This is a genomic window from Streptomyces sp. NRRL B-1140, assembly GCF_001280065.1.
In the GTDB taxonomy this organism is placed as follows: Bacteria; Actinomycetota; Actinomycetes; order Streptomycetales; family Streptomycetaceae; genus Streptomyces.
On sequence record NZ_LGEA01000124.1, the window covers coordinates 1 to 40,852 of the forward strand.

Genomic DNA, 40,852 nt, shown 5'->3' on the forward strand with positions numbered 1-40,852 from the left:
CCGCTGGGTGCCGATGCAGTTCTGGCCGGCGGCCCAGAACGCGCCGGAGACGCAGGAGGCCACGGCCTCGTCGAGGTCGGCGTCGTCCATGACGATGACGGGGGCGTTGCCGCCCAGGTCCATGGCGAGTTTCTTCAGGCCGGCGGTGCGGGAGATGACCTCGCCGGTGGTGAAGCCGCCGGTGAAGGACACCATGCGCACGTCGGGGGCGGCCACGATCGCGGCGGCGATGTCGGCATCGCCGTTGACGACGGTGACGATCTCCTCGGGCAGGCCGGCCTCGATGAGGGTGTCGGCCAGGCGCAGGGCGGACAGCGGCGTCAGGGCGGAGGGTTTGAGGATGACCGCGTTGCCGCCGGCGATGGCCGGGCCGAGCTTGTGGGCGACCAGGTTGAGGGGGTCGTTGAAGGGGGTGATGGCGGCGATGATGCCCAGCGGTTCGCGGGTGAACCAGCCCTGCCGCTTCTCCGAGCCCTCATAGGAGTCGAAGGGGATGACCTCGCCGGCGTTGCGCCGTGCCTCGGCCGCGGACAGGGACAGGGTGTTGACGGCACGGGCGACTTCCTTGCGGGCCTGGGTGATGGTCTTGCCGGCCTCGTCGACGATCAGCTGGGCGAAGGACCCGGCGCGCCGCTCGACCAAGCGGGCGGCGCGCTCCAGGACCCCGGCCCTGGAGGCGCGGGAGAGCGCGGCGGCGGTACGGCGCCCGCGCCTGGCCTGCTGCAGGATGCTGCCAACGGCGCCTGCGTCGACGGTGAGGACCGAGGCGATGACCTCGCCGGTGTAGGGGTTGTGCACGGGCGTGGTGTCGGCGCCGAGTTCGATACCGGGGGGTACGACGGTGTCAGACACGGTGAGTCTCCTTCAGAACGGGGTACGTGGGCGCGGCGTCGTCGTCGGCGTGGCGCTGGCGGTTGGCGATGATGTCCGACAGCAGGGCGTAGGCGGTCTCGATGCGGCCGGCGCCCGGACCGGACACCGCGACGTTGCCGAGGAGGCTCGGGTCGTGGACGTCGATGGTGCCTCGGGCGCCCGCTCGGCCGCCGCCGATGCGGGCCACGGCCTCATGGGCGGCGGCCCTGGCGGCCGGGTAGGCGGTGAGGAGTTGTGCGGTGGAGGTCATGTCAATCACTTGCTTTCCTCTGCTCGCAGTCGCGGTAGAACGGCTGCCAGATGCGCGGCGAGACCAGGACGCCGCGCAGCGGGGCGTTGCCGAAGGTGACGCCCTTGGGGCAAGGTGACCAGGTCAGGGTCGAGGCCGTACCGCTCATCCTCGTGCGCTTTCTGCTCGGTGGCTGCGGTAGTCGTCGAGCCATCCGAGACCTTCGCTCGTGCCGGCGCGGGGCCGGTACTCGCAGCCGATCCACCCGTCGAAGCCCAGCTCGTCGACCACCTCAAGCAAGTGGCGGACGTTGAACTCCCCCTGGTCGGGCTCACCCCGGTCGGGCACGCCCGCGATCTGCAGATGACCGACCCGGCCGGTCGGCAGGTCGCGGCGCAGTGTCGTGGTGAGGTCGCCCTCGACGATCTGGCAGTGGTAGAGGTCGAGCTGCACCTTGAGGTGGGAGGCTCCCACTTCCCGCACCACGGCATGGGCCTCGGCCTGGGTGCTCAGGAAGTACCCCGGCATGTCTCGGCCGTTGATCGGCTCGATCAGGACGTCGACGCCGGCCGCGGCGGCCCGCTCCGCGGCCCACGCCAGGTTGGTCAGGTAGGTGTCGCGGTGCTCGGCCCGCTCGGCCGGTGGCGCGTCCGGCCAAACCAGCCCGGCCATCAGGTGCACCCGCGGGCAACCCAGCGCCGCCGCGTAATCCAGCGCCCGGTCGACCCCGGAACGCACCTCCGCCTCGCGTCCGGGCAGTGCCGCCATCCCGCGCTCCCCGGACTCCCACGCTCCTGCGGGTGCGTTGAAGAGCACCTGCACCAAGCCGTGGTCGTCGAGCCGGCGGCGCAGCTCGGCGGCGTCGTACGCATAGGGGAAGAGGTACTCCACGGCCTCGAAACCGTCAGCCGAGGCCGCGGCGAAGCGGTCGAGGAAATCGTGCTCGGTGTACATCATGGACAGGTTCGCTGCGAACCTCGGCATGTTGGCTCCTGTGTTCCGGCCGGGGACGGCCAAAGGGCTGTGGTTGACGACCTGCTCGTGGTCCGACCCGGCCGTGCTCACCTGCGTGGACGGAAGATCCGGGCGGTGATCCCGGAGCAGGCCGTCCGGTCGGCCGTTCACCTGGCTCCGCAGCCTCCCTGCCATTCCAGGGTCTCGAAGGCCCTCCCTGTGGCATGGGCAGGTTCAGCCGTCTGCTCGTGCAGCACACGCACCGCGTTCTCCGTTCCGCTGCGCGGGCTCGAGAGCACGGGCTTGCCGACGGCTTCGGCGATCGCGGGAGCCAGCGGTGCCATGGATGCCTGGGCCAGCACGATCACATCGGCCTCGGTGGCCAGCGCCCGTGCCCCGTCCAGCACCATCGCGTCGTGGCGGTCGCGGTCACCGGACATCAACACCGAGAAGGCGCCCTCGCACAGCCGCTCCTGGACGGTGATGTCGCGGCCGGCCGCCCGGGCCTTGTCCTCGACGAGGGCACGGGTCGGCGGCAGCGTCGTGGGGACCGTCGCCAGGACGCCGATGACGTCCGCGGTCTCGACCGCGGACGCGGTCATCGCGTCGTCGATCTTGACGATCGGGACGGAGACGAGGCGTCGGGCCACGTCGATGGCCGGGCCGACCGAGGAGCAGGCGGAGAAGATGACGTCGGCGCCCGCGGCCTGCGCGGCCTGGGCCAGGTGCACCATGCGCTGCGTGCTGGCAGGTGAGACCTCACCGTCGCGCACTACGGCTGCGAGCACGTCGCTGTCGACGAAGTGCAGGACCTTGGCGTCCGGCGCGAGTTCCGCGAGGTACTCGTTGATGATCGAATCGGGGCTGGCGAACAGCAAACTGGTGTGCAACACAGCGATCGAGGCAGTGGTGGACATGGTGGCTCCAACAGGGTGCGGGTATCGGCCCGCGTGCCGATTTGGGCACGAGAGCGCGGGACGGAGTGGTGCGGACCGCGCACAGCGCGCACGGCCGGGGCTGGACGACGATCTTGTGTCCGCCGGTGCGGTGCGGTGCGGCTCCAGGCGGCGGGGCCGCGTTCAGGTCATGCGTCTGCCCCCTCGGCGCGGGGGCTCAGGCGGCCGATGACCTCTAGGGCGGCGTCCCGGACCGCGTCGCGGCCCGCCGCCCACAGGGAGACGACGTTGGAGCCGGACAACGCGGACGGGAGCGTCTCGCGGGTGGCCTCCAGGTAGGCGCGGCGCAGTTCGGCGTTGACGTTGACCTTGGCGACGCCTCGGGCGAGGGCGCCGTGCAGTTCCTCGACGGGCAGGCCGCTGGCGCCGTGCAGGACGAGCGGGACGAGCGGGACGGTTACGGCCTCGTGGATCGCGGCCAGCCGCTCCAGGTCCAGGCGGACCGGGTGCTGGGTGAAGCCGTGGACGTTGCCGACGGCGACTGCGAGCGCGTCCACGCCTGTCGCGGCCACGAATTCGGCCGCCTGCTGCGGGTCGGTCATCGCCGCGGTGTGCGCGACTGCGTTGGTGGAGACGTCCTCGTCGCCCGGCAGGGCACCGAGCTCGGCCTCCACCCAGGCACCATGGTCGCGGGCCCGGCGGACGGCCTCCTTCGTCAAGGCGATGTTCTCGGCGAACGGCAGGTGGGAGCCGTCGACCATGACGGAGGTGTAGCCCGCCTCCAGGCAGGCCGTGATCTCGTCCAGGTCCCGGCTGTGGTCGAGGTGCACACCGAGGCGGGCGGCGGAGTGTCCGGCCGCGTGCAGCGCCAGCCGCATCAGGGCCTCGCGCCCTGCGTGCTTGAAGGGGCTGGAGCCCGCCTGGATGATCACCGGCCGTCCGGCGGTCTCGGCGGCGGCCGTGATGCCCTGGACGGTCTCCAGGTTGTAGGCGACGAACCCGGGCAGGGCGTGACCGGCGGCCGCGGCCTCCTTCAGGGCCTCGGTTCCGTGCAGCAGCATCAGGCACTCCTGAGCAGGTCGAGGGCGTCGGCTAGGGCGTCGGCGCCCCCGACGTTCCCGGCGAAGACGATGTAGGGGATGCCGGCCGCGGGGCCGTCCACCGGCTCCCAGAGCGAGACGATGCCCGGCAGCAGCGTGCCCCGGGCCCAGGCACGGCGGATCCCGAGGCCGTGGGTGGCGGTGTCGCTGGAGGTGATACCGCCCTTGGCAACGACGAAAGCGGGCCGCCGGGCGGCGTTGACCTGGCGCACGGCCTCAACGAGCGCGGCGGAGACCTTGCGGGAGATCGCCAGACTGTCGTCCGCGTCGGCACCCGTCACCAGCGTGCGAGAGGTGCGGATCACGGCGTCGGCCGAGTCCAGCGCGCCGGCGGCCGCGGCCGCGACCTCGGCGATGTGGGCGTCACGCCGCTCCTCGTCGAGCAGCAAGGCCACGTCCAGCTCGTACTCGGCGATCCCGCCGCGCTCCCGCAGCCGGTCCAACTGCCGTGTCGTCAGCGCGACATGAGACCCCACGACGACGAGACCGTGCGGCGCGTCCCCGTGCAGCGGGCGCAGTTCGGCCGGGGTGAGCGGTGCCCGCCCGGCCTGTCCGGCGCGGGCCCTGACGAAGGACGGCCCGACCCGGTACAGCAGCCGCGTGCCGTTCTCCTCCGCCTGAGCGAGGGCCAGGGCCAGCACCCGCAGATCCTCGTCGCACACCGCGTCGACCACGGCCACCCGTCCGCCGCGCAGCGAGGACAGCAGCCGCGCCGTGTGCCCCGGGCCGCCACCGCGCAGGTCGTCGAGGGTGACGCGCAGGACCTCCTCCGCGGGCATGCGTCCGCCCGTCTTCTCCTCCACCCACTCGGGCAGCGACGAGCTGCGGTAACCGAAGGTCGCGTCGCGGGCGAACTCGCTCATCCCGACCGGCAGCAGTCCCTCGGCCGTCCGCATCCAGTGGTTCGAGCCGACGGTCAGCCGACCCGCCTCGATGTAGGCGGGGACCAGCACCACACCGTCGGGAGCACCTGCGCCCAGCCCGGTCAGCTCCTCGGCGAGGACATCGGTCTCCAGCGGGAAGTGACCGCGCAGCGTCGAGTCCCCACGGCTGGCCAGGACGTAGCCGGTGCCCTCGGCCACAGCGGCCGCGTGCAGGGCACGGACCACCTCGCGGTTGCGGGCGGCCGCGTCCTCGGGCGACAGACTGCGCGTGTTGGTGAGGACGAAGAAGACGGCACTGTCCTGGCGCAGCGCCCAGCGCAGGTCGTCCACCGTCCAGGACGTCAGGACGGGCACGTCGGCGACCGTCTGGGTGCCGGTGGGATCGTCGTCGAGGACGACGAGACGGGGACCACCGGATATCCGGGCGGCCACTTCCGCGGCGCTCACCTCACGGACTGGGGGCAGCCCTTGAAGCACCGCTGCCTCGGGGACGGGCCGCGTCTGGGCATGGAGGGGTAGAGACATGGCGAATTCCTGCTCCATTACGGGTAGTTAGGGGGAGCGTCAGTCGGGGTCGCGCTTGATCACGTCACACCAGGGCCTGACCGGGTCCCGCGACTGCCTCGGGACACAGCAGCTCGGCGAGGGCGCAGGCAGGCAGCAGGCCCTTGTCCAGGACGAGTTCGGCGACCCCGCGTCCGGTGGCGAGGGCCTCCGTGGCGATGCCGGTGGCCGCCTCGTAGCCGATGTACGGGTTGAGGGCGGTGACCAGGCCGATCGAGTTCTCCACCGCCGCCCGCAGCGCCTGGGTGTTGGCCGTGATCCCCGCGGACGCACCGCTCGGCGAGCGCCAGGCACGCGCGCTGCAGGTGCATGATGCTCTTCGAGAAGGAGTGCCAGATGACCGGTTCGAAGGCGTTGAGCTGGAGCTGCCCGGTCTCGGCGGCCTCGAAGGCGACCTGGTTGACGACCTCCGGGATCACCGGGTTGACCTTGCCCGGCATGGTCGACGAACCGGCCTGTACGGGCGGCAGGTTGATCTCGCCGAGCCCGGCGCGCGGCCCGGACGACAGCAGCCGCAGGTCGTTGCAGCTCTTGGACAGCTTGACCGCGATCCGCTTGAGCACACCCGACATCTGCACGAACGCCCCGCAGTCCTGGATGGCTTCCACCAGGTTGGCGGCGGTGACCAGCACCAGCCCGGTGATGACGGCGAGGTGGCGGCGGGCGGCCTCGGCGTAGCCGGCGGGGGCGTTGAGACCGGTGCTGATCGCGGTGGCACCGAGGTCGATCTCGTGAATCAGCTCCACGGCCTCGGAGAGCCGGCTGCGGTCCTCCTCCAGCATGAGCGCGTATGCCGAGAACTCCTGCCCCAGCGTCATCGGCACGGCGTCCTGCAGCTGAGTGCGGCCCATCTTCAGCACGTCACGGAACTGAACCGCATTGGCCGCGAAAGCGTCCTGCAGCACCGCCATCGCCTTCAGCAGCCCGCGCACCGCATACACTGTCGCGATCTTGACGGCGGTCGGATAGACGTCATTGGTGGACTGGCCGAGGTTGACGTCCCGGTTGGGGTGTAGGTGCTCGAACTGGCCCTTGGCGTGCCCCAGCAGCTCCAGCGCGCGGTTCGCCACGACCTCGTTGGCGTTCATGTTGGTGGAGGTGCCGGCGCCGCCGTGGATGACGTCGACGACGAACTGGTCGTGCAGCTTGCCCTCACGGATCTCACGGCAGGCCGCCGCGATGGCGGCCGCCTTCCGCGGCTCCAGCAGGCCGCGTTCCTCGTTCGCCAGGGCGGCTGCCTCCTTCACGGCGGCCAGAGCGTCGATCAGATGCGGGCAGGCGGCAATCGGCGTGCCTGAGATGGCGAAGTTCTCCCGAGCGCGCAGGGTGTGGATGCCCCAGTACGCCTCGGCGGGGACGTCGCGGTCGCCGAGCAGGTCGTGCTCGCTGCGGTGCGCTACGGCGGTCATGGCAGGCCGGGCCTTCTCTCGGAGCGTGTTCAAGCGTGCGGGTGCGTGGCGTGCGGCAAGGGGGCGGGCGAAGCACGACCCGCAGGGGCGGTGGGGACTTGCCACGATCACGCCGCGAAAAGTCTGGGCAGTGTCACCGCCGTCGGTATCGGCTCAGAACGACTCGTCCTTCGCCTTGTCGCAGGCGCCGCCGGACGGCAGGAACCAGGCGGTGGCGTCGTGGAAGGGGACGGGCACCATCGCCGAATCGCCGGGTGGGCGGCAGGACCTCGGCCCGGAGGCCGTCACCGGGGACGAGGGCGAGGCGGTGGTTCTGGTTCGTCACAGGCCGATTGCAGCAGCAGGCCGGGCAGCGCGTCCAAGACTCAATCCCGATGTGCCTTATAAGGCCGCCCTATAAGGCGGCTTTATCGCGGCTCCGTGGGCGCCCGCGTCCTGGACATCGAGCCGGAGAACACCTTGGACATCGCCCTCGTCGCCCGCCGCGGTCTCCTGTCGCCCGCAGCCGCCGCGTTCGTCACGGCCGCGACCTCGACCACCGACAGCTGATAGGCACCGCTTATAAGACAGATCCGCTTTGCGTCTTGGACGTCCCACGGACCACCCTGCTGCAATCGACGCCATGACGACGAACCACCGGATCGCCCTGATCCCGGGCGACGATGTTCTCGGCCGCCGCCACGGCTTCAGCCTGTCCTACACGTCGTACGACTGGTCGTGCGAGCGGACGAGGAGGCCGGTCTCGCGCAGTCGGCGCGGGATCAGGTCGACGAGCAGGCCGACGCGGGCCGGCCCTCACAGGCCGTCGATGTAGCGCTCAAGGCGCCGATCCACGCGGTACTCACGGCTGAGGACGCCAGGCCTACAAGCCGCGCTACCAGGCGTTCGAGTACATGTTCAAGCAGCTCAACTGCCGGCCGGACGAAATCCTGCACGTCTCCGGGAGCCCCCGCTATGACTTGATGGTCGCCACGACCTGGGCATCAAGCACAAGGTCTTCGTCAACCGCGGATACGAGCTCGGCACGCCCGGTTACGGCTACCACCAGGTCGACCTGCTCTCCCAGGTCCCTCCGCTGCTCGGCCTCTGACCCGCACTGTCCCCGTTCTCACCGCACGTTTTCCAGGAGCAGCAATGAAGTTCACGCCGGATACCCCGCGTTCTGACCTGCAGGTGAGCGACATGGACAGCGTTGGTACGGCGGAGGCGAATCTCATCACACCGAGTGATCTCCACGTGGCGCAGGTGCGGATCGGCACTACCTGCCTGCGGACGCCGGTACTGCAGCTGCCCCGTCCGGCGGGGGCTGGTTCGGTGTGGGTGAAGGCTGAGTCCCTTCAGCGGACCGGTTCGTTCAAGCTCCGCGGGGTTGCCAACGCCGTGGCGGCGCTCGGTGAGGTCGGGGGCGCGCGGGGTGTGGTGACCTATTCGGCCGGCAACCACGGCCGTGCCCTGGCCTATGCGGCTCGGAGGGCCGACATCGCGGCGACGGTCGTGATGCCCCGGACGGCTTCCCCATACAAGATCGACGCCACCCGGGCCTTGGGCGCGACGGTGGTGCTCCGGGCGCCGGACGAGATCGTGCCGCATGCCCACCACCTGGGCGACGTCCGCGGCCTGGCCGTGGTGCCACCGTTCGACGATCCTCACATCATCGCCGGGCAGGGCACCGTCGGGCTCGAGATGCTCGAACAGGTCGACGACATCGACACGGTGCTGGTACCGGTCGGCGGCGGCGGACTGCTGGCCGGCGTGGCCGCCGCAATCAAGAACCAGCGACCAGGCGCGCGGGTGGTCGCGGTCGAACCCGAGCTCGCCGCGGACCTGGCCGAGGGCTTCGCCACCGGGAAGCGGACCGTCTGGTCACGAGAGCTGACCGGACGCACGATCGCCGACGGGCTCCGTTCCGCCGCGGTCGGCGAGCTGACCTGGTCGCACATCACAGCCCTGGTCGACGATGTGGTCACGGTCTCCGAGGAGGCCATCGTCTCAGCGATGCGATGGCTGGCGGAGTGCGGGAAGCTCGTGGTCGAACCCAGCGGAGCCGTTGCGGCAGCGTCCATCCTCGAGCACACCCACCGACTGGGTCGCGGAAACATCGCTGCAATCGCGACTGGCGGAAACATCGATCTCCGCGACTTCGCCGCACTGGTAACCGCCACCCCGACGCCTGCCGTCTGATCCACGCGGGCATGCCCGTGGTCAGCGATTGGGTCCCCGATCAGGTCATCCTCGACGCTGGAACTGGCGTTCCTGGACAAGGCTCCTCCCGCTGCAGGTCGGCGAGTTCCGCCTCGGCGTCGCCGGCGTGGTGCCGGTGGTGCAAACCCACGGATGCCCGGGTTCCCCGATTTCGAGGACCTGCTCGTCACCGACAGCGCGGGCACGTCGCCGCAGCGGTGGCCGGTCGACGCCCGCAGATTCCCCGACTGCCTGTCCCCGGGACGACTCCCCCTGGCCGAGTGTGACTCGACCGCCCCCCCCGTGAAGGAATACCTGACATGAGACTCAAGAACGTCGCGGCCCTGGTGACCGGCGCCAGCAGTGGCATCGGGCAGGCGGTGAGTTCCCACTTCCGCCGTGAGGGCGCGCGACTGCTGCTCACCGGTCGCAGGGAGCGGCTCGACAGCGCTGGGCCCGACGACCTGTACATCCCTGGAGACCTCAATGACGAGGCATTCGTCGAGCACCTGGCCAAGCAGGCCGCCGAGTCCCTCGGCACCGTCGACGTCGTCGTCCTCAACCACGGCCTGCAGGCCAGCAGTCCGCTTACCGAGATGGCCTCCGTCGACGCGAAGAATGTGCTCGACAGCAACCTGCTCAGCGCGTTCCTGGTGATGAAGCACTTCGCGCCGCTGATGCCTTCCGCGGGTGGCTCGTTCGTCTGTGTCAGTTCACGGCTCGGCATGGTCGGCAAGCCCGGGGAAGTCCTGTACTCCGCCGCCAAGGGAGGCCTCATCATGCTCGCCAAGGGCGCAGCGATCGAATGGGCCCCCCGCAACATCCGCGTCAACGTCGTCGCTCCTGGCCTGACCGCCACCCCGATCATCGAAGCAGCGATCCAACGCAGCGCCGATCCCGAGGCCTACCGCCGCGAGCGCGAGGGTCAAATCCCGCTGCAACGCCTCGCCACCCCTGAAGAGGTCGCCGACGCCGTCCTCTTCTTCGCATCATCAGAGTCGTCGTACATCACCGGAGCAGTTCTCCCGGTTGACGGCGGATACACCGCCTTCTGAACAGCACTAGGAGGACTCATGGGATTCGAGCCAAGCAAGGTGGTGGCGGCATGAGTCAGCCCCTGTCTCAAACCGTGAAGGGTGACTCGGCTTCGGAAAGGCTCCAGAACCTCGGACTGGAGCTACCCGACCTCGCCGGTAACGCGTACTTCGTGCACCACCGGGCGGTGGGCTCCAGTATCCACATCTCCGGCCAACTGCCCTTCAAGGACGGCGAGCTGCTGGGGCAGGGCGTTGTCGGCCGGGACGTGGAGCTGGAGACCGCGAAGGAGCTCGCGCGCCATGCCGCGCTCAACTGCCTGGCCGCCGCTGTGCAGGCGGTGGGTGATCTGGACCGGGTCCGGATCGTGCAGATGCTCGTCTTCGTGGCCAGCACGCCGGACTTCGGTCTGCAGTCGCAGGTCGCCAACGCGGCCAGTGAACTGCTCATCGAGGTGCTGGGCGAGAACGGACGGCACGCCCGGACCGCGATCGGTGTCGCGGGACTGCCCCTCAACACCCCGGTGGAGATCCAGATGATCTGCACTGCGGTGTAGCGGCGAGCCAATCATGGGCAGTACAGCTGTGAACCGGCTCCAACAGGCACTCGGCGCCCTCGTCGACGGCATCGACACTCCGGCGCCGATCGTGCCGGCCCAAGTGATGCGAAACGACATCGACCGTATTCAGGGCTTCGCCGCCGAGCACAGTCTCGACGCCAGGCCGCACGTCAAGACGCACAAATGCGTTGAGATCGATCGGCGCCAGGTCAAGGCGGAGACCAACGGAATCCCCGCGGGCAACGTGGTGAGGCCGAGGTCTTCGCCGAGACCGGATTCGACGGCATCTTCAGCGCCTACCCGATCCGGCCCGCGGGGACGAAAGGGCCGCCGATCCGGTGGCTGGCCGAGACGACCCGGGGCGTCGCCAACGTCGCGGCCATCAGCGCCCTCGCCGATGCGACGGGGGACGACGCCGGGCGGCTGGAGGTTCTGATCGAGGTCGCCGGAGCCCGTCGTTCCGCCCTCCTGTGGCGGTCACACCGCCTTCCAGTACCGGCCCACGCGGTTCCCAGAGACAGATGAACGGACACACCAATGAACACCCTTGCGGCACGACCCCGAAACGGAGAGCTCGGTTTCTGGGTGGCCCAACTGGCCGACAAAAGGCCGTCATTCCCGCGCTTCATTGGCCAGGACTCCGTCGACGTAGCCATTGTCGGCGGCGGCTACACCGGCCTGTGGGCGGCGTACTTCGCCAAGAAGCTCGAACCGTCGCTCTCGGTTGCCGTCATCGAGGCCGAACAGGTCGGCTACGGCGCTTCCGGGCGGAACGGCGGCTGGCTCTCGGCGATGCCACCGGTAAACCGTGCCACCTTCGCCCGCACCGGGGGCGGGCTGGAGGCGAGCCGGGCGCTGCAGCAGGAGTTCGTCGCCGGCGTCGACGCGGTCCTGGACAGCCTCCAGGCCGAAGGAATCGACGCCGATCAGCACAAGAGCGGCGCGCTCGTCGCCGCCCACACTCGGGCAGGGCTGGGCCGACTCGTCACCAGGCGTGATGCAGACCTGAAGTACGGACTGACCGAGGACGAGATCCAGCTGCTCGACCGGGACGAGTTCCAGTCCAGGATCAACATCTCCACCGTCCACGGCGGGCTCTTCTACAAGCACTGCGCGCGGATCCACCCCACGAAGCTCGTCTACGGCCTCGCCGACACCCTGACCTCCATGGGGGTGAGGATCTACGAGGGCAGCCGAGTGCACAGTGTCGGCGGCAGAACTCTCACCTTGGCCGACGGACGCGTCACCGCGGCCAAGACCTTCATCTGCACCGAAGGCTATTCAGGACAGCTGCTCGGCCGCCGGAGCCTGATCCCGGTCAATTCCTCGATGATCGTGACCAAGCCCCTGCCGGAGGAGGCGTGGCAGGAGATCGGCTGGGAAGGGCCGCAGTGCCTCAGCGACTCCGCGCACACGTTCATCTATGCCCAGCGGACGTCGGACGGCCGTATCGCCATGGGGGGCCGTGGTGTCCCCTACCGCTTCGGGTCCGGCACTGGGGGAGCCGGTGCGACCGCCCGGTCCACCATCGACCTGATCTCGCACAAGCTCAGCTCCTTCTTCCCGGGGGCCCCCTTCGAGGTGGAACACGCCTGGTCGGGAGTCCTGGGCGTCACGCGGGACTGGAACGGCGGCGTGCTCTGGGACCCGGCATCGGGAATCGGATCGTCCTCCGGCTACGCGGGGCACGGGGTCACGTCGGCCTACATCGGTGGCAGGACTCTCGTGGAGCTCGCCTTCGAGAAGGAAACCGAACGGACCACTCTCCCCTGGGTCGGCTACCGGGCACGGAAGTGGGAACCGGAGCCCATCCGCTGGCTGGGCGTTCACGCCATGTACCGGCTCTTCGGCATCGCGGACCAGTGGGAAGAGCGCAGGGATTCCAGCAAGACCTCACTGCTGGCCCGATTCGGCAGCCGCCTCGCCGGACTTCGCGAGTAGACGAAAAGGGAACTGCTGTCATGGACGCACAACTCGCCGTCATCGGCTTGGGCAGCATCGGAAGCATGGCTTTGTGGCAGGCCTCCCAACTGTCCGACTCAGTGGTGGGCTTCGAGTCCGCCACCCCGCCCACGGCCGCAGTGCCGTGGGCGGGGACACCCGCCTGTTCCGCATGGTCTACCGCGGCAGGCCCGAGTACTACCCCATCATCGAACGCTCTCGCGGCCTGTGGGCCGAGCTCGAAGCGGAAACCGGGCAGGCAATCCTCACCACTACCAGGGGCCTGTCCATCGGCACGGCGAACGGCAGCTACATCAACAGCCTCCTCGAGGCCGCGCGCGTCACTGGAGCCGAGCACAGCGTCCTGAGCCGGGGGGGAGTTGGCGCAGCGCTACCCCCAGCACAACCTCCGCCCCGACGACTGCGCCGTCTATGACCCCCGCGCCGGCGTGCTGCGTACGGACCGTGCGGTCGGCGCCGCCGTCGCGGCGGCTCAGGCAGACGGCGCCACCGTCCTTCAGAACACACCCGTGGACAGCATCACCGGAACCGACCATGGCGTGGTCGTCACCTCGGGCGACAGGACCTGGACGTTCGAGAAGGTCATCGTCGCCTCCGGCGGCTGGTCGCGCAGGCTCATGCCCCGGACGGCTTCCCCATACAGATTCGCTTGCAGATCCTCGCGCTCGAAGCGACCGCGGGCGTGGCGGCGGCCGAACTCCTCGAGCTCGGCGTTTGTCCAGCGACGGGAGGCCGCGAACACGTCGATCAGGTCGCGTGGCGCTCCGCGGTCGGCGAGGGCGCGGACCTTGGTCCCGATCACGTCCTCCTCCGCGAGGACGGGCCCGTACGGGCTCTGGGCGACCGGCCGCCAGAAGATCTCCTTGAGGATGTCGACTTCGCATTCCTGCCCGGTGGCCGGGTCGGACACGGTGAAGCGGGCGGACAGCGGGGCTGTCTCCAGCGCGTGCACCGTCCAGCCGCGGGCTTCCAGGCCGGAGCGGAGCGTGGCGGCGATGTCGGCCATGGGCGCCGGGTTCTCGGTGGCGACGTCGAGGTCCTGGCTGGGGCGGTTCACGAGGCGGTGTGCCCGCACGGCGTATCCGCCGGTGAGGACCAGGGGGTACGGGGAGCCGAGGGCGATCACGTCCGCCAGGAGCCGCGTGTGCAGCTCCGGCATATCCTTCACGCCGCTGCCCTGGTGCGGGTGGGGAGCTGGGGGAAGGCGTCTTCCCATACGGTGCGCACGGTGCGGCCGACGAGGGCGCGCAGCACCGGCCACAGCTGGAGGAGCGGGTCCTGGTTGAGGTAGCGGGGCAGGTCGTCGTGCAGGCCCTCGTGCAGGACGGTGCGGTACAGGCCCATACGCTGGCGCGGCTTACCCAGGTCGTATGAGAAGCCGTATCTCAACCGATCTTGGAACGTGTGAATCGAACGGATTTCCTGGACGGCTGATCTTCCGGCGGTACGCGCGTGAAGCCAGGGGCGAGTGCCCGCTTGTGGTCGTCGCGAGGTGAGCTGAGGGGGCTTTGAGTTCAAGCCGGGGCTAGCCTGACGGGCCCTGCTCGCTCGACGGTGAGGAGAGTAAGTGCCCACTCTGATCAACGCTGTTGATGTCCGCCCGCGCGTGTACTACAGGACCATCCAGATCGGCCCCATCCTCTTCGAACAAGCACCGGCGGAGGACGACATCGTTCAGATCCCCGGTGAAGGCTGGAGCCTCACCTCCAGCGACAACGATTTCTACCCTTTGGTGCGTTTGGAGGTGTGGGACGGGCCCGCTCCTCAGCCATCAGGCTCGTGGGAGTACGAACGGGCTTTCCATTCTCCGATGGCAGATCACCTCGCAGTGGTCGACTTGGGTGGCGTCTGCTACGGCGAGATCGAGCTGCGGCCGGGGCGCTATCACCTGCGTTTACTCTGCCGAGGGCGAGATCATGTTGAGGCTTCGCTGGCACTCGACCCCTTCCCTCCTGAAGGGCCGCATGACGATCCCCTTGAGGTGTGGGTTGTTCAGATTTGGCCTGGTGCTGACTGAGAAGCCGTATCTCAACCGATCTTGGAACGTGTGAATCGAACGGAGTTCCTGGACGGCTGATCTCACGGCGATACGTGCATGAAGGCAGGGCCTCCTGGTAGCTCGGGGGTGCGACCCCATTCCGAGCGGTTCCCGGAGGCCCTGTTGTCGTTGTTGTACGCGCCCGAGCCCGTTGACTTCAACTCGCCCGCCGTGTCGTGCGATTGCCTCGCGCACGTGTACGGCAACGCGGCCGATCATCCCGATCGGGTTCGCCGGTATCCGTCGGACATGACGGACGCGGAGTGGGCGGCCATCCAGCCATTGTTGCCGGTGCCGACCTGGCTTCAGGGGCGGGGCGGACGGCCCGAGGGCTACTGCCACCGCCAGCTGCTGGACGCGATCCGCTACCTGGTCGCGGGCGGGATCTCCTGGCGGGCGATGCCCGCGGACTTCCCCGCATGGGGCCGGGTCTACGCCTTCTTCCGCCGCTGGCGCGAGCACGGGCTGATCACCGAGTTCCACGACCGGCTGCGTGGGAAGGTCCGGGAGCACGAGGGCCGTGAGGCCGAGTCCACGGCCGGAATCATCGACGCGCAGTCGGTGCGGGCCGCCGCGACGGTGCCGGCCGCCTCACGCGGCTACGACGGAGGGAAGAAGGTGCCGGGCCGCAAACGGCACATCGTGACCGACACCCTCGGTCTGCTCCTGGTCGTCACGGTCACCGCCGCGAACATCGGCGACCGGGACGCCGCGGCTGGCCTGCTGAGGCGGCTGCGTCGCCTGCACCGCGACATCACCCTTGTTTGGGCCGACGGCGGCTACACCGGCTCCCTCGTCGGCTGGTGCCGGGACAAACTCGCCCTGACCTTGGAGATCGTCAAGCGCACCGACGACATGGCCGGGTTCGTGGTGCTGCCGAGGCGCTGGGTGGCAGAGCGCACGTTCGCGTGGCTGATGAATTCCCGCCGTCTGGCGCGGGACTACGAGACCCTGCCCGCCACCAGCGAGGCGATGATCCGGTGGTCGATGGTCACGCGGATGAGCCGGCGTCTGGCACGGCCCCGGGCCGCCGGCCGGCGCTGAATGCCCCAGACGCCTCCAGGAGAAGCCACCCGCGCTCCGCCAGGCGCCGGGCCTTCGACCGCAGCCCCTCGACCTTCGCCGGCGTCGCCCCAAGGCCCAGCTCCACCGCGATCTCCTTGGCTCGAAGTGGCCCGTGACCAGTGGATCGCTGCTGTTCCAGCACGCCCACAATCCGCTGATAGTCCGGCGCCAGAACCGTCATCGGCAGCCCTTCCCGCCAGGGCGGCACCGTCGAGCCCGGCACCGGCGCGAGCGGCGGCGCCGCCTTCTCCTCGGCCTCGGTCGTGGTCACGGCAGTGGACTCGGCCGCAGAGACTGCCAGGGCCTCGACCAGTTCCTCCCGCGCAATCACCCGCCGGTCCAGCTCGATCTCCGCGGCCTCCAACACCTCAGCCAACCCCGCGACTTCCTCTCGCAAGCCCTCCACCCGCACGCGGGCAGCCGCCTCCCGTTCCTCCAGCATTCCCAGCACCGACGCCACCGCACACCCCTCGGTCATGAAGCGGACACAAGACGCCGGCATGCCTTCCTCGCCCTGCGTGAAACCATGCCTGACCAGCGAAAACCTAGAGATCACGTTCGGTTGGGATACGGCTTCTGAGGTCATCCCGGACCAGGCCATGTGCAGCGGCAGCTCCACGACACCGTGGGTCGGCCCGTGCAGCTCGTCCAGCGACTCCGGCAGACGGCGGCGGAACTTCTCCCAGTAGAGCGCGAGGTCCTCGGCGTCCGCGCCCGGGAAGTCCCTCGGCGGGGGTGCGGCGTGCTGTGAGCTGGGGGGCATGAGTCCAATATGGCGGCCGGAGGAGGGGCGCGGGTCATGATGAGCGAGCCGGGCCGGGGTCTGAGGGGCAGATCCTGCTGGGGGAGCTGGTTGTGACAACTTGGTCTGCCCCGAGTGGGCGGGATGGGCTTACGGCCGCGACGCTCGTTTGACGCTCTGGGCGCCCGCACGCCGCCCGATGAGTCGAGAAAGCGGCTCTGACCTGGTCTTTTCTCTGGTTCACTCAGGCCGACATCTTTCCGATGACGTCGCATGTGGAGTGTGTGGCTATCCTTGAGCCTGCCGTGAAGGGCGCTTGACCTGCGGCTTTGTGCCGCAGGCGGTTCGACCGACCTGTTCCTCTCCATGCAGCGGGTCGAATGGATGGATCGATCCCTGAAGGTTGCCTGACCTGCGACTTCTTGAGGCAGACGGTCGCTTCGGCGGCGCTTTCAGGGGTTCCGTCGAGGAATCTTGACGCTCGGCTGACGCTCGCTTCGGGGCTCTGGGCGTTACCGGGGCCATCGCGGGATGATCTCGGTATCTCGCACCACAGTGGGCAGCTCGGTTCTCGGAGTTCGAAAGTCAGCAACCGGGTGGGGGCCACCCGCACGATACCGAGGCACCCGACACGGTCGTCCTGGTCATCGCCGAACTCGCCGCGAACGCCGTCCTCCACGGCCGTGTCCCGGGCGGTGCTTAGACCGTGTCCTACGTGGTGAGGCGGATGAGTCGTTTGTAGCAGCAGAGGGCGGCGGCGAGTCCGAGGAATGCCAGGTAGTTGCGAGGGTGGCGTTCGTAGCGGTGGTTGAGTCGGCACGACGGCTCCCCATTTCATCGGCCGCGTCGGGGCCAGCAGCTATGGCGTTCGGTTGACCGGACGGTCGGCCCCGAAGCCACGCCCAGGGCATTACGGACCTGGGCGTGGCGGTATTACGGTTGCTCTCCGAGCGGTGCCCTGACCGCTTTCGAGGGGGAAACGGTCGTCGCACAGGGCACCGGGGTGAGGGGAGCCGCCGTGCAGGCGCTGTATGCCGTCAGTTTCGACATCCGGTCCGCCCAGGAGCAGCCGGGCCACGTCTACGAGAGCCTTCGCGGCCATCTCGCCGACTGGCTGGGCCACCACGGACGTGTACCGGCACCGTCGGCGACCGAACTCGACAGGGATGGCCGGGCGGTGCTCGCCGGCAAGATTCCCGGCCATGGTGACCGCACAGTGAGCTGGACCGTGGCGGGCGACGAACTCACCCGCGCCCTGCGCATGACCATCCACCAGCCGCTGTCTACGGGACCGGCCCAGTTTGTCACCCGGGTCACGGTCTCCGAGTCGGGGGAAGGCGGCGGGCTCAGGATCGTCATGGGCAGGGAGATCCCCGACGGCTGGATAGCGCCGGTGCAGGATCCGCCGCTCAAGCGCCCCAACCTGTTGCGGGCGGTGCTCGGCGACGAGCAACTTGAAGTGCGGGTGCTGAGCCAGCTCGCCACGGGGCGGTACGAGAGGATCCGGGAGGAGAGTCACGCTGACGTACTCCTTGATGTCCTGGCGCTTCGCACGCGCCTCCCCATCCTCCTGATGCACCCCAGGGACCAGGCGGGATGGAGCGCGGCGGCCGATGCGTCGGGACAACTCGCCGGCCTGGCCCAGGTGGTGACCCTGAACTACGTGACCGCACAGGCCGTCCGCCGGGCCCACGAGCAGGTGGCCGTACCCAGCGGTGGCGCCCGGCTGGTCTGGCCCGACCTCGGCCTGGAGCACCCCGCCTACTCACGGGAGGAGGTGTCTCAGACGTCCTTCGTGGAACGGCGGCTGATGCCGTCGCTCGCCCCTCTCTCTGTCATCGCCCGCGGCAGTGACACGGCGTGGGAGCGTGCGCGACAGGCGTCGTACCGCGCGGGAGCCCGCAGGGCGGCGGAGCAGTTGTCGCGTGCCCAGGCCGCCGGAGACACGACCGCCGAGCTCGAAGCGCTGCAGAAACGTGTCCGGCAGCTCGAAGAGGACGCCACATCCTGGGAGGACATGGCACAGAGCTGCATGGAGGAACGCGACAAGGCGCGAGACGATGCCGCCACCGCTGAGGCACTGCGTCAGGACCGGGACTACTGGAAGAACGAGTACCTAAATCTGTCGAAGGGCGGGAGCGGGCGGGCGGCCACTTTCGACGCCTGGAGCGAGATCCCTCCTCTGGGAACGGACGCCGTACCCACTTTCGAAGCTCTCGTTAAGGCATCGGAGGAGCACATCGTGTTCACGGCGAGAGCGGCGCGCGCCTGGAAGGACTCCCGCTACCCGTACGCCCAGGAGATGACCGACCGGCTGACCGCCCTCGCGCAGGCTGCGACGGACCTGTACTCCAATTCCGGCAGGATGCCCAGGCTGGCCCAGTGGTTTTACGACAACCACGGACTGAAATTCGCGCCCAACGACGAGAAACTCAGCAAGGACAAGGACAAGCGCTACTTCATGTTCAACGGAAAGCGTTGGGACGGACTGCCGCACATCAAGGTCCGGGACGCCGTCTCGCCCAATGAGGTCGGACGCATCTACTTCGCCCTCGACTCCGAGGAGAAGCGGTTCATCGTGAACCATGTGGGATTGCACCTGTAGCCGGCCCCGGCGGGCACCTTGCATCCGTGGGCACTGGTGGTGACCACCCTGGCACTGTACGGGACGGCGGATTTCAGCGCGCAAGCTCCGCGTCTCACCGCGAGCCCTCATTTGGACGTGATCAGTCGATGTGCGGATCAACGGACTCTTCGAGGAGACGGGTCGCGAGGTCGTCGGCCCACTCCACGGCCCAGGAGCGGAGAGCGGTGATGGTGGCGTCATCGAGCCCATAGGCGGCAAAGGCTTCATCGTCGGTCCACTCGGCGCCTGTGAGGTTCGCCTGCAGATCCTCGCGCTCGAAGCGGCCGCGGGCGTGGCGGCGGCCGAACTCTTCGAGCTCGGCATTGGTCCAGCGGCGGGAGGATGCGAACACGTCGATCAGGTCGCGCGGCGCTCCGCGGTCGGCGAGGGCGCGGACCTTGGTCCCGATCACGTCCTCCTCCGCGAGGACGGGGCCGTACGGGCTCTGGGCGACCGGCCGCCAGAAGATCTCCTTGAGGATGTCGACTTCGCATTCCTGGCCGGTGGCCGGGTCGGTCACGGTGAAGCGGGCGGACAGCGGGGCGGTCTCCAGCGCGCGCACCTCCCAGCCGCGGGCTTCCAAGCCGAAGCGGAGCGTGGCGGCGATGTCGGCCATGGGCGCCGGGTTCTCGGTGGCGACATCAAGGTCCTGGCTGGGGCGGTTCACGAGGCGGTGCGCCCGCACGGCGTATCCACCGGTGAGAACCAGTGGATACGGGGAACCGAGGGCGATCACATCCGCCAGGAGCCGCGTGTGCAGCTCCGGCATGTCCGTCACGCGGCTGCCCGGTGGCGGGAGGCGAGCTGGGGGAAGGCGTCCTCCCATACGGCGCGCACGGTGCGACCGACGAGGGTGCGCAGCACCGGCCACAGCTGGAGGAGCAGGTCCTGGTTGAGGTAGCGGGGCAGGTCGTCGTGCAGGCCCTCGTGCAGGACGGTGCGGTACAGGCCCATACGCTGGCGCGGCTTGCCCAGGTCGTATGAGGTCATCCCGGACCAGGACATGTGCAGCGGCAGATCCACGACACCGTGGCTCGGCCCGCGCAGCTCGTCCAGCGACTCCGGCAGACGGCGGCGGAACTTCTCCCGGTACAGCGCGAGGTCCTCGGCGTCCGCTCCCGAAACGTCCCTTGGGGTGGGTGCGGGGTGCTGTGGGCTGGAGGGCATGACTCCATTATGGCGGCCGGAGACGTTGTGAGGGTCATGATGTGCGAGCCGGCGTCCGGAGCGAGCGGGGGCGGATCCCCGGGTGAGCTGGTTGCCGCAGTCTGCTCTTCCGTGAGCGGTGCTGACTCCTGGCAGTCCGCCGGGCGTGCTGGTCCCGCCCTCGGGGGTCGTCCGTCCAGCGGGTTAATGCGTATGGCGGCAAGCATCTGCAGGACTTTCGAGAGGCGGGGCAGAGGGTCGCCTTCGGCGATTCGCACACCGCGAATCGCTGCGATGACGGAATGAAGGAAGGAGTCCAGGACCCCGGGCAGTAAATCGGGAATGGCGTCCCTAGAGCGCCTTCCCGCCTGAGGGGGCGGTCAAGGTGGCTCTGGCGGTCTCTTCCCGACCAACATCCGCCCCTCTTTTCCCAGGGGTCACGGAACGCGCCGTCCGTGCCCCTCGCGCGCCCCCCGTGCGCACTGAGCCGGTCCTTTCGCCTCCAACAAGCTGTGTCTGCGGTGATCCACCGTCCGTGTCCACAGCTTGGAGGGGGACAAGGTGCCGGAGGAGTGGATAAGGGCTCTCGTGGCGGACTTTGGGTCCGAGTGCAAGGTGCGTCTGCGGGTCAGCGACACGGAGGCGTCCATCAGCCTGCCGGTGGCGAAGCTGGTGGAGACATTCGGGGCGCGCTGGAAGCTGCGTCCTCGCCTACATCCTGAGTATTCCTTGCCCGAGGCCCGGGTGCGTCCGGATTACGCGGTGGAGACATCGGGGCGCATCACCGGGTTCCTCGAGCTGAAGGCCCCGGGGCACGACGTCACGCCTGACGGCTTCTCCAAGCGGGACCGGGAGCAGTGGGAGCTGATGCGCCGGCTGCCGAATGTGCTGTATAGCAACGGTCACACCTGGTGCCTGTACCGAGGCGGGTCGCGGCCTCTGCGCACGGTACGGCTCGAAGGTGATCTGTACCGGTCCGGAAGCCGGTTGCGTACCAGTGCAGCCGACGGAGCTGCGTTTCGGGATCTGCTGCGGGAATTCCTCGGTGGCAGCCCCGACGCATCACGACTGTGGGCCAGTTGGTGTCGTCTATCGCTCCGCTGTGTCAGTATCTGCGCGAGGAGGTGCTGGAGCAGCTCGCCCTCGAACGCAGAGCGCCAGACGGTCCTCGCAGCCGGCGGCTTGTCCCCAAGCCTTTCACCGCCTTGGCACACCACTGGAGCAAGGTGCTCTTCCCACGCTGCCACGGAGGAGTAGGAATACCGGCGCCGCGCAGTCGTCCCGCAGAAAGCGACAAGATCCGTAGAGCTCTTGATGAAGGTGACGCGCCTGCCATACCGAGGGCGGGTGCGTCCGGCCAGTCGTGACGCTCATTTGACGCTCTGGGCGCCCTCAGGCTGCCCGGCGAGCCGAGGAAGTTGCTCTGACCTGGGCTTTTCCATGACTCACTCAGACCGACCTCTTTCCGATGACGTCGCATGTGGAGTGCGTGGCGATTTTGGAGCCCGCTGAGAAAGGACTCTGACCTTTGGTTCTTCTGAGTTGCTCAGGCACTGCCAGGTGGGCTCGACCTGTTTCCCGGAATACCTCACATGGAGCTCGCACTTCCAGCTCGCGGCATCGGTGACCTGCGGTTTCGTCACGTCCAGCAGTTGGCTCTCCTGGATCGGGCACGCCAGGAGCAGCTCGTGGTGCATTGTCTTGACGCTCGTCTGACGCTGCACCTGATGATGTGTCAAAGGGGGACGGTCAGTCGCCTCGCCCGGCCCCGCCTCTGGCCATCCGTCCGGCGGCATCCTTGAAGGTGACACGGCCCGGCTCGTCGTGAGTGACGGAGATGACGACGTCGCCGAGCGGCAAGCCCTGCGTCCTGCTCGGCCTCGAGCGGCGCCAACCGATTTCGTCGGTGCTCGGTGAGCAGTTGCGCGTGGCCTCGGACGCAGGTGCGATGTCGAGCGGCGAAAGCCGTGGGCAGGGGGTGCGCGGCGTCGGTGAGGCTTCAGCCCACTACGGCGCCGTGCTGGGCCAGGTCCATGTCGGTAGCTGGGCCTGCCCGTCCTGGGTCTTCGTCCTTCCAGTAGGTCGCTGACACAGTCGCGGAGTTGAGGAGGAAGGCCGGCGAGAACGATCTCCCGCAGAGGTGCGATGTGCTCAAGGCCGACATGGCCGGTGGACGTCAGTTCGATGAGAGCGTGCAGTTCGGCTTCCAGGGCGGAGTTTTCCTTTTCGCAGACAGCGGCTGCCGCGAGCAGTGTCGCCAGAGCCGACGCCTGGGCGGGTGTGTACGCACCCAGGTGGTCGGTCACTTCGTCGGCCGCGCGTTCTCGTGCCTGTGCATCTGCTTCCGAAATCATGCGCGCGATACCGATGAAGTCGTGAGACTTCAATGCGAAACACCCGTTCGTCACTAGTACGGAAGTGGAAATTGAGCCGCCAGGGATGTGTGTGGCATGGGCCGCGTCCGGATTGCCTGGCTGCCGAATGTGTCCGCGAGGAACTTCTCCCGTTCCACCCGGTCCGTATAGGGGGAAACGATCAGGAAAGTACCGAGGAGACGGGGAACGAGGTCGAGCGGCTCGTCCGTCACCGTCGCGGACCAGCCGCCGTCGAACTTCGGTTTCGTCGTCATCACTGCCTCATCTGATCTGTACCGCCGGAGGCTGGAAGGGGCCGTCCTCGGCGGGAATCCTGCCGTTCACGATGTCCTCGTGCGTCACCGGGTGTCGGGGTCCGTGGGTTTCCCGCCGTGCGCCGTGGCCCCGGAGTCGCCCTTGATGCCCGAGGGACCGTACGCCGCGATGACGTGGCCCCTGGGTGTTGCCGGGGCCGTCGATCACCACGATGTCGTCGCCCTGTCTGAAGGTGAACGTCTCGGCCGTGCCCGTCGGGTGGTACACGGCGTCCGGGTTCTAGAGGATCTCGACGACCCGACGATGTCGTCCCAGACCTTGTTGATCCGCTTCTGCGCCCGCTCCTCCTTCGTGTACTTGGGCATGAGGCCCAGCGGGTCGCACCCGCTGTGCGGGTTGTCCACGTACGCGACGGGGTTCGGGGCGGGAGCGAGGCCGAGGGGGTCGGGGGAGGTGTAGCGGCCGGTTTCGGGGTGGTAGTGGCGGAAGTAGTTGTAGTGGAGGCCGGTTTCGGGGTCGTAGTACTGGCCGGGGAAGCGAAGTGGGGTGTAGGTGCTGCTGTCCCGGGACCAGGCCGTGGTGCCCCAGAGCGTGCTCCGGGTGCGCCACGCGATGTCGCCCGTCTCGTCGATCACTTCGGTGGGGGTGCCGATGAGGTCGGTGGCGATGGCGAAGAACCGGCGGTCGAAATCGACCGGGAAATTAGGCTCGTGACGCTCATCGGAACTCAGAATTCGTGTACTACGACCCAGTAGTCGGATTCTTCTACGGAGGTGGCACACAGGTGGCGGCCGTCAACCGAAACGGCAATGAACTCGGGTGAACCCGTCGCCGCGCAGATACGGGACGGGTGCCCCAGCGCGCCGCGTTCTTGCCGACCGGGTCTTTTACGTGCATCCAGCCGACCTGGCTCCCGCCAGGTACGGGCGGGAGGATCAGAAACTCTCCGTCCTTGCCGTAGAGCGAAACTTGTGCAGCATGGCGATGCCACGCATCGTCCAGTTCGTCGGCGGCGTGGGGGGAGGAAGCGGGGATTGCGGTGACCGGCTCCACCTCGAATCCGCTGACCGCATGGATGGCCGCGTTCACGGGTGGGCCGTCAGGTGCCGCCTTCCCCATCACCTCAAGTCCGCAGCGGCCAAGGGTGTCCAGCCACTCCGGCGCCTGCCGGTCGTTCATGATTCCGGACCTTTCGTCGGACCCCACGGCATTCAGCCGCCTTCGTAGAACAGGTGCTGATCGGCCCCCCGGGGTTCGTGGGCTTGGCGCCGATTGCCGTCACACCGGAGTGGCCGCCCCTGATCCCCGACGGCCCGTACGCCGTGATGCCCTGGCCGACTTGGGAGCCGACCCCTTGGTCACGACGACGTCCTTGCGGTGCCGGAAAATGAGACGGACGTGCCCGTCGGCTGGGACTCCGCGTCCGGCTTCTGCGACATCTCCAGGTCGGAGGAGCCGTGCCGTGATCCGGGAGCGTCACGCGATGTCGTCGGACTCCCGATCAGTTCGGTGGGTCTATCGATCAGGGCGGGGGCTATGGCGAAGAACCGCGGTCGATCTTCTTCCCTCGGTCGGCGGCAGCCGCCTGGAACTCGGTACTGGCGGTCGGTGTGTCTGGTGGACCACAGTGTCGACAACTCCTGCCGCCGGGTCCGGCTGTCGTTCCTCGGGTAGTCCAGGTCACGCCACAACTGCGGGGCCGCATTCGTGGCGCCACGGATGGGCTCGGACAGTGCATCTGGCAAGGCCTCTCCGGAATTCAGGCTCTATTCCAGTTCCGCCGCGCGCCTCTTGAGGTCCTCGGCGAACGTGTCCCAGTCGGGTCCGAAGGACAGCAGATCTGAGGCTGCTTCCCGGAGCAATTGCGGGTCGTCGGGACGTTGCAGGCAGGCCAGACGGTAGGCGAGGTTCCGGGCCCAGGGCGGCAGGGCCATCCAGTCCTCGGTGAGGACGTCCTCGAGCATGGCGAGGATTTCGTCCGCCGTCGCGAAGGTGAGCTTCTCGATGAACTCACGGGTCGTTTCGTTGACCTGCTGGCTGTCACCGCCGTCGATCGCCTGGCTGAGACTCCTGGCCGCAGGGGTCGGATCGGGCATGGCGCGCTTCTCCAGACGGATTACTTTCGGCGCCCCGGAGCGCCGTGGTGGTGGACGGAATGGGCGCCCAGACCCTAGCAGTCGATCCCGGCGCTGCCCGGGCAGCCCGTGCGGTGCCGAGCTCGGGGGACCCGTCCCTACGGATTCAGCCAGTAGGTGGACAGTTGGTAGGCGCCGTCGGGCCGCTGAATGACCCGGTAGCCGACGTCGTGCCCGTCGATCTGCACCGACCTGTCGAGCGGGCCGCTGAACTCGGGGGTCCTGGCGCGGGGAACGACCCCGCCGTCCCTCATGTACGCGTACACATCGGAGACAATTGCTTGTTCAATCTGGTTGGGTTTCAAGTTGGTGGTCCGCAGATCGTTCGTGGTTCCGTCCGGGCCGGTGTGGGCTCGGTCGTAGCCGTGGCCGGTGTTGAAGTGCCACTGGTCGTCGCCCACCATGGCGGAGCGTTTGAGATCCTGTCCCTCGCCTTTGGAGGTGTACTCGCCGATGGCCGGGCCGTCGCCGTTCGGGTACGGCGACAGGCCGAATGGGTCGCAAACGGTGTGCGGGTTGGTCACGTAGGCGACCGGGTTCGGCGCCGGCGAGAGCCCCAGAGGGTCCGGAGACGTGTACCGGCCGGTCTCCGGGTCGTAGTGACGGAAGAGGTTGTAGTGGAGGCCGGTCTCTGGGTCGTAGTACTGGCCGGGGAAGCGAAGGGGGGTGTAGGTCGTGCTGGAGCGGGACCAGGCGGTCGTTCCCCACAGAGTGGTGCGGGCGCGCCAGGCGATGCGCCCGGACTCGTCGACCAGTTCGGTGGGAGTGCCGAGCAGGTCGGTGGCCACGGCGAAGAAGCGCCGGTCGACCTCCTCCTGACGGGCGTCCGGGGTGAGGATGCGCTCGGTTTGTGCGAGAGGCGTGAGGCCGCGGTGCTCCCAGGTGAGCGCTACCGGACGAGGCAGGTCGCTGGAAACGGTGGTCTGTTCGCAGAGGGTCAGGCCGTCCCAGGTGAAGCGGATCTCCTCTGCAATGGTTTTGCCGTCCGCCGCCAGGCGCTGCTTGGCAGTGCGCCGGCCCAGGGGATCGTAGCGGTAGCGCCAGTGGGTGTCGTCGGGGGTGACCACGGAGATGAGGCGGTCCTCGGCGTCCCACGTGTAGCGCCAGGTGTCCGGTTTGCGGGAGAGCCGGACCTTCTGGCGCAGGGTGACGCGGCCGAGGGCGTCGTGCTCGAAGCGGATGTCACCCGCACGCGTGACGGTCGTGCCGGTGTAGGCGCGAGGGCCGGTGGCCTCGTGGCCGGGGTGTGAGTCGGGCCAAGCGGCCGAGGTCTGGTTGCCGCTCGCATCGTATGCGTACCGCTCGCTCCAGCCGCGTGCGTGAACGGCGGTGACCCGGCCGGCCGGGTCGAGGTCGAAAGTTCGCGCCCCCGACACCCAGTCGGACGTTGCGGTGAGACGGCCGTCGGCGCGGTAGGCGTACGTGCGCCGGTTGAGGGTGCGGGAACCAGCCATGAGGTGCTGGCCCGACAGCCGGCCGGCCTCGTCCCAGACGGACGCCTGGGTGACGATGCCAGCGAAGACCCGTTCCACTTCGCGTCCGGCCGCATCGTGCGTGAAGGTGATGTCGTGGCCTCCGGAGGTTACCCGGATGGGGCGACCCGCGGCATCGTAGGCGTAGCTCGTGACCAGTCCGGTAGGGGTGGTGCGACGGATCCGGCGGCCGGCGGGGTCGTAGGCGTGGTCGAGGGCACGGCCGTCGACGAGTTCGGTCTTGAGCCGGCCGCACCGGTCGTAGCGGCGCACCAGTTCGCTGTCGGGACTCGACGCCTGAATCAGGCGTCCGGCCCGGTCGTAGGCGTGGACAGTGGCCCGGCCCGCGACCTCCTTGCGGACCATCCGGCCGAGTTCGTCGTACGCGTATGCGGCCACGCCGCCGAGGTGATCGGTCCGGGTGGTGACCTGTCCGGCGGCGTCGAGGCCGTAGGTGACGGTGCGGCCGTCGAAGTCGGTCTCGGACACGAGCCGGTCAGCCCGGTCGTACCCGTACGTCCAGACGAGCCCCTGCGGGTCAGTGACCCGGGTGAGCCGCAGACCCGTGTCGTGCTCGAACTCGTACCGTGCGCCGTCGGGCTGAGTGCGGGCGGCGAGGAGGTCGAAGTGGGTGTATTCGAAGCGGGACACTCCGCCCGCCGCATCAGTGTGGGTGAGACAGTTGCCCTCGCCGTCGTAGGTCCATGACTCGGTAGCGCCGTCGGGGCCGGTGCGTCGGGCGAGTTGCCCGTCGGCGTGCCACTGAAGGCGGGTGACGCCGCCTACCGGGTCGGTGATGCGGACCGGCCTGCCGAGGGCGTCGCGTTCCAAGCGGGTGGTGCCGCCGTCAGGGGCGGTCACCTCCACCGGGCGGCCTGCCTCGTCGCAGCGCACGACGGTGGTGGCCTCCAGGGCATCGGTGACAGACGTCAGGAGACCGGACTCGTCGTAGGTGTAGCTGATGGTACGGCCGGCGGGATCGGTGACCGCCGTGCGGTTTCCCCGCTCGTCGAACTCCTGGAGCCACCGGGCGCCATCCGGATCGTGACGCTCCGTGGGCAGGCCGGACGGGGCGCGTACGACGCGGAGTTCGGTGCCGTCGGGACGTGTGACCGTGACAAGCCGGCCCTCCTCGTCGTAGGAGAACGCAGTGGTGCGGCCCAGTGGGTCCGTGCGGAACTGCAGGTCGCCGCTCGGGCCGTAGTGGAACCGGGTGGTGTTGCCGAGAGGGTCGGTGGTGGCCAGGAGGCGGCAGCCGGGGCCGATCAGGTGCCGGGTGGCCCGGCCGTCGGCGGTGGTCAGGATCGTCGTCCGGTGGCCTGTCTCGGGGTCGGATTCGGTGTAGGTGAGGGTGATCTGGACGTGGCCTGCTTCGCCGCCTTCGGCGATGACGCGGTCGCGGTCGTCGTAGGTGTAGTCGTAGCGGCTGTTGTTGGAGTCGATCCAGGCGATGACGCGGCGGCGGTCGTCGTAGACGAAGGTGGTGGCGGCGCCGGAGGGTTTGGTGACGGTGGTGAGGTTGCCGTCCTGGTAGCCGTAGTTCATCAGGGGCAGGTCCGCGCCGCCTTCGCCCGCGTCGGCGAGGGACAGGGCGGTGACCAGGCCGTCGGCGGTGGTCAGCTTCACCTGGTGGCCCGCCGAGTGGACCAGGGCCAGCGGCAGGCCGTCCTCGCCGCGGTCGACGGTGATGGTGTGGCCGTTGCGTTCGGTGATGGCGGACAGCCAGGCCTCGCCGTCGCCTCCCGGTTCGCTGTCGGGCGGGGCGGTGAAGTGGAAGGTCAGGCCGCTGTCGGGGTCGGTGAGCGTGTAGTCGCCGTCGGCGTCGCGGGCCAGCAGGGTGCGGGCTCTGCCCGATGAGGGGGTGGTGGGGGCGCCGGGGACCGGGTGCGGGTAGGGGATGAGGAGGCCGTCGGCGGTGACGTGGACGACGCCGATGGCGTCGATGCGCAGGTGTTCGTCGATGGTGGAGGTCCAGGAGGGGCCGAGGAAGCGGCCGACCGCGCAGCCGGATTCGGTGCGGCGGGTGAAGACCAGTGGCAGGATGCCGGGGATTTCGACGTCGGTCTGGGGGAGGAACATCCGGCCGGAGGCGAGGTCGACGGGGTCGGTGCCGTCGGTGGTGCGCTCGCCGTCGGGGCGGTTGTGGGTGCCGTCGGGGGCGTCGTCGAGCAGTCGGCGCGCCTTTGCGAGGTCGGACGCCTCCTCGGCGATGCGGATGCCCTTGACCGCGGCGCCGCCGCCACCGGTGGCGGCTGTCAGTGCGAGGTCGGGGATCAGCCGGCCGAAGCCCTCGGCCGGGTCCTTCATGAAGTCGCCGATCATCTGCTTGCCGGTGCCGACCGGGTCGTTTCCGGCGACGATCAGCCCGGCGGCGAGGCTGTTGAGGGAGGTCGCGTACTCGGCCGGGTGCGTGATGTTGTACGGGTCGACGGGGTTGACGCTGCGGACGAAGTTGAGGATGCCCGCCGTGCCCTTGATGATGCCGCCGCCGACGTGGTCGCCCATGATCTGGAACTCCTGGAACCCGCCTGCCAGTTGCTCGGCGTAGGAGGGCTTCTGCGGGGCCATGTCGCGGGCGGCGCGGACCGCGGTGCGTGCCGTCTCCGCCGCCGAGTTCCGCTGCTTGCGGGCGTCGGCGAGGATGTCCTGCGCCTCCTGCATCAGCTTTTTGCCGGGGTCGTCGAACGTCGAGGCGGGCCTGGGCGGGAGCGAGGCCGGGTCGCGCTTGTCGGCGGGCTGGGCGTTGTAGCGGTCGACGGCGCTGTTGTAGGCGTCGACCTTCTTGCGGTGGGCGTCGGCGGCGTCCTCGGAGGCCTTGACACCCTCCTTCCACTTGTCGATCGCCGTCTGGGCCTGCGCCTGTGCCCAGGTGATGGTGCCGGCGAAGGCGTCGAGCGCGCCGAGCGCCTTCGCGCAGGCGTCGGCGGCGGCGTACCACTTGGGTGGCTGGGTGCTCACCGCGGTGCGCAGGGCTTCGGCCGTCTCGCCCTTGAGCCGGGAGGAGTCCAGCCCTTTCAGGCCGTCACCGGCGTCGTCGAAGGCCGTCTGGAAGGCCCGGAGTTTGTCGGCGGTGGCGGTGACTTTGCTCGGGCTGCCGTAGATCAGCTTGGTCTTGTCCTCGGTCTGCCCGAGGTCCATCTCGTCGACCTCGGCGCCCATGCGGTTGGCGACCGAACGGGACTGCTCGCGCACCCAGTCCGAGCCGGACTCCCAGCCGACGTCCTGCAGCCGGTCGGCGGTCCAGTTGCCGGCGTCCTCGACCCGGTTGCCGGCCCACTCGACACCGTCCTCGATCGCGTTCTCGACCGAGTCGGGCGTGACGTCGCTGAGGAAGTCGCCTATACCCACCGTCAGTTCCCCCCGGACTCACCCTGCTGCTGCGCCTGCTGGGCGCGTTCCTCCGGCGACGGGCCGAAGGTGTCGTCCAGCGCCTGGTTCCACTGCTCCTCGGAGACCCCCGACGCGTCGATGATCGCCTGCGACCGCCGGCCGCCCTCGCCCTCGGTGAGAACCGTGCGGCCGGTGTCCTTCCACGTCTGCTCGATGTCCTCACCCGCCTTGTCGAACGACTCCGCGCTCCAGTCCGGGTTCAGGTAGTCCGGCGTGACGATGTCACCCCAGCCCTGCTGGGCGATCTCCTCCTCCGTGGCGTGCGGGTTGCCGCCCATCACGGAGTTGACGCCCACCTTCAGCGTGCCCTCGACGTACTGGTCGTGCTCCCACTGGGTGCCCGCCGCCAGTCCGAGGCGGTTCGCGAGCGCGCTGGCGTCGCCCACGAGGGCCCGCACACCCCACTCCCAGCGTTCGCAGAAGTCCTCGAAGTCGACCGAGAGGCCGTGGTGCCCGGCCTCCATCCCGGTCATCGCCAGCTCCGAAAAGCCCTTGCCCATCACCGAGCCGGTGGCGCCGCCCAGATCACCGAGCCCGTCGATGGTCGCGCCCACACCCTGCGTGAACTTCGCGACAGACGCCTTGTCGAACTGCAGATCGGCCCCGTCAACGCCCATGGCCGCGTCCCTCCTTGGCCTCTCCGGAGTCGACGGCGACGTCGTTCGCAACGATGCCGACGACCGGTGGGAAGAACATCGACCCGTCCTCGGTGGCGATGTCGACGGCCAGGCCGGCTGGTTCGTCCAGGGAGGGCACGACCTCGTCGACGATGCGCGCGCCCAGCAGCGCCGCGTAGCCCATGGGCTGATCACCGGATCCGTGCAGCAGAGCGAACCGGGCCAGTGCGGCCTCGTCGGTGAACCCGCAGATCCACCGCACCCCGCCCGACCACGCCGACCACAGGCCCCCATCGGCCACAGGCACCAGAAGGACCGAGCGCCGCATCTCACCGACCAGCGCCCGGGGGTCACCGACTCCCCTCCTCTGCTCGGCAATTCGCTCGGCGAACGCTGTACTGGTCCGCTCCACGGGCCCTCCCCGGCGTAGGCGACTGATGGCACCGTAGATCACGACGCACGCGAACGTGTCGGCGGTTCTCCTGGAAGCCCATCACGGCCCTGCACGCCGCCCTCAGTTCGAGACCGCTGTGGAGACAGGGCAGCCCTCACGGGGCAGATTCGCGCCAGGAGCCGTGTACGGCTTCGGTATGTCCGTCACGCCGCCGCCCGGGTGCGGGTACGCGAGCTTCGGGGAAGCGTCTTCCCACAGGGTGTGCACGGTACGGCGCCGACGAGTGTGCGCATACCGGCCACAGCTTGAGGAGTGAGCGGGAGCCGGCTCGTGCAGGTGAGCTGGTCGCGGCGGCATCTTCCGCCCAAAAGGGAGGGATGGACTGTCGGTCATGACGCTCATTTGACGCCCTGGGCGCCCGCAGACGGGGCAGAGAGTCGATGATCCGGCTCTGACCTGGGCGTTTTTGTGACCCGCCCAGGTCCATATCTTTCCGATGACCTCGTCACGCACGACGGCCCGGGCGATGACGATGCCGGCGGCCCCCGCCAGGCCCTGGATCAGACGCATGCCGATGAGCACCGGATCCGGGGCGAGGGCGCACAGGGCACCTGCCACCACGTACACCGACAGGCCCGTGATCAGCGGCCTGCAAGAGGTGCGTCGGTCGGCGGCCGCGGGCGTCAGGGTTGCCTGCCGCGCGCGGCCGCCGCGGATGGGGGCAGCCGCTGCGTTCGCTTCAGCGGTCGAGGTGCGCGACGAGTGGGGCGCGCCGGTGTCGGGGGAGAGCCCGCGTACGGTCGTCTACGGCCGCGGTGGGCGCAGGACGGGGACGCTGTCGCGGAACGCGGCCGCGTGCTTGTCGATGTCCTGGGGGTCCGGCTCCAGTGAGGCGGCGCTCAGCAGTTCCCGGTAGTGCTCCTCCAGCTCCGTGAGGGTGTGGACGGAGGAAGCGGTGCCGGCGGGGGAGAAGTCGACCCGGACGTCGCCGTCCTCGACGACGAAACGGCCCGCGGCCCCACAGGTGCCGCATTCGGCGCGGTCGCCGCGCAGCACGATCAGGTCGAGGTGGCACATCGGGCAGGTGCCGGGCTCCCCCAGGAATTGGACCTCGTCGTGGGGGAGACCGAGCTGCCGGGCGACCGCGCCGCCCAGCCGCTCGGCGCGCAGCACAGCCGCTTGGTCGGTGGCTGTGCCGCCCAGGCCGCCGGGGGTGCGGACTTCCATCTGGTCGGCGACGGCCAGGTGCAGGGGGAAGGCCAGGGCGTGCAGAGTGGGCAGGGTCAGCGTGCGCCAGTGAGGTGACGGGCAGCCGCCCACGGCGATGAAGCCGGCCACGCGCGGCTTGAGGACCCGCGGATCGGGGGCCGTGTCGAGGCCCAGAAGGACGCGAGGTTCCTCCTGCTCGGCCGGGCCGTGTTCGCGACGGGCGAGGGCCTCACGGACGAAGACCACGTCCGTGCGCGGACCGAAGGCGCGGTCGATGAGGAGCTTCAGCGCGCCCGGCGCGCTGCGGGTGTAGGTGGGGGAGCTGACGATCACGCCGTCCGCGTCGAGCAGCCGGTCGCAGAACCAGGCCGCGTCGTCCCCGGCGTCCGCGGTGGCGGCGGTCACCAGGGACAGGTCGTTCAGCCGCACCATCTCGACGGCTGTCCCCTCGCGCGCGGCCGCTGTGAGCGCGGCCTTCAGCAGGACCTCGGCACTGCCGTCCTCCTGCCCGCAGGCAAGTCCGAGCAGACGCATCGACCACACCTCTCTGTGTTCGGGGGATGAGGGTCGGTCCGCCGGGCCACGCGGGCTGCGGCGGACCGGACGGGAGCGGAGCGTGGGGCGGTCAGCCGCGCAGGGTGGCGGCCAGCCAGTCGGCGCTGCGGGTGACGATCTCGGAGAAGTGGTGCGAGAGGATCTCGTAGTGCTGGCCCGGGTACTCGATGACCTCCTTCGGGTCGGGGATCCGCTCGTACATCTCGCGGGCCTCCTCGACGGGGGCGACGGTGTCCTTGGAGGCGAGGATCATCAGGACCGGGGCGGTGATGCGTTCGGCGTAGGCGCGCACCTCCATCTCGAAGATGCGGTCGAGGGTCGAGATGGTGATCTCGTTCCGGAAGCTGGGCAGGTGGTGGATCATGTTCTCGACGAACTCCAGGCCCTCCTGGTCGCTGAACATGACCGGGTCCCCGGGTTCCGGGACGCCGTGCAGGCGGATGCTCGCGGCGGGCTCACCGCGGAGCTGGGCCTGACGGTCGGCGGGGATGAGAGCTTCCAGCTCCGCGAGCGTGTCGGCCGGTTGGAGGGTGCGCGCGCTCCAGCCGCTGACCGGGGGGATGATGCTGACGACGGCTTTGACCCGGCGGTCGGTGGCGGCCGTGAAGAGGGAGTTGGCGCCCCCGATGCTGATGCCCCACAGGGCGATGCGGCCGGGGTCGACGTCCTCGCGCAGGGTCAGATGGGTGATGACGTCGCGCAGGTCCCGGCACTGCTGCCAGGGATCGAACTGCTGACGGGGTTCGCCGTCACTGTAACCGGTGTTGCGGTGGTCGTATATCAGGCAGGCCAGACCGGCGTCGGTGAAGCCCTGGGCCATGGCGAACATGGATTCCGCGGGGCCGCCCAGGCCGCCCTGCAGGATCGCGACGGGCGGGCGTTCGGGGCCGTCGGCCGGGCGGAACAGTTTGCCCCGCAGGGTCAGTTCCGATACGCGGAACTCGATGTCTTCGGTGACGGGCATGGTTCTCCTCGTGGTGCGGCTCGTGGCGGGGAGGCGGCGATCAGGTGTGACTGACGGGGAGGTCGTCGGGCAGGAAGTCGGTGTCGGCGGCCCGCGGGTCGGCCGAGGCGCGCAGGATGGGGAAGACCTCGGCGCGCATCTCGGTCTCGTACTCGGCCACGGCCTCCGCCACGGGAGTGCCGCCGTGGGCGGCGCGCTCCAGGGCCCGGGCGAGTGCCGCGGCGTCGCGCAGTGCCGTGTTGGCGCCGGAGCCGAACGAGGGGGGCATGGCGTGGATCGCGTCTCCGAGCAGGGTGACGCGGCCGGCCGGCCAGGGATCCGCCGGCTGCAGGTGACGCGTGGACACCGGGAAGATCGTCGACGTGTCGATGTGCTCGACGAGTCCGGCCAGGGCGGGATCCCAGCCCCGTACCGCGGTGCGCATCAGCGCGTGCAGGGTTTCGGCGGAGCTGTGCCACAGGTCGGGAGCCCCGGCGGCGACAGGGCTGCCGGGCGGAAGGCCTAGGTTGACCATGATGTAGGGATCGACGGGATCGACGGGGGCGCCGGGCGCCAGTTCGGCCACCGCCTCGGCGACCGGCCTGCGCGGCCGGTACACGCCGTACGCGAACATCGCGCCGTTCGGCCCCACGGCTGCGGCGAAACCGTCGAACAGTGCCTCGGGCAGACTCGCCGCCAGATCGTCGGTCAGCGGTGCGGTGGAGTACAGGCCGCGCATTCCGGTGTCCACGACCGGGACACCGGGCAGCAACTGCCTGCGCACGACGGAGTTGATGCCGTCGGCGCCCACCAGGACGTCCCCGGTCTCGCTCGTGCCGTCGTCGAGCAGCACCCGCACCTTCTCGCCGTCCGTCTCGAAGCCGGTGACGGTGCTGTCGTAGCGGACGATGTCCTCCAGGCCCAGGCCCATGATCTGGCGCAGCGTGCGCCGGTTGACCGCTGTGTGGGGCCGCCGCGGGTCGTTGGGCGGGCCGATGTGGGGGCGAGCGCCGAGTTCGCGGGTCTGGTGATCGAGCATGACCATGACCTCACGGCGCGGCGTCTCGCGCGAGGTCTGCATGTAGAGCTCGAAGAGGTTGTCGGGCAGGCACTGCTGGAGAGCGCGGCCACCCGCGCCGTTCATGTGCAGGCGGTAGCCGGCCCGCCCGATGCCCGGCGCGCTCTCGTGGACGGTGCAGCTGATGCCGGCGCGGCGAAGACCCTGCGCCAGACAGAGCCCTCCGATGCCTCCGCCGGCGATCAGGACGTGGAACGACGGCATTGTCGCCTCCTTGATGGGCTCGGAACACCTGCATCGATCGGTGCAGGCCCGAGAACGCGAACGTCTGGGGTGGTGGCGGTTCGTCTGACACGAGGTCCCGCCGAGCCGTGCCACCACTCTTGCGTCCGCCCCGGGATCAGGGAAGCCGAAATCACCTATGCTCGACATAGACCGGGCTGATGATCATCTAGGTGGGTGCCGTGACGCTGGACCTCAACCTGCTGCCACCGCTGGACGCGCTCCTCCAGGAGCGCAGTGTGACGCGCGCAGCACAACGGCTCGGTCTGAGCCAGCCCACGCTGAGCGCGGCCCTGGCCCGGCTGCGCCGGCACTACGGCGACGAACTCCTCGTCAGGGTGGGCAACAGCTACGAGCTGACCCCTCTGGCGGAACGACTGGTGGAACACACCGAGCAGGCCCTGAGCTGGGCGGACCGGGTTCTCCAGACGCGCCCCGGCTTCGATCCCACCCAGGCCCGGCACGAGTTCACCGTGATCATGGCCGACTGTCAGCTGCCCACGTTCGGGCGGGCCTTGGCCGACCTGGTCGGCACCGCCGCGCCGAACGTGCGGCTGCGGTTCCAGCACAGCACCGAACGGGTCGTGCAGCAGGCGCTGGACAACCTGCGCACGGTGGACGCCCTCGTCCTGCCCCAGGGCATCCTGTCGAACATCCCCACCTTCGACCTCTACAAGGACCGCTGGGTGTGCGTCGTGTCCGCCGACCGCGCCCCGGCCGTCCTCGGGCGGCAGGAACTGTCGGAACGCCCTTGGGTGTTGCCCTACCGTCACCCGTCACCGGTCTTCTCCCCCCTGAACCGCCTGCACGCCGAGGGCATCGAACCGCGCGCGGAGATCGTCACGGAGAACTTCCTGGCCATTCCCCACCTGGTCGCGGGGACCGACCGGATCGGCCTGATGCCCGAGCGGGTCGCGATCCCCGACCTCTCCGGACAACCGATCACCGTCGTCCAACCCGGCTTCGAGATCGGCCACTTGGTGGAGTCCCTGTGGTGGCATCCCCTCCATGAGCGGGAACCGGCCCACATGTGGCTGCGCCGCATGGCCGCTCAGGCCGGGCAGGCAGTCGAGAGCGGCCCCGTGGTGTGAGGACGTGCCCTTGGGCGGGGGGCGGGAGGTGTACAGCCACCGGTCGGCATCGAGCGCGGGCACCCCGGTGTCGGCCCTTGCGGCGATCCGGTCCGGCTCCGGGCATGGAACCGGCGGTCACCAGGGGGGCCGCCGCGCTCGCCCGCGCCCTGCCGTCCGGTGCCGACGACGACCGCGTGGCAGTCAGGTCCGGCGAGAACCTCCCATCTCTGGATGTCACGCGATGTCCTGATCGGATGCGGTGGTTACAGGAGTGCCGGTGGTGGAGGCGGCAGACGCGGCCGGGGCATGGACCGCGGGCGAATGATAGGCGTCGCTGATGGCCCGGAGCCTGTCGACCTCGACGTCGAAGTCGAAATCCGCAGGGAGCTGGGGACTCGGTTGCGCATTGCCTGCCGGTGCCGGTGATGTGCCGGCGAGCTTGGCGGCAACGGCCGTGTGCAGCCAGATGGCCTCGGCCAGGGCGGACCTCTGATCGGGGGTGGGTTCGTGCTGGTCGGCTGCAGCGTCGGCTCGTTCGCGAAGGTCCGGTGAGGCATAGCCTGCCAGCACCAGAGTGGCGTCACGGATCTCGATCACTGCTCGGTGCAGCCGGACCCGCGGGCCGGGACGCATGGACTGGATGTCCAACACGACGTGGGGAACGGCCCTGGTGAGCACTGCCCACAGTGGACGGATGTCTCGCAGCGACCGCCAGTCACGCAGCACACGCCACCGGACGCCGATGGCAGGTATGGAACTTCCCAGGATGATCAGCGAGATGGAGGTGTACTGGAGGATGTCGGCGACCTGGTTGGTCCACGCGGCCTCGATGCCGGTGTGCGACAGGCCCAACAGCATCAGGATGGTGCGGAAGAGGCTGTACAGCAGTCCGAAGGCACTGCCCGCCCCGAGTGTCCGCAGGCCCCAGCGCAGCCATCGGGCGCCCGCATGTCTGCTGCTTCCCCAGAACAGCCGAGTGGCCACAGCCATGGCCAGCGCGAGAGACCCGAAGCAGACCATGTAGTAGGCGGTGCCCGAGGCAGACCCCATGTTCGTCTCGAAGAAGTTGTCAGATTCCTCTGGCCGAGAGGTGAACGCGAAGAGGACAGCCAGTGACGTCATGGTGATCGCGGATGCCGGAATGAGGACTCGGCGTAAGCCGGAGGCGGACTCGGGCCGGGTGATAACGGTGACAAAGTCAAGAATCGCGGCGGATGCGACGATGCCGAACAGGTTCTTGCCCAGGGTGGCCAAGTTGTGGACGCCGCACAAGGCGTCAGCCGCGTGCATGACGGCCGGCACCCCGAGGGTCATCGCCACCGCAATCGACGCGAAGGCGACGCACAGTGCACGCTGCCTGGGTGTGCGGATGGCGCCGGGCAGGCGCCAGGCCGCCACGGCCCACAGCATGATCAGAGTGATGCCCTTTACAGCTGTCACGTCCTTCCCCCTGGGTGGCCGAGAGCGTCGTTGAGGCGGGCAAGGACGTCCGACGCGTCGTCTGACGTAGAGATGGCCTCGTTGCGGCTGGCGCGTTCAAGGATGAGGGTTGCCAGGGTCTCTGCCTCCTCCTCCTGCCGGTCCATGAACTTGGTGCGGCCCAGAAGGTGAAGGATGCGGTCGGTGGACAGCCCCAGTTCGATGTCGCTGGACGTGGGTCTGGTGGCGGCCACTTTGATCCGGGCGGCCTCGGCACGCATAGCCTTGGCGATGGATGAATCGGGATGCGATCCCTCTTCGAAGTCGCTGGTGCACGCCAGAAAACGCCGGAAGTGCTCCGAGACGGTGACGAGTTCCTCGTCGGCATCACCGCTGACGTGCAGCTGAGGCGAGACGTGGCCGAGCAGCATGTGGGCGATCTCGTGCAGGACGATCTGGATCTTGAGTATGTCCGCGGCCCCGGCCTCGTAGAACACCAGATCCGCCGTGTCGAGGCCCACCCAGATGCCGCACGGCAGGTCGGTACCAGCCGGGCCGTCGAGGGGAAGTACGAGGAGCGGACGTCCTCGTTGTGCAGAGATGTTCGCGCAGAAGACCTCCAGGTTGAACGGCTGAGGGATGATCAGCCCGTCCGCAACTTCCGTGTGCACGACGCCGCGCCCGCGCCTCCACCACCTCATACTTGGCTCCCCCGCCATTTCCCGGCACAGACACAGGCACAGTCCGGTCGGACACTCGCGCCGATACGGTGCTTGCGAACTACCCGCGACGATGTCTCGACGGGGGAAGCTTGACCTCGGACAGACCCTCGGCTTGACGGAACCCCTCGACGATGCTCTTGATTCCGCGAATCGACCGAGCTGACAAGCCGCCGAGGCGGAACGCCACGGCGCGAACCTCGTGGTCCTGCAGGACGTCGGCAAGTTCATCGGCGGCTTCGGCCGCTTCAGCGCTCTCCTTGATCTCCCGGATCCGGTCCTCAACGGCTTCTGAGACGTCGTCATCAAGGAAGTAGGCGGTCGGCACGCCGAAGAAGTCAGCCAGTGCGCGGAGCGAGTCGACGCTGGGGTTGGTGACCTTGCCGGTACGGATCGCCTGGACGGTGCCGTGGGAGACCGTGGGGTCTCCTTCGCCGGCACGGTCCCTGATCAGTTCGGCGATCTCGTGGTACGTGAAGGGCCCACGTCCCGCGGGATGGATCGCGCCGATTAGGTAGTCCAGTCTCTGAGCAATCGTACGCCGACTGTTCGCCGAGCCCCTGCCGCTCATCCGTCAGCCTCCCTCCGCCTGTGTGGTCGCGGACGGGTGTCCGTCCGCGTCTCATTGTCTCCTTCGCTAGATATGGTCGCAACCAACCTCAGATTCGCATCAAATTTACTTGACAGGCCGGAGTGGTCGCCGCGTACATTCACCTCGCGTCTAGCCAACTAGCGCGACGGTAGGAGGCGTCTAGTTTCCAAGATGCGTCGCATGGTGCGCTCGAGGAGTGCCGGCCAGAGGTCTCTGTGCTGAAGCACTTGGGCTTTCGCCTGGTGCGGCGAGAGTGCGCACCGAACGCCGCGCCGGTGTGTGTCGTCTTGTTGCGGTACGTAGCCGCATCGGCACGGAGAGGTGCGCGGAGCGTCTAGTTCGCTAGGCGGGTCTATTCGGGGGGCGCTGGGCTGAGGGTCGGAGCTTCGGGCTTACGAACACGGACGGAGGGGCGGGGCGCTCCGCCGAAACGTTTGGGCTCGACAGCGTGCAACCGTGCGGATTTACGCGATGTTTCCACAGGGTCACATTACGGGGGAAAGATGCAGTTTCAGATACTCGGACCATTGGAAATCGAAACGAAAGACGGGCAGCGCGTAAGCCCTCGAGCGCTCAAGCTGCGCTCACTCCTGGCTTACCTGTGCATGCACAGCACACGGCCCGTTTCGATGGACCGCCTCATCGAAGCCCTCTGGTCCGGGACGCCTCCACAGAGCGCCACCACAGCGCTGCACGTGTACGTTTCGCAGCTGCGGAAATATCTGTCGAGCGTGGGAGTCGATCCCAAGCTGATCGTCACGCAGCCGCCCGGGTACCGGCTGGACCTGTGCAGCCAGACGCTTGACCTGCGCCGATTCGAGTCCCTGCTGTGCCACTTCCGCAGCCTCCACGCGCAGGACCAGCTTGAGGAGGCGGCGGAGGCCCTCAACGCGGCCCTGGCTTTGTGGCGCGGTCCGGCCCTCGAAGATCTTCACGCGGTGCCCTTTTTCCACAATCTGTGCCGGCAGTTGAACGAGAAGCGCGCCTTCGCTTACGAGCAGAAATTCGAGATCGAACTCAAGCTCGGACGTCACAACTCACTGATCGGTGAACTCTACTCGCTCATTGATGAGCAGCCGACCCGCGAGAATCTCTACTGGCACCTGATGATCGCTCTTTATCGCAGCGGTCGCATCGCGGAATCGCTCGCAGAGTACGGCAGGATTCGAAAGACCCTCGTTCAGGACCTGGGGGTCGAGCCCGGGCTGAAGTTGCAGAAGTTGCATCGAGCAATTCTTGCGCGAGAGGCGTGGCTGGACGACTCGTGGGACGACGTGAGGTCCGCGTACGCCTGCTGACCGGGTCGCCGGCACGGCGTTCCACGCACTCGGTACCGACTCGCCCGGAATGCAGCGACCGCTGAATCCGACGGTCGATCTGAACCGGCTGTGCCCACGGTCACCCATGCACCGCGGTTGAGGCCGCTCACGGCCCGGCCCCCGGCCCGTGGGTCACCGCGTGGTGGCCCGGCGATGGCCGCGGCTGCTGCCGGGGCCGGAGACAGTTGTAAAGCCGTCCGATCACGCGGTCGAACAGGCCCCGCTGGACCTGAGGGCCTCGGCGGCCGGCGCCGGCTCGCAGCATCTGCGATAAGGGGAAGTTGGCCGATCCGCCGGTTTGTGGAAAGCAGACCGGACGAGTTCCGGCGTCATGTGCGCTTTGCAACCGTCGTATCCAGGAATCAGCGTCGACGGTGCTGCGCTGTCGAGCCGACGGCGACCTCCTCCCCACTCCCACACACATAACAGACTCAGAGGGATCTGAACGTGAAAGACATACTGGAAGCCATCCTCTCCGATCATGCGACAGCCCACGATTTCGCCGCCGTCGCTGTTCCGGCGAGCTATCGGGCCTGCGTCCTGCGCAAGGAAGACGTCGGAATGTTCGAGGGCATGGCTACCGCAGAAAAGGATCCCCGCAAGTCACTGCACCTCCAAGAGGTTCCGACTCCGCAGCCCGGTCCTGGCGAGGCTCTGGTGGCGGTCATGGCCAGTTCGGTGAATTACAACTCCGTCTGGTCGGCGATCTTCGAACCCCTTCCGACCTTCGGCTTCCTGGAGCGCTACGGCCGCACCAGCGACCTGGCCAAGCGCCATGACCTGCCGTACCACATCATCGGCTCCGACCTCGCGGGAGTGGTG

Annotated in this window: 34 protein-coding genes and 10 pseudogenes; 15 read left to right on the top strand and 29 right to left on the bottom strand. The window is 68.7% G+C overall.

Features of this window, described 5'->3' with window-relative positions:
* The 9 genes and pseudogenes from ADK65_RS29800 to ADK65_RS39660 all read right to left on the bottom strand — a co-directional run.
* On the bottom strand, positions 1-852 hold an 852-nt coding region (locus ADK65_RS29800; RefSeq protein ID WP_159038837.1), incomplete at its 3' end, for an aldehyde dehydrogenase family protein.
* On the bottom strand, positions 845-1,123 hold the full coding sequence (locus ADK65_RS39445; RefSeq protein ID WP_053674096.1) for a hypothetical protein: 279 nt from the start codon (positions 1,121-1,123) through the stop codon (positions 845-847). The genes ADK65_RS39445 and ADK65_RS29800, both read right to left, overlap by 8 nt.
* Position 1,124: 1 nt before the next feature.
* Positions 1,125-1,271 (bottom strand): hypothetical protein, encoded by a 147-nt coding sequence (locus tag ADK65_RS39000; protein WP_199825729.1) that lies wholly within the window; start codon positions 1,269-1,271, stop codon positions 1,125-1,127.
* Positions 1,268-2,086, bottom strand: a complete 819-nt coding sequence (gene otnI / locus ADK65_RS29810) for a 2-oxo-tetronate isomerase (RefSeq protein ID WP_053674122.1) — start codon at positions 2,084-2,086, stop codon at positions 1,268-1,270. Before otnI ends, ADK65_RS39000 begins: the two co-directional genes overlap by 4 nt.
* Before the next feature lie 137 nt (positions 2,087-2,223).
* Entirely contained in the window at positions 2,224-2,973 is a 750-nt protein-coding gene (locus ADK65_RS29815; RefSeq protein ID WP_053674097.1) for an aspartate/glutamate racemase family protein, read from the bottom strand.
* Positions 2,974-3,140: 167 nt separating this feature from the next.
* Positions 3,141-4,013, bottom strand: a complete 873-nt coding sequence (locus ADK65_RS29820; protein ID WP_053674098.1) for a class II fructose-bisphosphate aldolase — start codon at positions 4,011-4,013, stop codon at positions 3,141-3,143.
* Complete coding sequence (locus ADK65_RS29825) at positions 4,013-5,383, bottom strand: four-carbon acid sugar kinase family protein (protein WP_234352995.1); 1,371 nt, start codon at positions 5,381-5,383, stop codon at positions 4,013-4,015. The genes ADK65_RS29820 and ADK65_RS29825 overlap by 1 nt, the downstream gene beginning before the upstream one ends.
* Before the next feature lie 142 nt (positions 5,384-5,525).
* A pseudogene (locus tag ADK65_RS29830) lies at positions 5,526-6,909 on the bottom strand (aspartate ammonia-lyase).
* 153 nt (positions 6,910-7,062) lie between these two features.
* Complete coding sequence (locus ADK65_RS39660; RefSeq protein ID WP_267889757.1) at positions 7,063-7,197, bottom strand: hypothetical protein; 135 nt, start codon at positions 7,195-7,197, stop codon at positions 7,063-7,065.
* 132 nt (positions 7,198-7,329) lie between these two features.
* Between ADK65_RS39660 and ADK65_RS38260 the strand changes: the two genes are divergently transcribed.
* The 7 genes and pseudogenes from ADK65_RS38260 to ADK65_RS39450 form a co-directional block, all read left to right on the top strand.
* A complete protein-coding gene (locus tag ADK65_RS38260) occupies positions 7,330-7,458 on the top strand; it encodes a hypothetical protein (protein WP_420709107.1) in 129 nt (42 codons plus the stop codon).
* 73 nt (positions 7,459-7,531) lie between these two features.
* Positions 7,532-7,645 (top strand): annotated as a pseudogene (locus ADK65_RS40020) (tartrate dehydrogenase); the annotation flags it as partial.
* Positions 7,646-8,043: 398 nt separating this feature from the next.
* A complete protein-coding gene (locus ADK65_RS29840) occupies positions 8,044-9,090 on the top strand; it encodes a threonine ammonia-lyase (protein WP_234352996.1) in 1,047 nt (348 codons plus the stop codon).
* A gap of 320 nt (positions 9,091-9,410) precedes the next feature.
* A complete protein-coding gene (locus ADK65_RS29845) occupies positions 9,411-10,145 on the top strand; it encodes an SDR family NAD(P)-dependent oxidoreductase (RefSeq protein ID WP_053674101.1) in 735 nt (244 codons plus the stop codon).
* 50 nt (positions 10,146-10,195) lie between these two features.
* The gene (locus ADK65_RS29850) at positions 10,196-10,681 is read left to right on the top strand and encodes a RidA family protein (RefSeq protein WP_053674102.1); all 486 of its coding nucleotides are present in this window, start codon (positions 10,196-10,198) and stop codon (positions 10,679-10,681) included.
* Positions 10,682-11,269: 588 nt separating this feature from the next.
* On the top strand, positions 11,270-12,625 hold the full coding sequence (locus tag ADK65_RS29855; RefSeq protein WP_053674103.1) for an NAD(P)/FAD-dependent oxidoreductase: 1,356 nt from the start codon (positions 11,270-11,272) through the stop codon (positions 12,623-12,625).
* A 380-nt stretch (positions 12,626-13,005) separates the two neighbouring features.
* A pseudogene (locus ADK65_RS39450) lies at positions 13,006-13,215 on the top strand (FAD-dependent oxidoreductase); the annotation flags it as partial.
* A gap of 65 nt (positions 13,216-13,280) precedes the next feature.
* Here ADK65_RS39450 and ADK65_RS29860 read toward each other — a convergent pair.
* A pseudogene (locus ADK65_RS29860) lies at positions 13,281-13,805 on the bottom strand (nucleotidyl transferase AbiEii/AbiGii toxin family protein); the annotation flags it as partial.
* A 5-nt stretch (positions 13,806-13,810) separates the two neighbouring features.
* Positions 13,811-14,020: pseudogene (locus ADK65_RS29865) on the bottom strand (hypothetical protein); the annotation flags it as partial.
* A gap of 193 nt (positions 14,021-14,213) precedes the next feature.
* Between ADK65_RS29865 and ADK65_RS29870 the strand changes: the two are divergent.
* On the top strand, positions 14,214-14,663 hold the full coding sequence (locus tag ADK65_RS29870; protein ID WP_053674104.1) for a hypothetical protein: 450 nt from the start codon (positions 14,214-14,216) through the stop codon (positions 14,661-14,663).
* A 270-nt stretch (positions 14,664-14,933) separates the two neighbouring features.
* A complete protein-coding gene (locus ADK65_RS29875) occupies positions 14,934-15,728 on the top strand; it encodes an IS5 family transposase (RefSeq protein WP_053674105.1) in 795 nt (264 codons plus the stop codon).
* Here the strand turns inward: ADK65_RS29875 and ADK65_RS39845 are convergent.
* Positions 15,676-16,512 carry a hypothetical protein gene (locus tag ADK65_RS39845; RefSeq protein WP_324614317.1) on the bottom strand — a complete coding sequence of 279 codons (837 nt, stop codon included), beginning with the start codon at positions 16,510-16,512 and terminating at the stop codon, positions 15,676-15,678. The two genes, ADK65_RS29875 and ADK65_RS39845, sit on opposite strands and share 53 nt — an antisense overlap.
* A 580-nt stretch (positions 16,513-17,092) precedes the next feature.
* On the opposite strand from ADK65_RS39845, the pseudogene ADK65_RS39455 reads away from it, so the two are divergent.
* Positions 17,093-17,185 (top strand): annotated as a pseudogene (locus ADK65_RS39455) (ATP-binding protein); the annotation flags it as partial.
* A gap of 17 nt (positions 17,186-17,202) precedes the next feature.
* Here the strand turns inward: ADK65_RS39455 and ADK65_RS39005 are convergent.
* A pseudogene (locus ADK65_RS39005) lies at positions 17,203-17,307 on the bottom strand (IS5/IS1182 family transposase); the annotation flags it as partial.
* 202 nt (positions 17,308-17,509) lie between these two features.
* On the opposite strand from ADK65_RS39005, the gene ADK65_RS29890 reads away from it, so the two are divergent.
* The gene (locus ADK65_RS29890) at positions 17,510-19,096 is read left to right on the top strand and encodes a hypothetical protein (RefSeq protein WP_053674106.1); all 1,587 of its coding nucleotides are present in this window, start codon (positions 17,510-17,512) and stop codon (positions 19,094-19,096) included.
* Positions 19,097-19,217: 121 nt separating this feature from the next.
* On the opposite strand, the gene ADK65_RS29895 is transcribed toward ADK65_RS29890, so the two are convergent.
* Complete coding sequence (locus ADK65_RS29895) at positions 19,218-19,886, bottom strand: nucleotidyl transferase AbiEii/AbiGii toxin family protein (RefSeq protein WP_199825730.1); 669 nt, start codon at positions 19,884-19,886, stop codon at positions 19,218-19,220.
* 5 nt (positions 19,887-19,891) lie between these two features.
* Positions 19,892-20,284: a hypothetical protein gene (locus tag ADK65_RS29900; RefSeq protein WP_053674108.1), complete on the bottom strand. Its 393-nt coding sequence runs from the start codon at positions 20,282-20,284 to the stop codon at positions 19,892-19,894.
* 1,816 nt (positions 20,285-22,100) lie between these two features.
* Here ADK65_RS29900 and ADK65_RS38685 point away from each other — a divergent pair.
* Positions 22,101-22,352 (top strand): hypothetical protein, encoded by a 252-nt coding sequence (locus ADK65_RS38685; RefSeq protein WP_159038838.1) that lies wholly within the window; start codon positions 22,101-22,103, stop codon positions 22,350-22,352.
* A gap of 318 nt (positions 22,353-22,670) precedes the next feature.
* Here ADK65_RS38685 and ADK65_RS29905 read toward each other — a convergent pair whose 3' ends face one another.
* The 11 genes and pseudogenes from ADK65_RS29905 to ADK65_RS29945 all read right to left on the bottom strand — a co-directional run bounded on the left by ADK65_RS29905 (position 22,671) and on the right by ADK65_RS29945 (position 34,890).
* Positions 22,671-22,892 (bottom strand): hypothetical protein, encoded by a 222-nt coding sequence (locus ADK65_RS29905; protein ID WP_053674109.1) that lies wholly within the window; start codon positions 22,890-22,892, stop codon positions 22,671-22,673.
* Positions 22,893-23,252: 360 nt separating this feature from the next.
* A pseudogene (locus ADK65_RS40025) lies at positions 23,253-23,582 on the bottom strand (RHS repeat-associated core domain-containing protein); the annotation flags it as partial.
* 76 nt (positions 23,583-23,658) lie between these two features.
* The gene (locus ADK65_RS37565) at positions 23,659-24,072 is read right to left on the bottom strand and encodes a hypothetical protein (RefSeq protein ID WP_234353000.1); all 414 of its coding nucleotides are present in this window, start codon (positions 24,070-24,072) and stop codon (positions 23,659-23,661) included.
* Between the two features lie 587 nt (positions 24,073-24,659).
* Positions 24,660-24,989 carry a hypothetical protein gene (locus tag ADK65_RS29915; RefSeq protein ID WP_053674111.1) on the bottom strand — a complete coding sequence of 110 codons (330 nt, stop codon included), beginning with the start codon at positions 24,987-24,989 and terminating at the stop codon, positions 24,660-24,662.
* 137 nt (positions 24,990-25,126) lie between these two features.
* On the bottom strand, positions 25,127-29,848 hold the full coding sequence (locus ADK65_RS39665) for a putative T7SS-secreted protein (protein ID WP_078956214.1): 4,722 nt from the start codon (positions 29,846-29,848) through the stop codon (positions 25,127-25,129).
* 2 nt (positions 29,849-29,850) lie between these two features.
* Positions 29,851-30,507, bottom strand: coding sequence for a hypothetical protein (locus ADK65_RS29925; protein ID WP_053674112.1), 657 nt, complete (start codon positions 30,505-30,507; stop codon positions 29,851-29,853).
* Positions 30,497-30,919 carry a hypothetical protein gene (locus ADK65_RS29930; protein ID WP_199825731.1) on the bottom strand — a complete coding sequence of 141 codons (423 nt, stop codon included), beginning with the start codon at positions 30,917-30,919 and terminating at the stop codon, positions 30,497-30,499. The genes ADK65_RS29925 and ADK65_RS29930 overlap by 11 nt, the downstream gene beginning before the upstream one ends.
* Before the next feature lie 486 nt (positions 30,920-31,405).
* Positions 31,406-31,561: pseudogene (locus ADK65_RS39485) on the bottom strand (MFS transporter); the annotation flags it as partial.
* A 144-nt stretch (positions 31,562-31,705) separates the two neighbouring features.
* On the bottom strand, positions 31,706-32,644 hold the full coding sequence (locus ADK65_RS29935) for an NAD(P)H-dependent oxidoreductase (protein WP_053674114.1): 939 nt from the start codon (positions 32,642-32,644) through the stop codon (positions 31,706-31,708).
* 91 nt (positions 32,645-32,735) lie between these two features.
* Positions 32,736-33,629 (bottom strand): alpha/beta hydrolase, encoded by an 894-nt coding sequence (locus ADK65_RS29940; RefSeq protein WP_053674115.1) that lies wholly within the window; start codon positions 33,627-33,629, stop codon positions 32,736-32,738.
* 40 nt (positions 33,630-33,669) lie between these two features.
* Positions 33,670-34,890 (bottom strand): FAD-dependent oxidoreductase, encoded by a 1,221-nt coding sequence (locus ADK65_RS29945; RefSeq protein WP_053674116.1) that lies wholly within the window; start codon positions 34,888-34,890, stop codon positions 33,670-33,672.
* A 191-nt stretch (positions 34,891-35,081) separates the two neighbouring features.
* On the opposite strand from ADK65_RS29945, the gene ADK65_RS29950 reads away from it, so the two are divergent.
* On the top strand, positions 35,082-35,999 hold the full coding sequence (locus ADK65_RS29950; RefSeq protein WP_053674117.1) for a LysR family transcriptional regulator: 918 nt from the start codon (positions 35,082-35,084) through the stop codon (positions 35,997-35,999).
* A gap of 216 nt (positions 36,000-36,215) precedes the next feature.
* On the opposite strand, the gene ADK65_RS29955 is transcribed toward ADK65_RS29950, so the two are convergent.
* From ADK65_RS29955 to ADK65_RS29965, 3 genes are all read right to left on the bottom strand, one after another.
* The gene (locus ADK65_RS29955) at positions 36,216-37,421 is read right to left on the bottom strand and encodes an MAB_1171c family putative transporter (RefSeq protein WP_053674118.1); all 1,206 of its coding nucleotides are present in this window, start codon (positions 37,419-37,421) and stop codon (positions 36,216-36,218) included.
* Positions 37,418-37,921, bottom strand: coding sequence for a hypothetical protein (locus tag ADK65_RS29960; RefSeq protein ID WP_234353001.1), 504 nt, complete (start codon positions 37,919-37,921; stop codon positions 37,418-37,420). Before ADK65_RS29960 ends, ADK65_RS29955 begins: the two co-directional genes overlap by 4 nt.
* A gap of 259 nt (positions 37,922-38,180) precedes the next feature.
* The gene (locus ADK65_RS29965; protein WP_053674120.1) at positions 38,181-38,690 is read right to left on the bottom strand and encodes a helix-turn-helix domain-containing protein; all 510 of its coding nucleotides are present in this window, start codon (positions 38,688-38,690) and stop codon (positions 38,181-38,183) included.
* 524 nt (positions 38,691-39,214) lie between these two features.
* Here ADK65_RS29965 and ADK65_RS29970 point away from each other — a divergent pair.
* Positions 39,215-40,009, top strand: a complete 795-nt coding sequence (locus tag ADK65_RS29970) for an AfsR/SARP family transcriptional regulator (protein WP_053674121.1) — start codon at positions 39,215-39,217, stop codon at positions 40,007-40,009.
* A 462-nt stretch (positions 40,010-40,471) separates the two neighbouring features.
* Positions 40,472-40,852 (top strand): annotated as a pseudogene (locus ADK65_RS37575) (crotonyl-CoA carboxylase/reductase); the annotation flags it as partial.

Coding starts and splice junctions, on each gene's coding strand:
- ADK65_RS39445 (WP_053674096.1), bottom strand. CDS start 1,123: ATGACCTCCACCGCACAACTCCTCACCGCCTACCCGGCCGCCAGGGCC.
- ADK65_RS39000 (WP_199825729.1), bottom strand. CDS start 1,271: ATGAGCGGTACGGCCTCGACCCTGACCTGGTCACCTTGCCCCAAGGGC.
- otnI (WP_053674122.1), bottom strand. CDS start 2,086: ATGCCGAGGTTCGCAGCGAACCTGTCCATGATGTACACCGAGCACGAT.
- ADK65_RS29815 (WP_053674097.1), bottom strand. CDS start 2,973: ATGTCCACCACTGCCTCGATCGCTGTGTTGCACACCAGTTTGCTGTTC.
- ADK65_RS29820 (WP_053674098.1), bottom strand. CDS start 4,013: ATGCTGCTGCACGGAACCGAGGCCCTGAAGGAGGCCGCGGCCGCCGGT.
- ADK65_RS29840 (WP_234352996.1), top strand. CDS start 8,044: ATGAAGTTCACGCCGGATACCCCGCGTTCTGACCTGCAGGTGAGCGAC.
- ADK65_RS29845 (WP_053674101.1), top strand. CDS start 9,411: ATGAGACTCAAGAACGTCGCGGCCCTGGTGACCGGCGCCAGCAGTGGC.
- ADK65_RS29850 (WP_053674102.1), top strand. CDS start 10,196: ATGAGTCAGCCCCTGTCTCAAACCGTGAAGGGTGACTCGGCTTCGGAA.
- ADK65_RS29875 (WP_053674105.1), top strand. CDS start 14,934: ATGACGGACGCGGAGTGGGCGGCCATCCAGCCATTGTTGCCGGTGCCG.
- ADK65_RS39845 (WP_324614317.1), bottom strand. CDS start 16,512: ATGCCCCCCAGCTCACAGCACGCCGCACCCCCGCCGAGGGACTTCCCG.
- ADK65_RS29895 (WP_199825730.1), bottom strand. CDS start 19,886: ATGCCGGAGCTGCACACGCGGCTCCTGGCGGATGTGATCGCCCTCGGT.
- ADK65_RS29900 (WP_053674108.1), bottom strand. CDS start 20,284: ATGCCCTCCAGCCCACAGCACCCCGCACCCACCCCAAGGGACGTTTCG.
- ADK65_RS38685 (WP_159038838.1), top strand. CDS start 22,101: ATGACGACGTCGCCGAGCGGCAAGCCCTGCGTCCTGCTCGGCCTCGAG.
- ADK65_RS29905 (WP_053674109.1), bottom strand. CDS start 22,892: ATGACGACGAAACCGAAGTTCGACGGCGGCTGGTCCGCGACGGTGACG.
- ADK65_RS37565 (WP_234353000.1), bottom strand. CDS start 24,072: ATGAACGACCGGCAGGCGCCGGAGTGGCTGGACACCCTTGGCCGCTGC.
- ADK65_RS29915 (WP_053674111.1), bottom strand. CDS start 24,989: ATGCCCGATCCGACCCCTGCGGCCAGGAGTCTCAGCCAGGCGATCGAC.
- ADK65_RS29925 (WP_053674112.1), bottom strand. CDS start 30,507: ATGGGCGTTGACGGGGCCGATCTGCAGTTCGACAAGGCGTCTGTCGCG.
- ADK65_RS29935 (WP_053674114.1), bottom strand. CDS start 32,644: ATGCGTCTGCTCGGACTTGCCTGCGGGCAGGAGGACGGCAGTGCCGAG.
- ADK65_RS29940 (WP_053674115.1), bottom strand. CDS start 33,629: ATGCCCGTCACCGAAGACATCGAGTTCCGCGTATCGGAACTGACCCTG.
- ADK65_RS29945 (WP_053674116.1), bottom strand. CDS start 34,890: ATGCCGTCGTTCCACGTCCTGATCGCCGGCGGAGGCATCGGAGGGCTC.
- ADK65_RS29965 (WP_053674120.1), bottom strand. CDS start 38,690: ATGAGCGGCAGGGGCTCGGCGAACAGTCGGCGTACGATTGCTCAGAGA.
- ADK65_RS29970 (WP_053674121.1), top strand. CDS start 39,215: ATGCAGTTTCAGATACTCGGACCATTGGAAATCGAAACGAAAGACGGG.